The organism is Hydrogenophaga sp., from assembly GCF_019635465.1.
In the GTDB taxonomy this organism is placed as follows: domain Bacteria; phylum Pseudomonadota; class Gammaproteobacteria; order Burkholderiales; family Burkholderiaceae_C; genus Hydrogenophaga.
The window spans coordinates 55,947-111,564 of record NZ_JAHBZK010000014.1 but is presented as its reverse complement, the minus strand read 5'-3'; the positions used below and the strand labels follow the sequence as shown (position 1 = coordinate 111,564).

Below are 55,618 nucleotides of genomic sequence, written 5' to 3'. Positions count from 1 at the left end.
GGGCACGAGCGAATCAAGCGCATGCTGCTGCTGGCCGAGATGGTGGGCGCCGACGAGGCTATGGCCTGCGGCTATCTGCATGGCATTGCGCCCGACGCCGAGGCGCTCGGTGAGCAAGGCCTGGCCCTCGCCCACAAGCTGGCCGCGCTGGCGCCGGTGACCCAGCGCGTGAGCAAGACCGCGCTGCAACGGCTGACCGTGCACGAGCTGCCACCGGGCGACGACCTGATTCTTACCGTGTATGGCAGCGACGACTTCCACGAGGGCGTGAGTGCCTTCGTGGCCAAACGCCCACCGGTGTGGAAAGGACAGTGAGCATGCCCAGCCCCGTTGCCGCCGGCCCACTTGCGGGCCTGCGCGTGCTCGAACTCAGCCAGATCATGTCGGGCCCCACCTGCGGCCTGCTGCTGGCCGACCTCGGCGCCGAGGTGATCAAGATCGAGAAGCTGCCCGGCGGCGACGACTCGCGCGGCTACCGCGACCCGCAGGTCAATGGCGTGTCGGCGCCGTTCATGATGCTCAACCGCCACAAGCGCGGCATGGCGCTCAACCTCAAGCTCGACCAGGGGCGCGAGGTGCTCAAGCAGCTGGTGAAGAACGCCGACGTGCTGATCGAAAACTTCCGCCTCGGCACCATGGACAAGCTCGGCCTGGGCTACGACACCTTGTCGGCCATCAACCCTGGCCTGATCTACTGCGCCATCACCGGCTACGGCCGCACCGGCCCTTATGCCGACAAGGGCGGCTTCGACCTCATCGCGCAGGGCTTTGCTGGCCTGATGTCGGTCACCGGCGAGCCCGGTCGGCCACCGGTCAAGAGCGGCAGCGCGGTGTCGGACATGAACGCCGGCATCCTGGCCACGGTGGGCGTGCTGGCCGCCTACATCCACCGCCTCAAGACCGGGCAAGGCCAGATCGTCGACACCTCGCTGGCCGACGCGGCCCTGCAGCAAACCTACTGGCACGCGGCCGTGTGGTTCGCCACCCAGCGTTCACCGCAGCCCACCGGCTCGGCGCACCTGCTGACCGCGCCCTACCAGGCCTTCGAGGCCAGCGACGGCTGGATCAACATCGGCGGCGCCAACCAGGCCAACTGGGAACGAATCTGCGAGGTGCTCGGCCACCCCGAATGGCGCGCCGATCCGCGCTTTGCCGCCAACAGCGACCGCATGGCGCACCTGGAAGAACTGGTCGCGCTGATGAACACCGTGGTGCGCACCCGAACCCGCGCCGACTGGCAAGCGGCCTTCGACGTAGCTGGCGTGCCCGCCGGCCCCGTACACACCATCGGCGAGGCCCTGAGCCACCCGCAAACCCTGGCGCGAGGCATGGTGGTCGAGACCGTGCACCCGCAAGCCGGGCCCACGCGCGGCGTGGGCTGCCCCATCCACTTCAGCGCGACCCCGACACCCACCAGCACCCCCGCGCCCTTGCTGGGCCAGCACACGCGCGAGCTGCTGCGCGAGGCAGGCTATGCGGACGATCAGATCGATATGCTGGTCGCTGAGGGCGTTGTGGCCGAGGCGGCGTAGTCCACCGTCAAGGCTCGACGCGGTAGCTCACCGCAACGCCGTTGACCGAGGGCATGGCCTTGAACACCCGCGCTGCGGGGTGATGGCGCACCACCAGTTGCCGGGCCGAGCGCCATTGCACGGTGACGGCCGGGCCGCCACCCCGCCCCGAGGGCGCGGCGCCGTGATCGGTGTCGGCGATGAAGAGGTTGCCGGCCCGGTTGCGCAACTCGGCCCGCACGGCGAGCACGGAGACCTGCGTCGAGAAGCCGGTGCTGGCACCGCAGTTGCGCTCGAACACCACAGCGCGCCAATGCCCGTCGGGCGAAGGCTGGTTATCGAGCACGCGGTTGGTGCAGCCGGCGTCCATCAAACGGCCCAGGGCCAGCCACAGCCCCCAGGCCAGCACCAGCGCACCCACCGCCACCCAGGCGCCCCAACGCGCAACCCGAGACCACCTGATCCGCACCGCCTTGCTCCCGACATCGTCCATCGAAGGGCGGCAGCATAGGCCAACAAAGCCCGCCGGTGCGGCGAGCCCGGTGGCGTCATGCGATCGTCAGATGCGCTCGGCCACCCAGCCCTGCACCGACGACAAGGCCTTGGCCAGGCCGCTGGCGTCGGTGCCGCCGGCCATGGCCATGTCGGGCTTGCCGCCACCCTTGCCGCCCACTTGCTGGGCGACGAAGTTCACCAGCTCGCCGGCCTTGACCTTGCCCACGCTGTCGGCGGTCACGCCCGCGGCCAATTGCACCTTGCCGCCATCGACAGCGGCCAGCACGATGGCGGCGGTCTTGAGCTTGTCCTTGAGCTTGTCCATGGTCTCGCGCAGGGTCTTGGCGTCGGCGCCCGCCAGCGTAGCGGCCAGCACCTTGAGACCCTTCACATCCACGGCCTGGTTGACCAGCTCGTCGCCCTGGGCAGAGGCCAGGCGGCTCTTGAGCGTGTTCATTTCCTTCTCGAGCTCGCGCATCTGCTCGAGCAGCGCGCCCACGCGGGCCGGCACTTCGCCCGGCGCCACCTTGAGCGTGCCGGCCACGCCGCCCAGTGTCTCTTCCATGCCCTGCACATAGCGCAGCGCACTCAGGCCGGTGGTGGCTTCGACGCGGCGCACACCGGCGGCCACGCCGCCTTCGGCGGTGATGGTGAAGAAGCCGATGTCGCCGGTGGCTTTCACGTGGGTGCCGCCGCAGAGCTCGCGGCTGCTGCCGATGTCGAGCACGCGCACGGTCTCGCCGTACTTCTCGCCGAACAGCATCATGGCGCCAGTGGCCTTGGCCGATTCGATGTCCATGACCCGCGCCTGGGTCGGCGCATTGGCCACGATCTCGGCGTTCACACGGCGCTCGATCTCGCGGATCTGCTCGTCGGTGACCGGCGCGTTGTGCGTGAAGTCGAAACGCGTCTTGTCGGCGTCGACCAGCGAGCCCTTTTGCTGCACGTGTGCACCCAGCACCTCGCGCAAGGCCTTGTGCATCAGGTGCGTGACCGAGTGGTTGCGCATGGTCGCGGCGCGCTGATCCAGATTGACGGCCGCGCTCACGCTGTCGCCCACGGCCAGCGTGCCCTGTTCCAGCACACCGTGGTGGCCGAACACGTCGGCCTTGATCTTCTGGGTGTCACCCACAGCGAACCGGGCCGAGCCGCTGGTGATGGTCCCTTCGTCGCCGACCTGACCACCGCTTTCGGCATAGAACGGGGTGGTGTCGAGCACCACCACGCCCTGCTGGCCGGCCTTGATTTCGGCCACGGCCGTGCCGTCGAGGTACAGCGCCACCACCTTGCCGGGCGCCTCCAGTTGCTCGTAGCCCACGAAGGTGTTGCCCGCGCCGCTGTAGTCCAGCGCCTTGTCCATCTTGAACTTGCCTGCCGCGCGGCCTTTGGCCTTCTGCGCCTCCATGGCGGCATCGAAGCCGGCCGCATCCACCGTGACGCCGCGCTCGCGGCAGACGTCGTTGGTCAGGTCGAGCGGGAAGCCGTAGGTATCGTGCAGCTTGAAGGCCACCTCACCCGGCAATACCTTCTGGCCGTCGCCCAGCGCGGCGTCGAGGATTTCCATGCCATTGGCCAGCGTCTCGTAGAAGCGCTCTTCCTCGGCCTTGAGCACCTCGGTGATGCGCTGCGCCTGCGAGGCCATGTTGGGGTAGGTCGCGCCCATCACCTTCACCAGATCGGGCACGAGCTTGTGGAAGAACGGCGTCTTCTGACCCAGCTTGTAGCCGTGGCGGATGGCGCGGCGGATGATGCGGCGCTGCACGTAGCCGCGGCCTTCGTTGGACGGGATCACGCCGTCGCTGACCAGAAACGCCGTGGCGCGGATGTGGTCGGCAATCACCTTGAGCGAGGGGTTGGTCAGGTCGCTGATGTGGGTCTCGCGCGCGGCGGCCTGGATGAGCGCCTCGAACAGGTCGATCTGGTAGTTGCTGTGCACGTGCTGCAGGATGGCCGCCAGGCGCTCCAGGCCCATGCCGGTGTCCACGCAGGGCGCGGGCAGCGGCGTGACCGAGCCGTCCTCGGCCATGTCGAACTGCATGAACACGTTGTTCCAGATCTCGATGAAGCGGTCGCCGTCTTCGTCGGGGCTGCCCGGGGGGCCGCCGGGGATGTCGGGGCCGTGGTCGTAGAAGATTTCGGAGCACGGGCCGCAGGGGCCGGTGTCGGCCATCATCCAGAAGTTGTCGCTCTTGTAGCGCCCGCCCTTGTTGTCGCCAATGCGGATCACGCGCTCGGGCGGCAGGCCGATCTCCTTGGTCCAGATGTCGTAGGCCTCGTCGTCCTCGGCGTACACGGTGGCCAGCAGGCGCTCCTTGGGCAGCTTGTAGACCTCGGTCAGCAGCTCCCAGGCCCACTTCAGGCTCTCGCGCTTGAAGTAGTCGCCAAAGCTCCAGTTGCCCAGCATCTCGAAGAAGGTGTGGTGGCGCGCGGTGTAGCCCACGTTCTCCAGATCGTTGTGCTTGCCGCCGGCACGCAGACAGGCCTGCACCGAGGCCGCGCGCACATAGGGGCGCTTGTCGGTGCCCAGGAACACGTCCTTGAACTGCACCATGCCCGAGTTGGTGAACATGAGCGTGGGGTCGTTGCCCGGCACCAGCGGGCTGGACGCGACCACGGTGTGGCCCTTGGCGGCGAAGAAGTCCAGGAAGGTCTTGCGGATGTCGGCGACGGAAGCGGGGCGGGTCATGGGGGCCTTGTGGTGTCGGTCGGGGTGCGCGGGCGAACCCACGCGAACCCGGTATTTTCCAACAAGCCGGCACCCACCGGCCATGCGGGGAAAACCGCGGCCCCAACCGGGTGGTCGCCTGTGGCACCCCACGCTGGCGCGCTCACCGCTATGCTCGATGCCGTTTCGGGCGCACAATCCGGGCCAAATATTTAACAAGTTAAATATTTGGCCGCTTCGCCGGCCGCCCGCCCCACCGATGGAGACGCAAGATGGACATGAAAACCTCGCCCCTGGCCCTGCTCAACGACCCCAGCCTGCTCAAGATCGACGGCCTGATCAATGGCCAGTGGATCAAGGGCGCCGCCCGCTTTGATGTGCACGATCCGGCCACCGGCCAGAAGCTGGCCGACGTGGCCAACCTGGGTCCGGCCGACGCCGAAGCCGCCATCGCGGCCGCCAACGCCGCCTGGCCGGCCTGGCGCAACAAGACCGCCAAGGAGCGCAGCAACATCCTTCGCAAGTGGTACGACCTGCTGATGGCCAACCAGGAGGACCTGGGCCGCATCCTGACCGCCGAGCAAGGCAAGCCCTTTGCCGAAGCCAAGGGCGAGATCGCCTACGGTGCGAGCTTCGTGGAGTGGTTTGCCGAGGAAGCCAAGCGCGTCAACGGCGAGACCCTGCCCCACTTCGACAACAACCGCCGCCTGCTGGTGCTCAAGCAGCCCATCGGCGTGTGCGCAGCCATCACGCCCTGGAACTTCCCGCTGGCCATGATCACGCGCAAGGTGGCGCCAGCACTGGCCGCCGGTTGCCCGGTGGTCATCAAGCCCGCCGAGCTCACGCCGCTGACCGCGCTGGCCGCGGCCGAGCTGGCGCTGCGCGCCGGCATCCCGGCTGGCGTGCTCAACGTGCTGTCGGCCGATTCGCAGCAAAGCATTGCCGTGGGCAAGGTGCTGTGCGCCAGCGACGTGGTGCGCCACCTGAGCTTCACCGGCTCCACCGAGGTCGGCCGCATCCTCATGGCGCAGTGCGCCCCCACCGTCAAGAAACTCAGCCTGGAGCTGGGCGGCAACGCGCCTTTCATCGTGTTCGACGACGCCGACATCGACTCCGCCGTCGAGGGCGCGTTTGCCAGCAAATACCGCAACGCCGGCCAGACCTGCGTGTGCTCCAACCGACTCTACGTGCAGGAAGGCGTGTACGACGAGTTCGTCAGCAAGTTCGCCGCCAAGGTCAAGACAGCCAAGGTCGGCAACGGCTTCGAGGACGGCGTCAACCAGGGTCCGCTGATCGAAGAAGCGGCGCTGGAGAAGGTGCAACGTCACGTCGACGACGCGGTGGCCAAGGGCGCACGCGTGGTGGCCGGCGGCAAGCGCCTGAGCGGCCAGTTCTTCGAGCCCACCGTGGTGGCCGACGCCACCGCCGACATGGTGTGCGCGCGCGAAGAAACCTTCGGCCCGTTCGCGCCGGTCTTCAAGTTCAAGACCGAGCAAGAGGCCGTGGACGCCGCCAACAACACCGAGTTCGGCCTGGCGAGCTATTTCTACAGCCGCGACATGGGCCGCGTCTTCCGCGTGAGCGAGGCGCTGGAGTACGGCATGGTCGGCATCAACGTGGGCATCCTGGCCACCGAGCACGTGCCCTTCGGCGGCGTCAAGCAGTCGGGCCTGGGCCGCGAGGGCTCACACCACGGCATGGACGACTACGTCGAGATCAAGTACCTGTGCATGGGTGACATCCTCAAGTGATGTCATCGATGTTCACGAACTGGCACAACCCCTACCCTGTCTCGCGCGCGCCGGTGATGGCGCGCAACGTGGTCGCCACCACGCAGCCGCTGGCCGCCCAGGCCGGGCTGCGCATGCTGCTCAAGGGTGGCAACGCGATCGACGCCGCCATTGCGACGGCCGCCGCACTCACCGTGGTCGAGCCCTGCTCCAACGGCCTGGGCAGCGACAACTTCGCCATCGTGTGGGATGGCAAACGCCTGCAGGGCATGAACTCGTCGGGCGCGGCGCCTGCGGGCTGGAACCCGGCGTACTTTCGCGACAAGCACGGCCAGATTCCGCTGCGCGGTTTTGACGCGGTGACGGTGCCAGGCGCCGTGGCCGGCTGGGTGGCGTTGTCCGAGCGCTTCGGTTCGTTGCCGTTTGCCGATCTGCTTGAGCCCGCCATCGAGCTGGCCGAACGCGGCCACGCGGTGGCGCCCGTGATCGCGAAGAAGTGGTCGCAGGCCATGCCGCTGCTGCACGACCAACCCGGCTTTGCCGAGGCTTTTCTGCCCAGGGGTCGCACACCGGTCGCAGGCGAACGCTTCGTCTTCGGCGCCGCCGGCCGCGCCCTGCGCGCCATTGCCGAAACCCGTGGCGAAGCCTTCTACCGCGGCGACATCGCTGCCGCCATCGAGGCCTATGCGCGCGAACACGGTGCCCAGCTGCGCGCCAGCGACCTGGCGGCCCATGCCGTCGAGTGGGTCGACACCATCAGCGTGCCGTTTGCCGGTCACGCGGTGCACGAGCTGCCACCCAATGGCCAGGGTATCGCGGCCCTGATGGCCCTGGGCATGCTGCAGGCCCTGGACATCGGCCAATACGACGTCGACAGTGTTGAAGGCCAGCACCTGCAGATCGAGGCGATCAAGCTGGCGTTTGCCGACACCTACCGCTGGGTGGCGGACCCACGCTTCATGACCGAGGTGCGCGCGGCCGACCTGCTCAACCCCGACTACCTGCGTGAGCGCGCGCGATTGATCGACCCGGTACGCGCCATCGACCCAGGCCCGGGCAAGCCCCCCATGGGTGGCACGGTCTACCTCACCACCGCCGACGCGCAAGGCCGCATGGTGAGCTTCATCCAGAGCAACTACCTGGGCTTTGGCAGCGGCGTGGTGGTGCCCGGCTGGGGCATCAGCCTGCACAACCGCGGCCACGGCTTCACGCTGCAGGACGGCCACCCCAACCAGGTGGCGCCGGGCAAGCGGCCGTTCCACACCATCATCCCGGGCTTCCTCACCCGCGAAGGGCAGCCCGTGATGGGCTTCGGCGTCATGGGCGCCAACATGCAGCCGCAAGGCCATGTACAGACCCTCGTGCGCATGCTGGTGCATGGCCAGCAACCGCAGGCCGCCAGCGACGCGCCGCGCTGGAAATGGGGCAAGGGCCTGGACGTGGACTTCGAGGCCACCATGGACCCGGCGCTGCTGGCCGGCCTCAAGGCCAAAGGCCACCGCTTCGAGCCCACTGCCGACACCTACCTCGACTTCGGCAGTGGCCAGTTCATCGCGCGCTTGAGCGACGACATCGAAGACGGCTACGTGGCCGCCAGCGATTCGCGACGCGACGGGCAGGCGGTCGGCTTCTAGGCGGTGCGGGGGCGGCTAGAATGCCGCCCTGCGCGGGTGTAGTTCAATGGCAGAACGGCAGCTTCCCAAGCTTCATACGAGGGTTCGATTCCCTTCACCCGCTCCACGCACCTTCACCGGCCACGGCCATTCGGCCCGTCGGCAGCGTGGCTCTCCACCGCTTCGTTCAGCACCTTGAGCAGGTCCTCGCTCTCGACCGGCTTCTGAACCACCGCGGCAAACCCCACCGCGTCGAGCTTGAGCGCATCCGTGTCCGACACGTGGGCACTGATCAGCACCATGGGCGGTGGCGCACTCGTGCTGCGGATGCGCTGGGCCAGTTGAAGACCGTTGAGCCGCGGCATCGAAAAATCCGTCAGCACCAGATCCCACAGGTCCGGGTTGACCTGGAAGCGGTCCCAGGCTTCTTCACCGTCGCACACCGGCGTGACCACCCAGCCCTGCCGCTGCAGCAAGATGCTCCAGGCGTCGCGCACGCGTTCGTCGTCCTCGGCGTACAGCAGGTGACGAGCGCCCTTGCGGGCCGGCGTGGGCGTCGGCGCCAGCAATGCCCCCACCGTGCCCGACGACGGCAGCAACACCTCGAAACAGGCACCGGCGCCGGGTTGATTGCGTACCGTGATCGCGCCATGGTGGCGCGAAACGATGCCCTGCACGACGGACAGACCCAGCCCCGTGCCTTTCTCCTGCGGCTTGGTGGTGAAGAAGGGCTCGAACACGCGAGGCAGGTCGTCCTCGGGAATGCCCGGGCCATCGTCCAGAACACTCAGGGACAGGTAGTGCCCGGGCGGCAGGTTCACCGGCGACGGCTCTCCATTGGCCGCAGGCACCTGCCGCAGCCCCACGGTGAGCGTGATCGCGCCCTTGCCGTCCATGGCATCACACGCGTTGATGAGCAGATTGATGACCACCTGCTTGAGTTGCGTCGGGTCCGCCTGCACCCAGTCGTCGGTGGTCTGCAGGTTCATCTGAACGCGGCAACTCCTCAGCAGGCCCAGGGACACCAGCTCGCAGGTCTCGGTCACCAGGGCACCCAGGCGCAAGCGCTCGGTGCGCGGCGCCGCCTGCCGGCCAAACTACAGCAGCTGCCGCATCAGTCCCTTGCCGTAGCGCAACGATTCCAGCGCCTTGTCGAGCGAAGACTTGCTCGGGTGCTCAGGCGACAAATCTTCCTTGGCCAGCAGCACCCACCCTGTCACCGCCGCCAGCGAGTTGTTGAAGTCGTGGGCGATGCCTCCCGCGAAACGGCCGAGCGCTTCGGTCTTCTGGCTGTGCAGCAGTTGCAACTGCAGCGCCTCCTGACGGGCATGCGATTCGACCTGCCGGGCGGAATCCGCGCGCACGCGATCGAGCAAGCCATTGACCCCTTCGCCCAGACCGGACAGTTCGTCGTTGTCGTCTGAGACGTTCAGGCGGGCACTGCCTTCCAGCCCTTGATCGGAAATGGCGGCGAGCTCGCGGTGCATGCGCGCCAGACGGCGCAGAAAGAGGTAATTCAGAAGGAACAGAAACAGCGCGCCAACGATCAGGCCAGCCGTGGCCACTTGCACGGCTGCGGCGATGGCCAGCGCCCGCCCCTGTTCCTTGAGGTCACGCGGCAGGCTCAGCGTGAGTTGCGCGATGACCCGCCCACTCTGGTCGGCGATGGGCGCGCGCGCCAGCAGATGCTGAGCGTCGGCGTCTTCAGAGATTTCTGGCGGCAGGGACGCACCAGCGGCCGGCAGCGTCAGGTTCACCGGGTGCATCACGATCTCGCTGAAGCGGGCCAGTTCGGTGGTGTCGAAGTTGCGCACCATGACCATGGCGCCCTTTGGCGGTGTCCCGGCCGAGAACTGACTGCGAATGGCGGATATGGCCACCAGGTAGAGCGTGTCGCCCGCGCGGTGATAGGTGCGGACCACGGTTTCGCTGGTGGCGTCGGCCAGCACGGAAGACGCCAGACGCTGTACGGTGCGCACCATCGCTGGATCGACCGCCTCCAGCGTTTCGTCCGGCGTGATTTGCGCCCCCTTCAGTGGCTGCCCTTTGCCATCGAGCACCAGCACCTTGGAGATGCGCAGGTACTTCATGTTGTCGGCAGCGAAGTTGTCCGCCATGTACTCGGGCATGTCCCCGCTTACGAAGCTGACGGTGTCGTCCCAGTAGGCGTAGTCCATCAGCGTGGCCGCCAGATCGACCAGTTGCTGATTCAGGATGCGCCCGGCACGGGCGGCCTCCACCGTCGCCTGCTTGCGTTCGAGATCCAAAAAGGATGCCGAAATCGATAGCCTGGAGACGAACGCGGAGGACAGCGTCAGCACGCCAATGGTGATGGCCACCAGGAGGAGCGCTTTGCGTTGCAATTTCATGATCGGCGCGATGGTAGGGGCGTGCGCAAGGCACAGCTATGCAGTTTTCCCTGCTCGCGACAAGTGGAACGTCTCTGGGACGGTCGCCTGTGACATTCGGCACTGAGCGGCAGCAGGTCGCCGCGCCAGCCCAACTCAAGCCACCAGGGCCACCACACCTAACACCGCAAAGATCAGCGCCGCCACCAGGTGCACCACCCGGATCGGCACGCGCCGCGTGAGCGCATCGCCGAAGAACACCACCGGCGCGTTGGCCAGCATCATGCCCAGCGTGGTGCCGATCACGACTGCATACAAAGGTTCGTATTGCGCGCCCAGCGCGATGGTGGCGATCTGCGTCTTGTCGCCCATCTCGGCCAGAAAGAAGGCCCAGGTGGTCGCAGCGAACACACCCAACTGGCGACCGGGTTTGACGTCGTCGTCGTCGAGCTTGTCGGGGATGAGCATCCACACGGCCATGGCGATGAACGACACACCCAACACCCAGCGCATCACCGTTGGCCCCACAGCGGCCATGATCCAGGCACCCGCAGCGCCAGCCAGCGCGTGGTTGAGCAAGGTGGCAACGAGGATGCCAGCCACGATGGGCCAGGGGCGCTTGAAGCGTGCGGCCAGCACCAGAGACAGCAACTGTGTCTTGTCGCCCATTTCGGCGAGGGCGACGATGCCGGTGGACAGGAGAAAGGCTTCCAAGGAAAACTCCAACGGCCGGCAGAAAAACCAAAGACCGCAACGCCTCCCCGGCGCGTGCGGAGGCGGTACGGTCAAAGGTCTTGCCAGGCTGGAAGCTGCGCGCGCCATGGCCTGCGGGCCAAGTCTGTTGACGCGAGCCCCGATGCGCTGGGCACCGGGCGGCTACTCCCCAATGACGGGATGAGGCGGGAGTATACCCACCCCACCTTCGACAGGGTCAGAGCAGGGTAACGCCAGTCTTCGACTGGATGAACTCGCGCGTGACCTCGGGCGCCAGCTCAACGAGCTTGAGGCCCTGCGGCGTCACGTCCATCACGCCCAGGTCGGTGATGACGCGGTCCACCACGCCCACGCCGGTGAGCGGCAGCGTGCACTTGGACAGGATCTTCAGGTCTTCGGTGCCGTCCTTCTTCTTGGCCACGTGCTCCATCAGCACGATGACGCGTGGCACGCCGGCCACCAGGTCCATGGCACCACCCATGCCCTTGACCATCTTGCCGGGGATCATCCAGTTGGCCAGGTCGCCGTGTTCGCTGACCTGCATGGCGCCCAGGATGGACAGGTTGATCTTGCCGCCGCGGATCATGGCGAAGCTGTCGTGGCTGCCGAAGATCGACGAGCCCTTGATGGTGGTCACCGTCTGCTTGCCGGCGTTGATGAGGTCGGCGTCGACCTCGTCTTCGTAGGGGAACGGGCCAATGCCGAGCATGCCGTTCTCGCTCTGCAGCCACACCTCCTTGGTGCCGGTGTGGTTGGCCACCAGCGTGGGAATGCCGATGCCGAGGTTGACGTAGAAGCCGTCCTCGAGTTCCTGCGCCGCACGCGCGGCCATCTGGTCTTGGGTCCAGGGCATGGTGCTCTCCTCAAACTTTCTTGTCGCGGGTGGTGCGCTTTTCGATGCGCTTCTCGGGCGTCGGGTTGTGCACGATGCGGTGCACGTAGATGCCGGGCAGGTGGATGTCGTCGGGGGCCAGTTCACCCGTGGCCACGATGCGCTCGACCTCGACGATGCAGACCTTGCCGGCCATGGCAGCGGCCGGGTTGAAGTTGCGCGCGGTCAGGTTGAAACGCAGGTTGCCGCTGCGGTCGGCCACGTCGGCTTTGACCAACGCCACCTCGGGCACCAGCGAACGCTCCATCACGTAGGTCTCGCCATCGAAATCGCGCAGCTCCTTGCCCTCGGCCACCAGGGTGCCGACGCCGGTCTTGGTGAAGAAGGCCGGGATGCCCGCGCCACCGGCGCGCAGCTTCTCCGCCAGCGTGCCCTGCGGTGTGAATTCGAGCTCGAGTTCGCCGGCCAGGTACTGGCGTTCGAACTCCTTGTTCTCGCCCACGTAGCTGCTGATCATCTTCTTGATCTGGCGCGTGTCGAGCAGCTTGCCCAGCCCGAACCCATCAACGCCCGCGTTGTTGGAGATGACCGTCAGATTCTTGACGCCGCTGTCGCGCAGCGCGTCGATCAGGGCCTCGGGAATGCCGCACAGGCCAAAGCCACCAACAGCCATGAGCTGGCCATCAGCGACCACGCCTTGCAGCGCGGCGGCCGCGCTGGGGTAGATCTTGTTCACGGGGTTTGCCTCCGGTGGAACACGTTGTGAGGAATCGGGGAAGTCGCAACGATACTACGTAGCGGACTACGTAGTATTTCGTAAAGAGCAACCATGATGGACATCGACTACCGACTGGCTTTCGATCTGGCGCCCGTGGGGCTGGCCTTGTCGCGCGAGCGCACCATGGTGGACTGCAACCAGGCCTTGTGCGACATGTTCGGTTTCACGCGCGAACAGATGGTGGGGCAAAGCTTCCAGATCCTCTACCCCAGCGCCGACGAGTACGAGCGCCTGGGCGCCCGCATGACGCCACTGCTAGGGCGAAGCGGCACCTACGCCGACAACCGCATCATGAAGCGCGTCGGTGGCCGCCAGGCGGGAGAGATCTTCTGGTGCCACGTGACCGGTCGTGCCGTCGATCGCAGCCAGCCGCATGCGGCCGGTATCTGGAGCTTCGAGGACCTGAGCTCGACGCGCCCGGTGCGCGCCGAGCTGACCGCCCGCGAGCGCGAGGTGGCGGCGCTCATCATGGACGGCCTGACCAGCAAGCAGATCGGTAAGCTGCTGGCCATCAGCCACCGCACGGTGGAGGTGCACCGCGCCCGCCTGATGCGCAAGTACGGCGCGCACAGCACGCCGGATCTGGTGCACCGCCTGATGAGCGGCTGATGAGCAGGCGCGGGTGCCTTCAACGGCCCGGCGGCACCCGGCCCAGCAGCTGCTCGATGGCCATGCCAATGGCGATCAGGCGCCGATCGCTGCCCGCCGGGCCGTCCAGCTCCAGGCCCACCGGCAGGCCCGACGCAGCACCCAGACCGATCGGCACCTGCAGGCCCGGCAGGCCGGCGTTGCTGCCAGGGTCGGTGTTCTGGATGAACAGCCCGAAGGTCTCCACGCTGCTGGTCTGCGGGCCGGCGTCGGGCGCCACGCGGGGTACGGTCGGAAACACCAGCGCATCCAGCTTGTGCTGGGCGAAGGTATCGGCGTACAGCTTGATCAATGCCGGGCGGTGCGTGTCCATGGCGGCGCGGTACAGCGGCGCCGCGTCCACCAGGCCGCCGGGCGCCGGCAGTTTGCGCGGCACCACCAAGGCGTCGTAGGTGCCCTTCACATCGGGGCTGGCGATGCCCGCCACCAGCTGCGACAGCGTGATGCCGGTGCCGCGCTCGCGCAGGTAGCGCACCATGTCGTCGTGCGCCTCGTACAGCGCCACGGGAAAGCCCACCATGCCATTGAGTTGCATGAGGGTGGGCATCTCCACCGGCACCACGGTCACGCCGGCACCGCGCAGCCGCTGCAAGGCTTGGTCAAACGCGGTGCGCGTGTCGGCATCCAGGTTGGCCATGAAGGCCGATGCCAGGCCCACCCGAACGCCCTGCAAGGACGCGGGAGCTGTAGGCGCGCCACCAGCGATGACGCTGTCGAGCAAGGCCAGATCGCGGGCGGACACGGCCATGGGGCCAGCCGTGTCGCGGGTGTGCGAGATCGGCACGATGCCGGTCTGGGGATAGCGGCCCACCGTGGGGCGCAGCGACGCGCAGCCGTTGAGCGCGCAGGGCAGGCGCACCGAGCCGCCGGTGTCGGTGCCCAGACCGGCCGGCGCCATGCGCGCACCGATCGCCACCGCAGTGCCGGATGACGACCCACCGGACATCTTCGTCGGGTCGTAGGCATTGCGCACGCCGACCTGCGGGCCGGTGTTGTAGGCCGGGTTGTAGCCAGAGATGCCGAAGGCCAGCTCGTGCATGTTGGTCTTGCCAAGCAGCACTGCGCCGGCTGAGCGCAACTTCGCCAGCACCGGGGCATCGCCCTTGGGCACAAAGCCCTTGAGTGCCGGGGTGCCGCCCGTGGTGGGCAGGCCGCCCGCCTCGATGTTGTCCTTCACCACGATGGGCACGCCCTGCAACGGCAGGCAGGCGGCACCGCTGGCGCGGCGGGCATCGGCCGCTCGGGCGGCGGCCAGCGCACCGGCCTCGTCAAGCGTGACGAAGGCGTTCAGCCCGGTGCGCGCCTTGGCCCGCTCAAGGTAGGCACGGGTCAGGGCCTCGCTGCTGATGCGGCCACTGCAGATGGCGGCGGCCGCGTCGCTGGCACTCAGCGCCGTGATGTCGGGCGCAGGGCCCATGGTGTTGGCGCAACCGGCCAGCGCTGTGACCAGCGCCAGCGTCGATACGGTGAAAACAAGGCGAAGCATGGCGATCCCTCCAGGGTGTTGGTGGCAGCGCCCACTGTGCGCCGCAGGTCGCCCGCCGTCTGTCCTGAGGATTGATGACATGCGCCACCACGGCATGGCCCTTGCACACCGGTCGCTGCGCCCCCTCACATGCCCGGATTGACCCGCCCCGCCCTCGCCGCTAGCCTGCCGCCATGCACCTCTCGCCCACCGAACAAACGCAGCTCTCCGCGTGCTTTGCCCTGCTGGCGCAAGACCTCAACGCGCACGACATCCGGGCGCGGTTGGGCGAGCAGCTGTTGCGGCTGTTCCGTGCCGAACACTTTGCGTCCTACGTCTGGGACGATGCGGCGGGCCGGTTCGACCATGGGGTGGCGATCAACATGGACCCGGGCAATCTGCAGCGCTACGACGCCTGGTACCAGTTCCGCGACCCGATCACCTTTCGCCTGCAGCAACACCGCCGCGCCACGTTGGTCAGCGAGGTGTTGCCGCGCAACGAGCTGCTGCGCTGCGAGTTCTTCAACGACTTTCTGGCGCGCGACGGCCTGCATTGGGGCATCAACCTGCACGCCTTCGACGGCCCTCAGGCGCTGGGCGACCTGCGCATCTGGCGTGGACGCAAGGGCCGCGAGTTTGCCGACCACGAGCGCGAGCTGCTGCAGTTCATCGAACCGGCCTTCGTGTCGGCCCTGCGGCGGGCCCGCGACGCGCGCAGACCCGAGACGGCACTGCTGCCCGATGGGTCGACCGCATTGAGTCCACGCGAGTCGGCGGTGGCACGCTGTGTTGCACGCGGCCTCACCGACAAGGAAATCGCGCGCGAGCTGGGCATCGGCCTGCCCAGCGTTCGCACCTACCTGCAGCGCGTGTTCGACAAGCTGGGCGTGCACCGGCGCGCCGCCCTGGCGCGCCTGGTCGACCGGCTCTGAGCCGGTCGCGCCTCACTGCGGCTGGTAGCCGCTGTCCTTGATGATCTTCGCCCAAACCTCACGGTAGGCGGCTTCGCGCTTGCCGAGTTCGGCACCGCTCATGAAGCCGACCGTCAGGCCCATGCCCACCAGCTTGCCGTTGACGTCGGGCATGGCGATCACCTTCTGCACCGCCGCGGCCAGGCGCTCCAGGGTGGCTGGCGGCGTGCCGGCCGGCGCGAAGATGCCGTAGTAAGGCACCTCCTCAAAGCCCTTGATGCCCAGCTCGGCGAAGGTGGGCACATCGGGCATGGCCGCCTGGCGCTGCGTGCCCATGACGGCCACCACCCGCAACTTGCCGGCCTTGTGGTTTTCGATGAAGTCAGGCACCGAGCCCACACCGGCGGGAATCTGGTTGCCCAGCATGTCGCCCATCATCGGCGCGCTGCCCCGGTACGGTGCGGCCACGAGGTCGAGCCCATAGTGGCGCGCGATCATCTGCACCGCGAACTGCGGCGTGGACGCCGGCGCCGGGATGCCCACCGCGCTCTTGCCGCCAGCCGCCTTGACGCTGTCCACCCAGCCCTTGAAGTCTTTGGCCGGGGTGCCACCCGACAGCGCAATCGCGTTCACGAAAGTGGCGAAGCCAGCCACCGGCACGAAGTCCTTCGCGGGCTCGAAGCCCGGCGCCTTCATGGTCATCGGCAGGATGGTGACGCTGTGGTCGTGGCTCAGAAACACCGTGCTGCCGTCAGGCGTGGCGGCCTTCAGGGCCTGCGCGGCCAGCTGGCCACCTGCGCCGGGCTTGTTCTCGACCACCACCGCATGGCCGAGTTCGGCCGGCAGTTTCTCGGCCAGGATGCGGGCGATGGCGTCGCTGCCGCCACCGGGCGGAAAGCCCACCAGGATGCGGGTGGTGGTCTGGGCCTGAGCCAGGCCGGCGGCCAGCGCCAGGGACGCCGCGATGACCACGCGACGGGACACAAACAGGGACATCAACAATCTCCAGAGAGGAAAGGGAAATTCAGTTGCCTTCGCCGTCGACCACGCTGGCCGCGGTGCGAAAGGCCTCGACGGCGGCGGGAATGCCGCAGTACGCCGCCAGGTGCAGCAACACCTCTTGCAATTCCTGGGCCGAGGCGCCGTTGTTGAGCGCACCGCGCACGTGCCCCTTGAGCTCGTGCTGTTTGCCCATGGCGGCCAGCATGGCCACGGTGATGAGGCTGCGCGTCTTGAGGTCGAGCACCCCGCGCTGCCACACATCGCCCCAGGCACGGCGCGTGATGTGGTGTTGCATGGGTTCGGTGAACGGCGTCATGGTGCCGAAGGCACGGGCCACGAAGTCCTCACCCATGACCTGGGTGCGGGTGGCCAGGCCACGCTGGAAGTCGGGATCGTCGGGGAGGGACATGGTGGTTGGGCGTTGGGCGTTGGGCGTTGGGCGTTGGCTTGGGGGATGTGCGCTCAACGCAGAACGCTCAACCCCCAACGAACACCGGAAGGGGGCACAACGATAGCGCAGTCGTGGTCGATACTCGGGGCCGACATTCCCACACCGCACACGGAGACAACCCGATGACCCAGACGGCCCGCTACCCCCTGCCCGACCTCAACACCCTGCCCGAGGACATCCGGGCCCGCATCGTGGAGGTGCAGGAAAAGTCCGGCTTCATCCCCAATGTTTTTCTGGCACTCGCCCGTCGCCCGGCCGAATGGCGTGCCTTCTTCGCCTACCACGACGCTCTGATGCTCAAGGAGGGCGGCAGCCTGAGCAAGGGCGACCGCGAGATGATCGTCACCGCCACCAGCGCCGCCAACCACTGCCTGTACTGCGTGGTGGCGCACGGCGCCATCCTGCGCATCTACGAGAAGAAGCCGCTGGTGGCCGACCAGGTGGCCATCAACCACCGCAAGGCCGACATCTCACCGCGCCAGCGCGCCATGCTCGACTTTGCGATGAAGGTCTGCCTGCACTCCAACGAGGTTGGCGACGACGACTTCGCCGCCCTGCACGCGCACGGCTTCGACGACGAGGACATCTGGGACATCACCGCCATCACGGCCTTCTTCGGCCTGTCCAACCGCATGGCCAACGTCACCGGCATGGCACCCAACCCGGAGTTCTATTTGCTGGGCCGCGTGCCCAAGGCCAAGCCGGCAGCCGCCTGAGGCACCTGGCGCCGGCTCAGGCGTTCACGCGCAGCAACCGCCCGCTGTCGGTGAGCAGGCGCAGGCGGCCGTCCGGCCCCTGCACCACATGCCGCAGACGTTCGCCCAGCGACGTCAGCAAGCGCTCGCGCCCCACCACGGTGGCACCGTCGAGCTGCAGTCGCCACAAGGCCTGGCCCGCCAACGCGCCGACAAACAGGCTGCGTAGCCAGTGCGCCGGCCCAATCCCGGTGAAGAAACACATGCCGCAAGGCGCCGTCGAACTCTTGGCGCCACCCGTCCACGCCGAGCCGTCGATGGTTTCCCACACCGACGCCGGCTGCTCCATGCCGAAGTTGGACGTGCCGATGCCGACCTGGGTCGTGGTGCCGTACTCCTGCCCATAGCTGATGACCGGCCAGCCGTAGTTGAGTCCGGCCAGGGTGCGGTTGACCTCGTCGCCGCCTTGCGGACCGTGCTCGCTGGTCCACAGCTCGCCGGTGTCCGGGTGCAGTGCGGCGCCCTGCGGGTTGCGGTGCCCGTAGCTCCAGAGTTCGGCCTGCGCACCCGCGGTGCCCAGGAAGGGGTTGCCGGGCGCGGCCACGCCGTCGGTGGTGATGCGCGCGACCTTGCCGTTGCCGCGCGACAAGTCCTGTGCGTACACGCGCTGGTCGTTGCTCTGCCGGTCACCCAGCGTCACGAACAACCGCCCCTGCGTGTCGAACACCAGTCGCGAGCCGAAATGCGCGGTGCCCGCCACCTTGGGCAACTGGCGGTAGATGATGGTCAGACCTACGAGGTTGCTGGAACCCAGGTCGAGCTCGGCGCGCGCCACGGCGGTGCCGTTTAACGACGGGTTGCCCGTGTCGGCCTCCGAGAAACTCAGGTAGATGCGCCGGTTGGTGGCATAGGCGGGGTCGAGTGCGATGTCGAGCAGACCGCCCTGTCCACTGGTGGCGGTCACCGCGGGCAAGCCGCTGATCGATTGCCGGCTGGAGGCATCGGCCGACAGCAACCACAACTGCCCCAACCGCCCGGTGACCAGCATGCGCCCATCGGGCAGGAAGGCCATGCCCCAGGGGCTGGTGAGCCCGTTGGCCAGTTCGGTGGCCGTCACCACGGTGGTGGTGGGGATGAAGGCCGCCGTGTTGGTGCTGCCCGGTGGCGTGGACGACGCGGCACTGTCGCCGCCACCGCCACACGAGACCAGGGGCGCGGCAAGCGCCACGACCGCGGTTCGGCGCGAAATCCTGTTGGGGGTCAAACCAGCCATCGGGGCATGCTAGGCACCACGCCCCCCGATGGCTGCAAGCATTTGTGACCGGACGCGGGTGCTTCAGTCTTCGAGATGACGGCGCAGCAGATCAGGGATCGGCGCCGACTTCTGCGCCGGAAAGTTCACCCACACCGTGGTGGCCCCGCCCGAGGCATACACCGTGTCCGGGTCATCGCTGCGCGTGAGCGTGCACCAGCTCTCGAAGCTGGTGCGACCGGTGTCGCTCACGTACATGGTGGCGATCACCTCGCCGGGGAATTCGAGCTGTTTGTGAAAGGTGCAGAACGCGTTGATGATCACCGGCCCTTCACCCAGCGGGTCGGGCTGACAGCCGATGGAGCGCATCCATTCGATGCGGATCGTCTCCAGGTAGCGGAAGTACACCGTGTTGTTCACGTGGCCCATCGCATCCATGTCGCCCCAGCGAATGGGAATGGTCATGCGATGGACTTGCTTCTTCTTTTCAGGCAGTTCGAATTTCATGGGTGCGGACGCCTCAGCGGTGGGCGCGGATGGAAAACAGGATGCCCAGCACGAACAGCAGGCAGGCCAGCCACTGCAGGGCGGCCGGCCATTGCGCGGTCCAGACAAAGGTGAAGAGCAGGCCGAACACGGTCTCGCTCACGATGAGCTGACCGGCGAGGCTGGCACTCAGGCGGCGGCTGGCCATGTTCCACAGGACCGACGCGATCCACGCGGCCCCCACGCCAGTGACCACGCACACCACCACGAACAAGCCGAAGCGCGGCTGCTCGACCAGCTGCGCGGGCGCGCTGCCCGCCACGACCCAGATGGCCAATGCGCCCAGGCCCGCAGCCACGCCCAGCCAGTTGGCCCACAGCGTGGAGTTGACCTCCGGATGGCGCGCCAGCCAGCGCGCATTGAGCAAACCGAACGCCGTCCACGATGCCGCCGCCAGCGCGGCGAGGCAAACGCCCAGCCACAGGTTGGTGCCGGTGCCGGCGTCGCCGTGCGCAGTGGATCGCATCATGAGCGCGATACCGGCGGCCGTGAGCAGCAAACCGGGCAGCAGGCTGCCCCAACGCAGGCCGGCGGGTTTGCCCAGCAGCATGAGCCACAGCGGAATGGTGCCGATGATCAGCACCGGCAGGCCCGCGCCCGCGGCCTGGATGGCCAGCACCAGCAGCAGGTAGTACCCGGTGTAGCCGAGCACGCTCAGGCCCAGCGCGGCGCAGACCTGGGGCAAGGTCGGTCGACGCCATTCGCCGCGCAGCGCAGCCCAGGCCAGCAACAGCACCGACAGCAACGCACTGGCCAGGTAGCGCCCCACGGTGAGATCGACCGTGCTGAACTCGGGAACGATCAGTGGCGCCACAAAGGTGGTGCCCCAGAAGGCCCCCGCGCCCAGGCCGGCGAGGATGCCCAGACCGGGAACACCGCGGAACCGGCTTTGCCGGGCCGCCGGTGTTGCCCCCCTCAGGGGGGTGAGGCCGAAGGCGGCGCGGGGGGTGTCCAAGGCCTTACACCCCGAAGCCGTCGTCGGCCGCGATCACCGCGCCGTTGATGAAGTGGCTCTCGTTGGCGCACAGCATCACGAGCAGCGCGTCCAAATCGGCCGGCTGGCCCACGCGCTTTCGCGGCAGCATCTGGACCAGCTTCTGCCCTTGCTCGGTCTGCCAGTGTTCGTGGTTGATTTCGGTGTCGATGTAGCCCGGGCAGATGGCATTGACGTTGATGCCGAATCGGCCCCACTCCACCGCCATGGCCTTGGTCATCTGCACCACGGCCGCCTTGCTCATGCAGTACACGCCGATCTGCGGCAACACCTTCAGGCCCGCCATGGACGCGATGTTGACGATGCGCCCGCCCACCCAGGTGCCGGGGGCCGCGCCCTTGGCGCGCGCGATCATGCGCTTGCCCACCTCTTGCGCCACGAAGAAGGCGCCCTTGGTGTTGGTGTCAAGCACGAAGTCGTAGTCGGCCTCGGTCACGTCCTGCAGGCGCTGCGTGGTGCTCACACCGGAGTTGTTGATCAGGATGTCGATCGGGCCGACCTCGGTCTCGGCGTGGGCGATCGCGGCCTTGATCGAAGCCAGGTCGGTCACGTCCAGCGCCACCACATAGGCCTCGCCGCCTTCAGCCTCGATGTGCGCGCGAAGGTTCATGAGCCGGTCGGTACGTCGGCTGGCCAGCACCACCGCAGCGCCGGCCTTGGCCAGCGTTTTGGCAAACTGCGCACCCAGGCCGCTGGAGGCGCCGGTCACAAGGGCCACGCGGCCCGACAGATCGAGGGTGTAGGCCATGGCCATGTCTCCTGAGTTCCAGATTTACGAACGATCGTTCGATTTTGTGCATGCGCCGCATAAAATGCGGTCCGCTCCGGGACACAGGCCCACCGCAAGGGTGGCCCCCCGGAGATCGACAACCATTATCAGTGAGACCCCCCATGACGCATGACGAGATCCTGGCCCAGTTCGGTCCCCGCGAAGCCATGGAGTACGACGTGGTCGTGGTCGGTGCCGGCCCGGCCGGCCTGTCCACCGCCATCCGCCTCAAGCAGATCGCCGCCGACAAAGGCACCGAGATCAACGTCTGCGTGCTGGAGAAAGGGTCCGAGCCGGGCGCCCACATCCTGTCGGGTGCGGTGATGGACCCGCGCGCCATCACCGAGCTCTTCCCCGACTGGAAAGAACGCGGTGCCCCGCTGAACCAGCCCGTCACCGGCGATGACCTGCTGGTGCTCAGCGAAAGCAGCGCCAGCCGAACGCCCGACTTCCTGGTGCCACGCAACTTCCACAACCACGGCTGCTATGTGATCAGCCTGGGCAACGTGACCAAATGGCTGGCCGAGCAGGCCGAGGCGCTGGGCGTGGAAATCTTCCCCGGCTTCACCGCCGCCGAAGTGCTCTACAACGACGACGGCTCGGTCAAGGGTGTGGCCACCGGCAACCAGGGCGTGGGCAAGGACGGCGAGCCCACCGACGCCTTCCAGCTCGGCATGGAGCTGCACGCCAAGTACACGGTGTTCGCCGAGGGTGCGCGCGGCCACCTGGGCAAGCAGCTCATCGCAAAGTTCAAGCTTGACGAAGGCAAGGACACCCAGACTTTCGCGATCGGCATCAAGGAGCTGTGGGAGATCCCCGCCGACAAGGCCAAACCCGGCCTGGTGGTGCACACCGCCGGCTGGCCCATGGCCGACGACACCTTTGGCGGCGGCTTCCTCTACCACCTCGAAGGCAACAAGGTCACGCTGGGCTTCGTCATCGGGCTGGACTACCAGAACCCCTGGATGTCGCCCTTCGAGGAAATGCAGCGCTGGAAAACGCATCCGGCCATCAAGGCCCACATCGAAGGCGGCAAGCGCCTGGGCTACGGCGCGCGCGCCATCAACAACGGCACGCCGCAGGCCCTGCCCAAGACGGTGTTCCCGGGTGGTGCCCTGGTGGGCTGCGACGCTGGCTACCTCAACGCCGCGCGCATCAAGGGCAGCCATGCGGCCATCAAGAGCGGCATGCTGTGCGCCGAGGCCGCCTACGACGCCGTCACGGCCGGGCGCAGCAGCGACGAACTGGACGCCTACCCAGCCGCCTTCGAAAAGAGCTGGCTGCACGAAGAACTCTGGCAGACCCGCAACTTCAAGGCCTGGTTCAAGAAGGGCCCGCTCATGGGCAAGCTCATGACCGGTATCGAGCAATGGTTCCTGCCCAAGGTGGGCGTGAGCGCGCCGCCCTGGACGCTGCACAACACCACACCCGATCACACCAAGCTCAAGCCGGCCGACCAGATGCCGAAGATCGCCTACCCCAAGCCGGACGGCGTCATCAGCTTCGACCGCCTCTCCAGCGTCTTCGTCTCCAACACCAACCACGAAGAGAACCAGCCAGCGCACCTCACGCTCAAGAACAGCACGGTGCCGGTGCAGATCAACCTGGCCCAATACGCCGGCCCCGAGAGCCGCTACTGCCCCGCTGGCGTGTACGAGTTCGTCAAGAGCGACGACGGCAGCGACCGCCTGCAGATCAACGCCCAGAACTGCGTGCACTGCAAGACCTGCGACATCAAGGACCCCACCCAGAACATCGTCTGGGTCACGCCCGAGGGGGGCGGCGGGCCGAACTACGCCGGGATGTGACGCGCGGCGCTGCGAATGTCCGCGGGGATGTGACGCGCACCGTGTGATCCCTCACGCCGCCCGCCAAAAGCCGCCTCCGGGCGGCTTTTTCATGTGCCGATGACACGCAAGCGTCACCCGGCCTGCGCAGAGTGCTTCCACCAATGAAGCACCCACCGCACCCATGCTGAACAAGACCGACAAGGGCCGACAGGAGCTGCTGCCCGGCCAGCGCACCCTCGGCCAGCGCGAGCGCGCCATCCTGCTGGTTGCCGACGGGCGCAAGGCCACCGCCTCCTTGCATGCACTGTTTCACGGCGACGGCCGGGCCATCGTCGAGGCGCTGGTGGCGGGCGGCTACCTGGCAGAGGAATCGACAGCGACAGTCGCCACGCCAGCCGCCGCTGCACCCACCCTTCGCGGCTCTGTGGACACCTTCAGCGGCCCGCGCTCCCTGGCCAGTGCGCGCATGTTCCTGTTCGACCTGTCGGACCGCATGTTCGCGCCGCGCGACCGGGCGCTGGCCGATCGCTACCGCAACGCACTGCGCGAGGCGCGCGACGCCGACGCCATGCTGGCGGTCGCGCGCGAGATGCTCTCGGACATCGAACAACACGCCGGCGCCGATCGTGCGCAATCAGTGGCCGAGCGATTGTTCAAGGTGCTGCCCAGCGCGACCGCCGAGGCCGCTTAGGCCGCTTGGGCCGCCTGAGGACCGCGCGCGTCCGACTCACCCCCACTGCAGGCAGCGCATCGACAGCGTGCCGGCGTGAAAGCCCTCGTAGGTAGTGGTCAGCTTCTCGCGCGGATCGCTGGCGCCCAGCGCATACAGGAACGGCCAGTAGTGATCGGGCGTGGGCACGGCCATGGCCGCGCCCGCACCCAGGCGTTCGTACTGCATGAGGCGCTGTTCGTTCTGAAAGCTTCGGTCTGCCAAGGCATCGCGCACGGCGGCATCGAAGTCTCGCGCCCAGGGCGTCGCCCCCGCAGCCGAAGGCGGCGCATTGCGCACCGTGGCACGGAGGTTGTGCACGATGTTGCCGCTGCCCACGATCAGCACACCCCGATCGCGCAGGGCGGCCAGCTCGCGCCCCAGCGCGTGGTGCACCGCCCCGGGGGCCGAGTAGTCGATCGACAACTGGAAGGTCGGCACCTCCGCCTTCGGAATCAGGTGATGGAGCACCGTCCAGGTGCCATGGTCCAGCCCCCAGTCGTCGCTCTCGGCCACCTTGCGCGACTTGACCAGCGCGCGCACGATCTGCGCGGTTTCGGGCGCGCCCGGCGCGGGGTACTGCATGTCGTGCAGCGCCTGCGGAAAGCCACCGAAGTCGTGAATGGTGCGCGGGCGGGCCTGCACGTCCACCAGGGTGGCGCCAGGCGTCAGCCAGTGCGCCGACACCGACAGGATGGCCGCCGGGCGTGGCAGGCGCTGACCCCAGGCCGCCAGTGTCTGGGTGAAGGCGTTGTCCGAGATGGCGTTCATCGGGCTGCCGTGGCCGATGAAGATCACCGGCATGCGCTGTCGCGGGGCAGCTCCACCGGTGGCTGCTTCCACCAGCGGTGTGACGGCCGCAAGCGCGGACAAGGAACTGAGCAAACGACGGCGGTTCATGTGAAGGATCAAGGTGACGACCGGCTTGCGATCGAAGGAGTGCACGGAGGTTCCCGGCTAGAATCCGCCGCATTGTTCAGGAGAGTGTTCCCTAGGGATGCTCTGCAAAACCCCCGCCATGCGCGTTCGGGTCCACAACGGGATGGATGGCGTGCCTGCTTGGCGCCGTGTGTGCCGGTGGCACACACAAGCCAACAGGTGCGCCAGACGCCCGTTGTGGGCCGAACCCGAAGGGCCGCGATCTGGCGGGCGATCCGCTGCGTTGCGAATGCGGGCAAGCCGTCCGGGCTTGCCCTGGCATTCGCGCCTTGCGGCTCATCCCGCCAGATCGCGGCGCGCACGGCGCGGGTTTTGCAGAGCACCCCTTGTGGAACCGCCGAAGGCGCAGGGGCTGATGCCAGCCCCGAACGCTCAGGCAAAAGGACTGGCAAACGCGCGCCGCGAGGCGGGCGATCCCCCCTGGAGAGAGGCCCGGCAACGGGTCCACCGAAGGAGCAAACGCGGCATCGCCCGCGCGAATCTCTCAGGTAAAGCGGACAGTGGGGCAGCACACGGCACGCGCCGTGCTTCGCCCCATCGGGGGCCTGCCCCAGCCAGAGAGTCCGCCTTGACCGATCCCTTGCTTCAAACCCCGCTGCACGCCCTGCACCTCGAACTGGGTGCGCGCATGGTGCCTTTTGCCGGCTACAGCATGCCGGTGCAGTACCCGGCGGGCCTGATGGCCGAGCACCTGCACACCCGCAGTGCGGCCGGCCTGTTCGACGTCTCCCACATGGGGCAGCTGCGCTTGATCGGTCCGGACGCGGCGACCGCCTTCGAGCGCCTGATGCCGGTGGACGTGATCGGCTTGGCGCCGGGCAAGCAGCGCTACGGCCTGCTGCTCACCGACGAGGGCACGATCATCGACGACCTGATGTTCGTCAACCGCGACGACCACCTCTTCGTGATCGTCAATGGCGCCTGCAAACACGGGGACCTGAAGCACATCGTCGATCGCATTGGCTCACGCTGCGCGGTCGAGCCCCAATTCGACCGTGGCCTGCTGGCCTTGCAGGGCCCGCAGGCCGTCACTGCGCTGCAGCGCCTGCTGCCCGGCGTCGAGAAACTGGTCTTCATGACCGGCGGCGCCTTCGAGTGGAAAGGCAAGCCGGTGTTCGCCACCCGCAGCGGCTACACCGGCGAAGACGGCTTCGAGCTTTCGCTGGCCGCGGCCGACACCGAGGCCTTTGCGCGTGCGCTGCTGGCGCAACCCGAGGTCAAGCCCGTGGGCCTGGGCGCGCGCAACTCGCTGCGGCTGGAAGCCGGTCTGTGCCTGTACGGCAACGACATCGACACCACCACCACGCCGGTAGAGGCCGCGCTCAACTGGGCCATGCAGAAGGTGCGCCGCACCGGCGGTGCGCGCGCCGGCGGCTTCCCCGGCGCCGATCGCGTGCTGGCGCAGCTGGATGGCACCCGGCCGGCGCAACGCGTGCGCGTGGGCCTGATCGCGCAGGAGCGCGTGCCGGTGCGCGACCACACCGAGTTGCACAGCGAAGCCGGTGAACGCATGGGCGAAGTCACCAGCGGCCTGCTCGGCCCCAGCATCAACCAGCCCATTGCCATGGGCTACCTGCCCCCTGCGCTGGCCGCGGCGGGCACCCGCGTGAACGCCCTGGTGCGCGGCAAGCCCGTGCCCATGGTGGTGGCCCCCATGCCGTTCGTGCCCAACCGGTATTACCGCGGCTGAGCACAGCCTTCCCGATCAACCCCTTCCATCCCACAGGAGCTTCCCGAATGACCACCAAGTACACCGAAGACCACGAATGGATCACCGTCGACGGCGGCGTTGCCACCGTCGGCATCACGCATCACGCGCAGGACGCGCTGGGCGACGTGGTCTTCGTCGAATTGCCCGAGGTGGGTAAGACTTTCGCGCAGAAGGACGTGGCCGGTGTGGTCGAGTCCGTCAAGGCCGCGGCCGATGTGTACATGCCGGTGAGCGGCACCGTGACCGAAGTCAACGAGGACTTGCGCAACGACCCCTCGCTGGCCAACAGCGATCCGCTGGGCGCGGGCTGGTTCTTCAAGGTCAAGCTGTCCGAACCCGCGCAGATCGATGCCCTGCTCGACCAGACCGCCTACGACGCCTTCGCGGCGAATTCATGAACACCCCCGCCGCGCTGCGCGCGACCCCCTCAAGGGGGCGGCACCGACGGCCCGGCGAAGCCGGTTCCGTGGTGCCACTTGGCCACGTTGCGTCGAACGTGGCGAATCGCATTCAAGCAGCAGGTCCAAATCTTTAGAAGCAAGCCATGCTCATGCCCTCCGTCAAGCCCCTGGGCGAACTCGAGAACGCCAGCGAATTCGTCGCCCGCCACATCGGCATCAACGACGCCGACGAGGCGCACATGCTGTCGGTGATCGGCGAGGCCTCGCGCCGCGCCCTGATCGACAGCATCGTGCCGCGCAGCATCGCGCGTGCGCAGGGCATGCAGTTGCCGGCACCGGTCACCGAAGCCGCAGCGCTGACCGAACTCAAGGCCATCGCGCAGCAGAACAAGGTGCTCAAGAGCTTCATCGGCCAGGGCTACCACGGCACCCACACGCCGGGCGTCATCCTGCGCAACATCCTGGAGAACCCGGCCTGGTACACCGCCTACACGCCCTACCAGGCCGAGATCTCGCAAGGCCGCATGGAGGCGCTGGTCAACTTCCAGACCATGGTGACCGACCTCACCGGCATGGCGATCGCCAACGCCTCCATGCTCGACGAAGCCACCGCTGCGGCCGAGGCCATGACCCTGGCCAAACGCTCGGTGAAGGCCAGGGGCAACACCATCGTGGTGGCCGGTGACTGCCACCCGCAAACCATCGAGGTCATCCAGACCCGTGCAGCGCCGCTGGGCATCGCTGTACAACTGGCCAACTCGGCCGCCGAATGGGACGCCGCGCTGGCGCAGGACGACTACTTCGCCGTGGTGGCCCCCTACCCGAGCACCAGCGGCCGCATCGACGACCAGCGTGCCGACGTGGAGAAGGTCCAAGGCAAGCAGGCAGGCTACATCGTCTGCGCCGATCTGCTCGCCCTCACACTGCTCACGCCGCCCGGCGAATGGGGTGCCGACATCGTGGTCGGCAACACGCAGCGCCTTGGCATGCCCATGGGCAACGGCGGCCCGCACGCGGGCTTCATGGCCTGCCGCGACGAGTTCAAGCGCAGCCTGCCCGGCCGCCTGGTGGGCGTGAGTGTGGACACGCACGGCAACCCGGCCTACCGCCTGGCGCTGCAGACGCGCGAGCAGCACATCCGCCGCGAGAAGGCCACCAGCAACATCTGCACCGCCCAGGTACTGCCCGCGGTCATCGCCAGCATGTACGCCGTGTACCACGGGCCGCAGGGCCTCAAGCGCATTGCACAGCGCGTGGCCGCCTACGGCGCGGTGCTGGCCAAGGGCCTCGAACAACTGGGCTGCACGCTCACCAGCGACACCGGCTTCGACACGGTGACGGTGAAAGCGGGCGCAGATGCCAAGGCCATCGTGCAGCGCGCGCTGAACGCTGGAATGAACCTGCGCCTGTCCTGGGGCGAGTACGTGGGCATTGCAGTCGACGAGACCACCACACGCGAAGACATTGTGGCGCTGTGGCAGGTGTTCGCAGCGCCGGGCCAGGCCCTGCCTTCGTTCGACGCGTACGAAAAAGGCATCGAGCCGCGCATCCCCACCGAACTGCGCCGCACCAGCGCTTTCCTCACGCACCCGGTGTTCAACAGCCACCACAGCGAGACCGGCATGCTGCGCTACATCCGCGCGCTGTCCGACAAGGACCTCGCGCTGGACCGCAGCATGATTCCGCTGGGCTCGTGCACCATGAAGCTCAACGCGACCAGCGAGATGATCCCCATCACCTGGCCCGAGTTCGCGCACATCCACCCCTTCGCGCCGGCCGACCAGCGCAAGGGCTACGAACTGCTCGACGCACAACTGCGCCAATGGCTGTGCGAGGCCACCGGTTACGCCGGCATCAGCCTGCAGCCCAACGCCGGCTCGCAGGGCGAATATGCCGGCCTGCTGGTGATTCAGGCCTATCACCGCTCGCGCGGTGAGGGCCACCGCAACGTCTGCCTCATCCCCAGCAGCGCGCACGGCACCAACCCGGCCAGCGCGCAGATGGTGGGCATGCAGGTGGTGGTCACCAAGTGCGACGAGAACGGCAACGTGGATATGGCCGACCTCCAGGCCAAGTGCGAACAGCACAGCGCGAACCTGGCCGCGGTGATGATCACCTACCCCAGCACGCACGGCGTGTTCGAAACGCAGGTGAAGGCGCTGTGCGCGCTGGTGCACCAGCACGGCGGCCGTGTGTACGTGGACGGCGCCAACATGAACGCGCTGGTTGGCGTGGCCGCGCCGGGCGAGTTCGGCGGCGATGTGAGCCACCTCAACCTGCACAAGACCTTCTGCATTCCGCACGGCGGTGGCGGCCCGGGCGTGGGCCCGGTCTGCGTGGTGCAAGACCTGGTGCCCTTCCTGCCCGGGCATGCGACGGGCGGGCTGCCGGTCAACGGCGTGGGCGCCATCTCGGCAGCGCCGCTGGGCAACGCGGCCGTGCTGCCCATCAGCTGGATGTACATCCGCATGATGGGCGCCGACGGCCTGCAACGCGCCACCGAGGCCGCCATCCTGTCGGCCAACTACATCAGCGCCCGCCTGAAGGACCACTTCCCCACGCTGTACGCGAGCGAGAACGGGCATGTGGCGCACGAGTGCATCCTCGATCTGCGCGACCTCAAGGACAGCAGCGGCGTGATGGCCGAGGACGTGGCCAAGCGCCTCATCGACTACGGCTTTCACGCGCCGACGCTGTCGTTCCCGGTGGCCAACACGCTGATGGTCGAACCCACCGAGAGCGAAACACTGGAAGAGATCGACCGCTTCATCGACGCCATGATCGCCATCCGTGGCGAGATCACGCGCATCGAACAAGGCGAGTGGCCCAGGGACGACAACCCGCTCAAAAACGCGCCACACACCGCGGCCAGCCTCATCAAGGGCGATTGGCCGCACGCCTACGGCCGCGACGTGGGCGCCGCCGCGCTCGACTCGCGCCTGCACACCAAGTACTGGCCGCCGGTGGGCCGGGTCGACAACGTCTACGGCGACCGCAACCTGTTCTGCAGTTGCGTGCCGGTGGACGAACTGACGGATTGACCACGCCGGCGCGGGACACAAGGGGGCGGCCGTACACTGCCGCCCTTGCCCCGCCTGCCATGACCGCCGCGCCTTCATTTCGCGTGCTCAGCGTCATCCCACCGATGACGCAGCTCAACACGCCCTACCCCTCCACCGCCTACCTCACCGGCTTTCTGCGCTCGCGCGGCATCGACGCGGTGCAGACCGATCTGGCGCTGGCGCTGGTGCTCGAATTGTTCACCCCAGGCGGCCTGGACGCCGTGCGCGAACGCGCCCTGGCCCTGCCCGAGGCGCAACGCAGCGCCAGCGTGCACGCCTTCCTCGACGAATTTGCGCGGTATCGCCGCAGCATCGCGCCTACCATCGCCTTCCTGCAGGGACGCGACAGCACGCTGGCGCACCGCATCGCTGCGCGCGAGCTGCTGCCGGAGGGCCCCCGCTTCGCCGCCCTTGACCAGTACGGCCATATCACCGAAGAGGACGGCGACGACCCGCTGGGCTGGGCGTTTGGTGCACTGGGCACGCACGACCGCGCGCGCCACATCGCCACCCTCTACCTGGACGACCTCGCCGACGTGATCCGCGACGCGGTGGATCAGCGCTTCGCCTTCGTGCGCTACGCCGAATCGCTGGCCAGCAGCCAGCCCACCTTCGAGCCCCTGGCGCAAGCGCTGGTCGCCGCACCCACGCTGGTGGACGAGGTGTTGCAGCGGCTGGCGATCGAGGCGCTCGAGCGCGCGTCGCCGCAACTGCTGTTGCTTTCGGTGCCCTTCCCCGGCGCGGTGTACGGCGCGCTGCGCATCGCACAGGCGGTGAAGGCGCGCTGGCCGCAACTGCCCATTGCGCTGGGCGGCGGCTACGTCAACACCGAGTTGCGCGAGCTGAAGGAAGCGCGGCTGTTCGACCTGGTCGACTACGTGACGCTGGATGCCGGCGAGCGACCGCTGCTGGCGCTGATCGAGCACCTGCAGGGTCAGCGTGGACCGCAGCGCCTGGTGCGCACCTTTGTGCGCGAACCGTCGGGCACAGTGAAGTACGTGAACCTGGCTGAGCCCGACGTGCCCTTCGCAGACGTGGGTACCCCCACCTGGGACGGCCTGCCGCTGCACCAGTACCTGAGCCTGCTCGACATGCTCAACCCCATGCACCGGCTCTGGAGCGACGGCCGCTGGAACAAGCTCACCGTGGCGCACGGCTGCTACTGGAAGAAGTGCAGCTTTTGCGACGTGGGGCTGGACTACATCGGCCGCTACGAGACCGCCACCGCGAGCACGCTGGTGGACCGCATCGAACGCATCGTCGATGAGACCGGCCAGACCGGCTTTCACTTCGTCGACGAAGCCGCACCCCCCAAGGCACTCAAGGCCCTGGCCGAAGAGCTGCTGCGGCGCGACCTGGCGATCAGCTGGTGGGGCAACATCCGCTTCGAGAAGACCTTCACGCCCGAGCTGGCGCAGCTGCTGGCCGACAGCGGCTGCATCGCCATGAGCGGCGGCCTGGAGGTGGCGAGCGACCGCCTGCTCGCGCTCATGAAAAAGGGCGTGACGGTGGAACAGGTGGCGCGCGTCACCAAGGGCTTCAGCGACGCCGGCATCCTGGTACACGCCTACCTGATGTATGGCTTCCCCACCCAGACCGTGCAGGACACGGTGGACGCGCTGGAGTACGTGCGCCAGCTGTTCCAGCACGGCTGCATCCAGAGCGGCTTCTTCCACCGCTTTTCGTGCACCGTGCACTCGCCCGTGGGGCTGGACCCCGCGGCCTACGGCATCGACCTCATTCCCCTGCCACCGGTCACATTCGCCAAGAACGACATCGGCTTCACCGACCCCACGGGCGTCGACCACGACGCGCTCGGCATCGGCTTGCGCAAAGCGCTCTACAACTTCATGCACGGCATCGGGCTCGACGAAGACGTGCGCGCCTGGTTCGAGCACCTGCCCCACCCGGTGCCCAGGCCGACCGTGAAACGACGCTTCATCGAGCGGGCGCTGAGCACACTGGCCTGAGTGCCGGTGGACAATGCCCCTTGCCGACGAACCGAACAGGACACCCCATGGACCGTGCCTCCCCCCGCATGAGCAACCTCTTTCTGCAGCTCGGCCTCGACGCCAGCGATGCCGCCATCGCCGGCTTCATCCGGGCCCACCAGTTGCCTGCGGGTGTGGACCTGGCCGACGCGCCGTTCTGGAACGACGCGCAGCGCCAGTTCCTGTGCGAGCAGATCAAGGCCGACGCCGTGTGGACCACAGTCGTCGATCAGCTCAACGAATCCCTGCACGAAGACGCCGTGAAGGCGCGCTCCGGGCTGTAACCTTCAACCTCCTCACCTCACCATGACCCTCAAGATCACCGTCTATTCCAAGTCCGCCTGCCCGCAGTGCGACTCCGCCAAGCAGTTGCTCAAGGCCCGCTCGCTGGACTTCGAGGAGGTGAAGATCGACGACGAGGCCGAGCGGCTGGCCTTCTACGCCAAGTGCGGCCCCTCGGTGCGGCAGATGCCGCAGATCTTCATCAACGACCAGCGCGTGGGTGGCCTGAGCGGCCTGCAGGCGGCACTGACGCAGCTTGGTCGCTGACGCCAGGGGCCGCGATCAGTCGCGGCGCGGCGGGCGCCGGACGCCGTCGGCCGTCCAGAAGCGCTCCATCGAGATGTAGGTGAACGAGGCCGTCCAGCCGATCAGCAGCAGGCCGTTGAGCGCCTCGACGCCTGCCAGCAGGCGCACCGGCCCCAGCGGCGTGACGTCGCCAAAGCCCAGCGAGGTGTAGGTCTCGGCCGAGAAGTACAGGCTGGCCGTCACCAGCGAGCCCGTCGCCCCGGCCAGCTGCCCCGCGCCGGCCCAGGTCACCAGGCCATACAAGGCACCGCCGTACAGCAGGATCTCCACCGCGTGGGCAACGAACGCGGTCGCAATCACCACCAGCAGCTTGGCGCGATCGGGCATGTGCAGGCGCGGCAGGCCGCTGTAGAGCCCGCGCAGCACCTCGTAGTGCAGAAAGCCGGTGAGCGCCACGAGGCAGGCGCAGGTGATGAGCACGGTGGTCATGGGGGTTCTGAGTGGTGGCGCCGGACGCGGTTCCGCAGCCGGGATTGTGTGGCCGCCGGCCCTAACCCGACGTGCTGCCGAATTCGTAGCTGCGGGGGCTTGCCCGCCAAGGCCATGCGTGGTTAACCTGCCGCATGGACACGCCCACCTGGATTCCCGCCGCCCTGGTCGCCTGGCTCCCCACCCTGGGCAGCATGCTGCTCGCCGTGGCGGTGGCCATGGCGATTTTCTTCGTCGGCCAGCGCCTGGTGCGCCGGGCCACCCGCGATTCACCCATCGGCGCCAGCGTGGCGGCGGCCATCCGGGCGCCGGCCGAATGGGGTCTGCCGCTACTGGCCATCAACCTGACCTTGCAAGGCGCCCCCGACGACGCGCTCTGGCACGCCGGCTTGCTGCGCCTGAGCACGCTGCTGGTGATCGGCTGCCTCACCTGGCTGGCCTCCAACGCGGTGTGCGGCGTGGCCAGCGGCGTGATCGACGCCAACCCGACCTCGGTGGCCGACAACCTGCAGGCGCGCCGCATCCAGACCCAGACCCGCGTGCTGGCGCGCACGCTGCAAGGCCTGGTGGTGCTGATCGGCGTGTCGCTGATGCTGATGACCTTTCCGCACGTGCGCCAGCTGGGCACCAGCCTGCTCGCCTCGGCCGGCCTGGTGGGTCTGGTGGCGGGTTTTGCCGCGCGTCCGGTGCTGGGCAATCTGATCGCCGGCCTGCAGATCGGCCTGAGCCAGCCGATCCGCCTCGACGACGTGGTGATCGTCGAGAACGAATGGGGCGTGATCGAAGAGATCACCGGCACCTACGTGGTGGTGCGCATCTGGGACCAGCGCCGCCTGATCGTGCCGCTGCAGTACTGGGTCGAAAAGCCGTTCCAGAACTGGACGCGCAGCACCGCCGAGCTCATCGGCACCGTGTTTCTGTGGGTGGACTACCGCATGCCGCTGGCGCCGCTGCGCGAAGAGCTGCAGCGCATCTGCGCGGCCTCCGAGCACTGGGACAAACGCTTCAGCCTGCTGCAGGTGACCGAGGCCGGCCCGAGCGCCATGCAGCTGCGCTGCCTGGTCACCTCGGCGTCGGCGCCCGCGGGCTGGGACCTGCGCTGCGAGGTGCGTGAGCAGCTGCTGGCCTTCATGCAGCGCGAATACCCGCAGTACCTGCCGCGCCAGCGCGCCGAACTGCTGCCCGGCGCGCAGTCGCCGATCGATCAGGCCTGACCGGCAGCAATCTGGCGCAGCGCCTGCTCGAACACGGCCGCGGGCTGACCGCCCGAGATCAGGTGGCGGTCGTTGACGATCACCGCAGGCACCGAGTGGATGCCGTGCGACAGGTAGAACTGCTCGCGCTCGCGCACGGCCTGCGCGAATTCATCGCTGGTCAGGATGGCTTGGGCGCGGGTTTCATCAAGGCCCACCTCGCGCACGCAGGCCAGCAACACATCGTGGTGGCCCATGGCCTCACTGCGCGTGTGGCAGGCGGCCAGCAACGCCTTCTTGAGCGCCACCTGCTGACCCGGCGCGCCTTCTTCGGCCGCCCAGTGCAACAGCCGGTGCGCATCGAAGGTGTTCCACACGCGGCCGCGCCCGGCGGGGTTGAAGTCGAAACCGACCTCGGCACCCCGCGCGCGGATGGTGTCGCGAATCTGCGCCTGCTGCTCGGGCGTGCTGCCGTACTTCTCGGTCAGGTGCTCGGTCACGTCCTGACCTTCAACGGCCATGCGCGGGTTCAGCTCGAAGGGCTGGAAGGTGATGTCGACGGCTACCTGGCCGTCGAGCCGCTGCAGAGCCTGCTCCAGTCCGCCCAGGCCAATGGCGCACCAGGGGCAGGACACATCCGAGACGAAATCGATCTTGAGGCGTGGGGTATTCATGGGCGCGATTGTCCGACCGCGCCGTGCGAGACAATCCACGCCCCAGCCCAAGACCCTGCTCCGTGCACGCCTTCATGACCGACCGCTACGCCGTCATCGGCCACCCCATCGCCCACAGCCAGTCGCCGCGCATCCACGCCGCCTTTGCCCAGGCCACGGCTCAAGACCTCAGCTACGTCGCCATCGAAGCGCCGCTGGACGGCTTCGCGGCCACGGTGCAGGCCTTTCGGGCCGGGGGCGGGCGGGGTGTCAACGTCACCCTGCCTTTCAAGCTGCAGGCCTGCCAGCTCGCCAACGACCCGAGCGAGGCCGCGCGACTGGCCGGCGCGGCCAACGCGCTGAAGTTCGAGGGCGAACGCATCGTCGCCGACAACTTCGACGGCATCGGCCTGGTCAACGACATCCAGCGCAACCTCGGCCACGCACTGCGTGGGCGTCGCGTGCTGTTGCTCGGCGCGGGCGGCGCCACGCGCGGTGCGCTGCTGCCGATCGCCCAGCAAGGCCCGGCGACGCTGGCCGTGGCCAATCGCACGGCCGACAAGGCGCACGGCCTGCGCACCGACTTTGCGGCCCATGTGACGCTGAACAGTGGCGGGTACGCCGACCTCGCCGGCGAGGCCTTTGACGTCGTGATCAACGCCACCTCGGCCGGCCTCAGCGGCGAGGCCTTGCCACTGCCCGACGGGCTGTTTGCCCCCGGCGCGCTGGCCTACGACATGGTTTATGGCAAGGGCCTGACGCCCTTTCTGCGCCAGGCGCGCGCGGCCGGCGTGAGCGCCCTGGCCGACGGCGTGGGCATGCTGGTGGAGCAAGCCGCCGAGGCCTTTGCGTGGTGGCGCGGCGTGCGACCCGATACCCGCGACGTGATCGCCCGCTTGAGCGTGCCCCTGGTTTAAAGTCGCCGCAGCCCGAGGACCCACCATGCCCGCCATCCTGTTGCTCAACGGCCCCAACCTGAACCTGCTCGGCACGCGCGAGCCGGGCACCTATGGCGCCACCACCCTGGCCGACGTCGAGGCCGCCTGCCGTGCCCAGGCCGAGCGCGCCGGCCACACGCTGGAGGCCCTGCAGAGCAACCACGAAGGCGTGCTGATCGACGCCATCCAGGGCGCCGCACTGCGGCACAAGGCGGGCGAGCTGATCGGCGTGGTCTTCAACCCCGGCGCCTACACGCACACCTCGATCGGCCTGCGCGACGCCATCGCCGGCACCGCGCCGCTGCCCGTGATCGAGGTGCACATCTCCAACGTGCACGCGCGCGAGGCCTTTCGCCACCAGTCGCACATCTCGCCGGTGGCGGCGGGCATCGTGGTGGGCTTCGGCGTGGACGGTTACGCCCTGGCCATCGACGGCCTGCTGCGCAAAGCGTCGCGCTGAGCGCACGCCCAGTCCTGCGCGCGACAGGGCGTTCACACGGCCGTTACTGGCCACCCCACACAATCCGCCGGTGAGAACCCGTCATTTCGCCCAGCTGGTTGCCTTGTCGGCGCTCTGGGGTTCGTCCTTCCTCTTTCTGCGCATCGCCAGCCCGGCGCTCACGCCTTTGCCGCTGGCCGGCATCCGCGTGGCACTGGCCATGGTCACGCTGGTGATCATCATGCGGGCCATGCGCCAGGCCTGGCCGTGGCGCCACTGGCGCGAACTGCTGGTGCTGGGTGCGCTCACGGTCACCGTCCCCTTCTTGCTGTATGCTTGGGCGTCCATCTACCTGCCGGCCGGCTACAGCGCGCTGCTCAACACAACGGCGGTGCTGTTCGGCACCCTGGCGGCAGCCTGGCTCAAGGAAGACACGCTGACCCCCCACAAGCTGGTGGGCTGCGCGCTGGGCTTTGTCGGCGTGGGGCTGATCGTGCAGCTCGGGCCGGTGCAGCTTGACGGCCCCACCATCGTCGCGGTGCTGGCCTGCATCCTGGCCTCGGCGTGTTACGGCTGCTCGACGCCACTGATGAAGCGCGCCACCACCCGCATGGAGCCGCTGGCCATTGCCGCCGGCATCCACGCCGCGGCCATCCTGATCCTGGCGCCCGGTGCGGTCTGGGCCTGGCCCAAAGCCACCTTCACCGCGCCGGCGCTGCTGGCCGTGGGCGTGCTGGGACTGATCACCTCGGGCCTGGCCTACTGGGTGCACCTGCGCATCATTCGCCACGTGTCGCCCGTGGCGGCCATCAGCCCGGCCTTCATGATTCCGATCTTCGGTGTGACCTGGGGCCACCTCTTTCTGGGCGAAGAACTCTCAAGCGGGCTGTTCATCGGCGGCGCGCTGGTGCTGGTGGCCACCGGTCTGGTGACCGGCTTCAACCCATTCAAACGCTGGCTGGCCGCGTCGCCGGCGCCCTGAAGCTCAACGCTTCGAGAGGCTGCGCACCCGCAGCGCGCAACCCAGCGCCAGCAGCGCGCAGGCACTGGCCAGCCAGAACACGCTGGCCAAGCCGAAGCGGCTGGACAAGGCACCACCAACCAAACCACCCACCACGCCAGGCACGCCGTAGCCGAGCACGCTGTACAGCGCCTGGCCGCGCCCGCGCAGGCGCCCGGGGAAGTGCTCGGTGATCCAGGCAATGCACACCGTGTGGTGCGCCGCGAAGGTGATGGCGTGCAGCGCCTGCGCCAGGGCAAGCAATGGCCACACTTGCGCCACGCCAGCCGTCATGGCCATGCGAACGGCCATGAGCGCGGCGGCCAGCACCAGCCAGCCAGCTAGACTGAAGCGCGGCAACCAGCGTCCCTGGGTGACGAACCAGCCGATCTCGATCAGCACCGACACGGCCCACATCAGGCCGATGACCGTCTTGGGGTAACCCAGCGCATCCAGGTGCAGCGACAGGAAGATGTAGACGAACACATGGGCCAGCACATGCATGCCCGCTGCGGCAAAGAACCAGCGCATGCGAGCTTGGCGCAGCACCGGCCAGACGCGCTCGTGGGGTGCGGGCTGACCCGGCGCCTCGCGCCGGTCGGGCAGCCACCAGGTGCTCAGCGCCACGGCGCCCAGGGTGACAGCCGTCCACGCCGGAAAGCTCGCCATGCCGAAGCCGTCGAACCACGCCCCAGCCAGCAACACGGTCACCAGAAATCCCAGCGAGCCCCACACCCTCACACGGCCGTAGCGACGCGCGTCGAAAGCGCCTTCGCGGCTGACGTGCTGGGCCAGCACCGCCTCGCTCATCGGCATCATGCCGCTGGTGTGCGCAAACATCACCAGCAGCACCACAAACAGCGCCACCGCGCCCAGCTCGAGCCACAGCGCGGCCGAAATCGCCAGCGCGGCCGTGGCGCCGTAGCGCAGCAGGCGCACACGCTCGCCGGTGTGGTCGCTCAGCCAGCCCCAGCCGTAAGGCGCGAATACACGGGTGGCCGACTGCACGGACGTCAGGATGCTGATGGTCAGCAGGCCGAACCCCAGGTCCTTGAGCCACAGCGGCAGGTAGGGGTTGAAAAAGCCGATGTGCGCGAAGTAGCTCGCCGACAGGGCGGCAAAAGGCAACAGCTGGCGACGTGGGCTCAACCGGACCTCCGGTAGGGGCTGACCCGGTCAGACCCCTGCGGGCACAGGCGAAGGCCCGCGTCGGTCCGCCCTGTCATGTCGGGCGCGACTTCTCGGCGATGTCGGGCGTGGTGGTCTGCACATCACCACACTGGGCGCGGTGGCGCAAGGCGTGGTCCATCACCACCAGCGCCAGCAGGGCCTCGGCAATCGGCGTGGCACGAATGCCCACGCAGGGGTCGTGGCGCCCCTTGGTGATGACTTCGGTGGGCGCACCGGTGATGTCGATGCTCTCGCGCGGCACCAGGATGGAGCTGGTGGGCTTGATGGCGATCTGCACCTCCAGGTCCTGCCCGGTGCTGATGCCGCCGAGCACGCCGCCGGCCTTGTTGGCGGCAAAGCCCTCGGGCGTGAGGCTGTCGCCGTGCGTGCTGCCAAAGTCGGCCACGCTGGCAAAACCGGCGCCAATCTCCACGCCCTTGACCGCGTTGAGCCCCATCATGGCGTGCGCGATGTCGGCGTCGAGCCGGTCGTACAGCGGCTCGCCCAGGCCCACGGGCACACCGCTGGCCGTGACCCGCAAGCGCGCGCCACAGGAGTCACCGCGCTTGCGCAGCGCGTTCATGTAGTCCTCGAGCGCAGACACATCGGCCACCGGCGCAAAGAAGGGGTTGTGGGGCACGTGGCCCCAGCTTTCGAAGGGAATGGCGACCTCACCGATCTGCACCATGCAGCCACGAAAGGTGGTGCCAAAGCGCTCACGCAACCATTTGCGCGCCACCGCACCGGCGGCCACCGTGGGTGCCGTCAGGCGCGCCGACGAGCGCCCGCCACCGCGCGGGTCGCGTACGCCGTACTTTTGCCAATAGGTGTAGTCCGCGTGCCCTGGGCGAAACGTGCGCGCGATGTCGCCGTAGTCCTTGCTGCGCTGGTCGGTGTTTCGGATCAGCAGCGCGATGGGTGTGCCGGTGGTCTTGCCTTCGTAGACGCCGCTCAGGATCTCGACCGCGTCGGGCTCGTTGCGCTGGGTCACGAACTTGCTGGTGCCCGGGCGGCGCCGGTCGAGCTCGCCCTGGATGTCGGCCTCGCTCAGCGCCATGCCGGGCGGGCAGCCGTCGATGACGCAGCCGATGGCCGGACCGTGGGATTCGCCGAAGTTGGTCACCCGGAACAGGGTGCCGATGGTGTTGCCGCTCATGGGGCGAATTATTCCAGAGGGCCCGTCTGGAACTCCAACCCGCCCACGGGAGACACAAAGCGGCCCATCCATTCCCCGTGCGAGTCCCCATGATCCGATCGACCCACCAAGCCCCCCCTGCCAACAACATCTCTGGCGAAGCGCAAAGTCCGCAGCCGCAATCACCTCGTGGCGCCAATGGCAAGCCGGCTGACCCGACCGTTGGGCTGCCGGCGTACTCGGCGCAGGCGGTGCGCAACACCACGCTGGCCTTCGTGCTGCCGACGCTGGCTTCCGGTGTGCTGCCGCCGCACTTGCGCTCAATGGTGTACGTGCCGGCGGGGGTGACCTATGCCCACTTGCGCACCAGCCCTCAGGCCATCGGATTTCAGCCCAGGCCGTCGCGACCGAACGCACTGGCCGCCACGGCGCTGGGCCTGTCCCCGTTTCTGCCGCTGCTCAGCCTGCAAACGCATTTCGCCCAGAGCGACTTGAAGGTGGGCCGGCTCATTCAACAAGTCTGGGCGGGCCTCGCCGATCGTTTGCCCGCAAGCGTGGCCAGCGCGCTGCGCAACTACCCGATCAACCAGTTGTTGGCACGAGCGTCCGCACAGATGGGCGCTGCGGCCCTGGGCAGCGTCCTTTCACACGCCTATCTGACGCAGGCACAACAGGCCACGCCCGTGCGCAACGCGGCGCCCACCCACAGTGCCCTGCCCAACCCCGATATCAAAGCACTCGCCTGCCTGTCCGGGGCCGCGCTGTTTTCCATCCCGGCATTGGTGGCCAGCCCCCACATGGCAACGCTGGTGCCTGGATGGTCTGGCTTGCCTCCTGTGGCCAGAACAGCCGTTGTCACCACGCTGCTGATTGGCGCTGCAGTTGCCACCAGCGCAGTGGCCATGAGCCAGCCTGCAGATTCAACAACTGACAACCGGGCGCAATGGCCCGACGTTGAGCAACTGCCGACGTCGCCCGATTTGATCGACGCGGCGGTAGCGTCGATTGCCGCTGCGGCAAAGGAAACACCAAATGGCGAATGAACAGACCGTGCCAATGGACGCCCACGCCACCGGAGATGAAGACGCGCTGCGAGCCCGCTATGTCGACGCGCTGCGAAGCGTGGCCCGCCTCAGCGGTGCCGACGCAAGCGACCAGCTCTTCATCGTCGACAACGAGCTGCTGATCATTGATGGTGTGGTAGTGCAGTTGCAACTGGAAACCTGGTCCGCCTTCGTCAAGGTCTGGATCGAAGTGGGTCGTCCGGCACCACACACAGAAGGCGATCTGTACCGCTACCTGCTGATGCAAATCCCGACCATGCCGGCGCCTCACAGCGTCGTACCGGGCGTTCACCCCGACACCCAATGCCTGCTGATCTGCGGTCACACGCCGCTGCCTCGCGACGAAGACGACGACCCGAGCTTTCTGGCATTCCTGCAGGGGTGCGTACTGACCTGCAAGGCCTTGCGCGAAGACGCCCCGGCATTGATGCCGATCGCTTGATCCGCCGGAACGGTTCCTGCTTCTTGCTGCACAGCAGCAATTTCGCCGCTGTGATGCCCCAGAAAGGAGCACGCCATGCTGGACAAGACCGGAACCCTGTTCTCGCACGTCAAACCCGCAGACACGGCCTATGTGGGCGGTGGTCTGCGCGATTTCTTCCTCTACCGCGACCTCGGCATCGCCAAGGCCACCCACGGCAAGGTGATCGCCCACCTGGTCAAAGCCAATCTGCCGCCCGAGGGAGGCACGGGGTGGCACCGCCATGAGGCGGACTTCCAGATCGTGATCATGCTCAAGGGCTGGGCGAAGTTCATGTACGAGGACCAGGTGACCCTGGTGGAAGCCGGCGACTGCGTGCACCAGCGCCCCGGCATTCGGCACTACCTGTTCGACTACTCGCCGGACATGGAGTACCTGGAGATCGTCTCCCCCGCCGACTTCAAGTCGATCGACGTCGACCCGGTGTGCGACATCCCCCCATCGACGCCCTGGAAGTGATCGCCGCCCGGCGCGTTGGGTACGCGGCTCAGAACTCCGCGTCCAGCTCGTCGATCTCGACCGGCTCCTCTTCGGCGGCGGCCACCCACTCCTTCATGGCCGGCATGTCCATGATGGTGTCGCAATACGCCACGCACGCCGGATCGAGCGCGACTTCGTAGGTGATGAAGCGCGTGACCACCGGCGCAAACATGGCGTCGGCCATGCAGGGCTTGCTGCCGAACAGGTAGGGGCCACCATAGGTGGCCAGGCATTCGCTCCAGATCGCCTCGATGCGGTCGATGTCGAGCTGCGCCCGGCTCCAGATCTTGAAGCCCGGGAAATGTGCCTTGATGTTCATCGGCAGCGAGGAACGCAGGGCCGAAAACCCCGAGTGCATCTCGCCACAGATGGCCCGGCAGTGCGCACGCGCGGCGCGGTTGGCGGGCAGCAAACCCGCCCCGGGTTTGATCTCGTTGAGGTACTCGGCAATGGCCAGCACGTCCCAGACGTGCACACCATCGTGCGCCAGCGAGGGCACCCGCATGGACGCCGACAGCAGCAGGATCTCGGCGCGCATGGACGGGTCGTCGGGCGGAATCACCTTTTCGGTGAACTTCAGCCCAGCCAATTTGCACATGAGCCAGCCGCGCAGCGCCCAGGCACCGTAGTTCTTGCTGCTGATGGTGAGTTCGGCGGTGGCCATGGGCGTCTCCGGAAGAGGCTGGCAGGGAATTGCTGGCCCAAAGCGCACAGCAAAGCCTGTGCCACCGGTCGGGGCGCGCCGGGCACCTGTCTGGTGCAAACCCAGTTGGCGCGCTAATTGCCTGCACCGGGATCATTCCTCCACAAGAGGCACACCCATGCTTTATCAGGCCTATCAGACCCAGTCCGACCTGCTCTCACCCTGGCGGCTGGCCGCTCAGACCCTGGCCTCCGTGCTCTGGGTGCCCCGCACCGACCGCACCTGGCTGCGCCAGATTGCCGCCGCCTGCGATGTGTTCGCCCGCCTGCGACTGACCCACAGCCGCCCGCCCTACGGCATTGGCGACGTGCAGATCAACGGTGAGTCCGTGCCCGTCGACGAGGTGGTCAAGCTCAAGCTGCCCTTTGGCAGCCTGTTGCACTTTCGCAAGCAGATGAAGGACCCCGGCCCGCCGGTGCTGTTGGTGGCACCGCTGTCGGGCCACTTCGCCACCTTGCTGCGCGAGACGGCACGCACGCTGCTGCAGGACCACGACGTCTACATCACCGACTGGCACAACGCGCGCGACGTGCACCTGCGCCACGGCGGCTTCGGGCTGGACGACTATGTCGACTACATGGTCCGCTTCACCGCCGCGGTGGGGCCCGGCAGCCACATGGTGGGCGTCTGCCAACCCTGCGTGGCGGCCCTGGCGGCCACTGCCCTCATGGCCGAGGACGACCACCCGGCCACCCCCTTGAGCCTGACACTCATGGCCGGCCCGGTGGATTGCCGCGTCAACCCCACCGAGGTGAACCGCCTGGCGACCAGCCGCCCGATCGACTGGTTCGAGAAGAACCTGATCAGCCATGTGCCGCTGCCGCACGCCGGCCACATGCGCCGCGTCTACCCCGGCTTTGTTCAGCTCACCGCCTTCATGAGCATGAACCCCGAGCGGCACCAGCAGTCATTTCGCAGCATGGCCGAGCACCTGGTTGAAGGGCGGGTCGAGGAGGCGCGCACCATCCAGGACTTCTACGAGGAGTACCTCGCGGTCAACGACCTGCCGGCCGAGTTCTATCTGGAGACCGTGGAAAAGGTGTTCCAGACCTTCGACCTCGCACGTGGCGAGCTCATGGTGCGCGGGCGCAAGGTCGACACCAAGGCGATCCGCCGCACGGCGCTCATGACCGTCGAAGGCGAGCGCGACGACATCTGCGCCGTCGGCCAGACGGTGGCGGCGCAGGACCTGTGCGCCAACGTGCGCCCCTACCGCAAGACCCACCACATCCAGACCGGGGTGGGCCACTACGGTGTTTTCAGCGGCCGCCGCTGGAACCAGCAGATCTACCCGCGGGTGCGGGAACACATCCACGCCTCGGTGGGCTGAAAGCCGAACGCCCCTGGACAGGGGCGTTCGCGTGGGCAATCAGGCGCTCAGCGCGCGGCTTTGAGCTGCGGCGGCGGGTCGGCCGGCGTGTCTTCCTCGGGCCAGTCGCGAATGTAGGCCTTGAGCATCTTGTTTTCGAAGTTCTGGCTGTCGACCACCGCCTTGGCCACGTCGTAGAAGCTGATCACGCCCATGAGCATGCGGTTGTCCATGACCGGCATGTAGCGCGTGTGCTTCTCCAGCATCATGGGCCGCACTTGCTCGAGTTCGGTCTCGGGCGTGCAGGTCATGGGGTGGTCGTCCATCACGGTGCGCACCACCTTGCCCTGCAGCTTGCCGCCGTTTCGGGCCAGGGTGTCGATCAGCTCGCGAAAGGTCAGCATGCCCACCAGTTCGCCATGCTCCATGACGGCGAGCGAGCCGATGTCGTACTGGGCCATGGTCTCGACCGCGCGATCGAGCGATTCGTCGGGTGAAACGGTGTAGAGCGTGCCGCCCTTGACGCGCAGGATGTCGCTGACCTTCATGGTTGTGCTCCTCGGGTTCGTGCTGTCGCCCGCGCTCCCGGCGGGTGAGCCAATATAGCCCACAATTCCCGTTCCCCCACGCTCCGCCGCTGCGCGGGTCGCTGCCCCCAGAGGGGGCTGATCCGCCTTGGGGCGGCCCGGCGGCGCAAGCACAATAGCCCCCACGCTCCGCCGCTGCGCGGGTCGCTGCCCCCAGAGGGGGCTGATCCGCCTTGGGGCGGCCCGGCGGCGGATCGGTTCACGTACAACTTCATTTGGAGACTGGTCCCTATGGCAGGCCACGCCGACCCCGGCTTTGACACGCTCGCGCTGCACGCGGGCGCATCGCCCGACCCCACCACCGGCGCACGCGCCGTGCCCATCCATCTCACCACCTCGTTCGTCTTCGAGTCGAGCGATCACGCCGCGGCGCTGTTCAACCTCGAGCGCGCCGGTCACGTCTACAGCCGCATCAGCAACCCGACCAACGCGGTGTTCGAGCAGCGCATGGCTGCGCTGGAAGGCGGCATCGGCGCCATCGCCACTGCGAGCGGCCAGGCGGCACTGCACCTGGCGGTGGCCACCCTGATGGGGGCGGGCTCGCACATCGTGGCCAGCACGGCGCTGTACGGCGGCAGCCAGAACCTGCTGCACTACACGATGCGCCGCTTCGGCATCGAAACCACCTTTGTGCGCCCCGGCGACATCGACGGCTGGCGCGCCGCGGTGCGGCCCAACACGAAACTGTTCTTCGGCGAGACCGTGGGCAACCCGGGGCTGGACGTGCTGGACATGCCCACCGTGGCGCAGATCGCGCACGAGGCCAAGGTGCCGCTGCTGGTGGACTCGACCCTGACCACGCCCTACCTGGTCAAGCCGCTGGAGCTGGGTGCGGACATCGTCTACCACTCGGCGACCAAATTCCTCAGTGGCCACGGCACGGTCATCGGTGGCGTACTGATCGACGGGGGCAGCTTCGACTGGGATGCGGCGGGCCACTACCCCGAGTTCAGCGAGCCCTACGAAGGCTTTCACAACATGGTGTTCACCGAGGAGTCGACGGTGGGCGCCTTCTTGCTGCGGGCGCGGCGCGAAGGGCTGCGCGACTTCGGCGCCTGCATGAGCCCGCACACCGCGTGGCTCATCCTGCAAGGCATCGAGACGCTCTCGCTGCGCATGGAACGTCACATGAGCAACACCGAAAAGGTGGTGCAGTTCCTGGCCAGCCACCCGCTGGTGGGCCGCGTCGGCCACCCGCTGATCGAATCGCACCCCAGCCACGCGCTGGCCAACAAGCTGCTGCGCTTTGGCGCGCGCGGCGCGGGCTCGGTGTTCAGCTTCGACATCAATGGCAGCCGCGCGCAGGGGCGGGCCTTCATCGAGGCGCTCAAGATCTTCAGCCACCTGGCCAACGTGGGCGACTGCCGCTCACTGGTGATTCACCCGGCCAGCACCACCCACTTCCGCATGAGCGACGAGGCACTGGCCGGCGCCGGCATTGGCCCGGGCACCATCCGCCTGTCCATTGGTCTGGAAGACGCGGACGACCTGATCGACGACTTGAAGCGCGCGCTCAAAGCCGCAGAAAAGGCGGGTGCGTGATGGAACTGCTCGTCAACGGTGCCCGCACCTACTGCTACACCGGCGGCAAGGCTTTTGACGCCGCCAAGCCCACCGTGGTGTTCATCCACGGCGTGCTCAACGACCACAGCGTGTGGATCCTGCAAAGCCGCTACCTCGCGAACCACGGCTTCAACGTGCTGGCGGTTGATCTGCCCGGCCACGCACGCAGCCAGGGCGAGGCGCCGGCCACCGTCGAAGCCGCGGCCGACTTCATCGCCGCGCTGCTCGATGCCGCAGGCGTGCAACGCGCCGCCCTGGTGGGGCACAGCTGGGGATCGTTGATTGCACTGGAAGCCGCGGCGCGACTCAAGGACCGCATCACGCACGCGGTGCTGGTGGGCACGGCCTACCCGATGAAAGTTTCGCCCGCACTGATCGAGGCCTCGCTCAACGAGCCCGAGAAGGCCCTGAAGATGATCAACGTCTTCAGCCGCAGCACGCTGGCCGCCCCGCCCTCGGCCTTCGGCCCCGGGACCTGGATTTACGGCGGCAGCATGGCGCTCGGGCGCCGCGTGCTGCGCAGCAACCCCAAGGTCAATGTGTTCCACCGGGGCTTCGTGGCCTGCGACAGCTACGCGGGGGGCGAAGCCGCCATGAAGTCCTTGACCTGCCCCGTGCTCTTCGTGCTGGGTGCGCTCGATCAGATGACGCAAGCCAAGTCGGCCAGGCCACTCATCGACACCGCGAAGGCCGCCGGCAAGGCCGTGCGCGTGGTCACCCTGCCGGTGGGCCACCACCAGATGACCGAGACCCCGGACGACACGCTGTTCGCCATCCGCGACTTCCTGCAAGCATGAGCATCACCGCCGACCAGATCACGCCCGCCATGAGCGCCGAGCGTGCCCAGGCCATCGCCGCCGCCTTCGACCTGCGCGCCCTCCCGCCGGATTTCTTCAGCAACCCTTACCCGGTGTACCGCGCCCTTCGCGAGCAGGACCCGGTGCGGCGCATGCCCGACGGCTCGGTCTTCCTCACGCGCTGGGCCGACCTGGTGGCGGTGTACCGCGATGCGCAGGCCTTCAGCTCCGACAAGCACGTGGAGTTCGCGCCCAAATACGGTGAGGGAACGCCGCTGTTCGAGCACCACACCACCAGCCTGGTGTTCAACGACCCGCCGCTGCACACCCGCGTGCGCCGATTGATCATGGGCGCGTTGACGCGCCGCGCCATCGCCGACATGGAAGCCGGCCTGATCGAGCTGGTCGACGGCCTGCTCGACGACATCGCCGCGCGCGAAGGCGGTGACCTGATCGAGGACTTCGCCGCCGCCATTCCGGTGGAAATCATCGGCAACCTGTTGGGCGTGCCGCACGCCGAACGGGGCCCGCTGCGCGAATGGTCGCTGGCCATTCTGGGCGCACTGGAGCCCGTGGTCGCACCGGCGCAAGCCACGCGTGGCCACCAGGCCGTGACCGAGATGTGCGACTACCTGCGCACCCTGGTGGCCGCACGGCGCCTTGCGCCCGGCGACCCGGAGCGCGACGTGCTCACCCGACTGATTCAGGGCGAGGCCGACGGCGAACAGCTCAGCGAGGTGGAGCTGCTGCAGAACTGCATCTTCCTGCTCAACGCGGGGCACGAGACCACCACCAACCTCATCGGCAACGCGCTGGTGGCCTTGTGCGAGTTTCCCGACGTTCGCCGGTCCTTGCTGCAGCGCATGGACAACGGTGACGAAGTGGCAGTGCTCGACCGCGCGGTCGACGAGTTCTTGCGCTTCGAATCATCCAATCAGCTGGGCAACCGGCGCGCGGTCAAGGACGTGGTGATTGCCGGCGAGACGCTGCCAGCGGGCACGCTGGTCACCCTGTGCATCGGTGCCGCCAACCGCGACGCCGCTCAGTTTGCCGACGCCGAAACCTTGGACATTGCCCGCGAACCCAACAAGCACCTGGCCTTTGGTTTCGGCATCCACCAGTGCGCCGGCCTCAGCCTGGCGCGGCTCGAAGGCCGCATCGCGATCGGCCGCTTTCTGCGGCGCTTCCCGGCGTTCCGGCTGACCGAAGCGCCCACGCGTGGGGGGCGAGCGCGCTTTCGCGGCTTTCTGGCGGCGCCGTTCGCCGCCCGGTGAGCGGCGCCAAGGCCCCCGAGAGCCCGCGCGGGGGCGGGCCTTTGCGGATGACATCGTCACACGATTGACGGACGCGGCCCGCAATGCTGCAATGCGAGCACCGTCGCAGGCGATTGCCCTCAAGAGCATCCCGCCCGATCAGGCGGCCACACCCAGCACTTGACGACCATTGATCCTCCGGGGAGGAGATCGATCGTGACGCACGCGACCAACAACGTCGACGACGAGGACGGCGATGGTGAGGACGATGCCCACAGCCATGGGTTCTCGTGGTGGCACCTGTTGGTGGCCGCGATCTTCATGGCAAGCCTGCTGCACCTCTCCACGGTGAAGTGGCTGTTGACACCGCTTGAGGTCCCGACGCTTGCGACCTTCAATCTGGCGAGCCACCTTGCGCGCCCGAGCGCCTCTTTGCAAGACCCGGTGTCGGTCGTAGCGGTCCTCATCGATCGGTCCAGGTACGAAACGAAATACGCCGGCACGAGTCCGCTGCCCAGACAGGCGCTGAGCGAAGACTTGGGCTACCTGCTCTCCAGGCCGGGCGTGAAACACATCGTGCTTGACCTGGACGTTTCGCCTTCGGCACGCGCGCACGTTGACAAGGCTTTCGACACGGAGGAGAAGGCGTTGCACGCGCTGCTGAAACGCAACGCCACTTCGTTGACGCTCATCGCCCCGCGGACGGTGACCAACCCCGAGCTGCAATCCAGGCGCGCGGCGTGGTTGATCGAGATGTGTCGGGCCGGTGTTGCCATCGCTGACCCGAGGCTGCACCCCACCTTGGGCATGGTCACCCGGTCGATGGCCTACGACGCATTGACCGTTGGCGTCGGCCTGCGCGCCGGTGCGGGTGCGAGGGGAGATCTGGGCAATCTTTGCCCGTCGATCGGCGGCAGCGAAGAGCTTGCTCGGGCCCTGGTGAACCCCGATAGCGGGTCGACCACACTCGATCAGCTTGGAGAGCAGGTCACGAAACGGTACCGGCCCAACGGCAAATGCGTGTCCTCGCCTTGCCCAGACACGCAAGCGCGCATCCTGCCGTTCCACAAGTCGCTGCACCTGACGCGCGTCGCGCACTGGTGCCCCGACACCTTGCCCACGCAAGTCCCGGCGCCCAGGATTCGCCTCGACTGCGCCAGCCAGGAGGATGTCGGTCAGGAGATCGATTGGCGCAATACATCCGTAGTGTTCGGCAGCGGCTCCGACCCAGCCGATCAGTTCATCACCCCATTGGGGGTGCGCAGCGGTGCCGAAGTGCATGCCATGGCCGCGTCCGCAGCGCCCGTCAACGAGAACTCTTTGGTCAGCTTCCTGATGGATGTGCTGTTTGGCGTGCTCTTCGGTGCGCTGGCACATCACTGCTGGCACGTCTGGTTCGACGCGCGTCGTGACCAGGGCAACCTGATCGGGCTCATTCCTCTGAAGTCACACAACGCCTGGCTGGCACTGGTTGCTCTCACGCTGGGGCTCGCGATGGCCGCCATCGGCGGCGTGGCGATTGCCGCATACGCGCTGCACCAAAGCGACTTGTGGGTTTCGCCAGTGCCCGTACTGGTCGGCATGACGATCGATGGCTTCGTCACGGCGGGCGTGCAGTCGGCGCCGCTGACCCCTGCATCGGCGAAGGAATCCCTGATTCTGAGCCTGCGCCGCCTCGGACAAGGATTGGGGGGCGACCTCTGGAGCTTGCTGCATGTGTTTCTGTATGCCGTTCCCAAGGTGATTTACCTCACCGTGGTCATTGCGGCCGCCCTGCACCTGGCGCACTGACTCGAAAAGAAAGGAGCCGCCGTGCGACACACCCTCGCCCTTTGTGTTCTCGCCATGTCGTCGACGCTGCACGCAGCATCCGATGCAACAGCGCCCTGCGACCCGGCCAGGCAAATCTCGGTCACCCACGAAGGACAGCCGCTGTGGAAGGCCTTGCTTGAGAGCGTTGGCATCAAGGCCCTGCAGCCCGACAAATGTCGATCCATGATCGCTGTGCTCAAGATGGCCACCAGCGCCCGCGTGCATGGTGGCTCCCAGCTCAAGACATCCACCGGCGTTGATGCGGCACAGGCCGCACAGGAAGAATCCCAGCTGCGGGCCGATGCAGCCGTCGCTGCGGAACTGGCATCGATCTCGGCGCTGCCCGACCCGCTGGAACGCACGATGCGGGAGGCGGCACTCTTCCACGGCAAGGGCGCCTACAGTGCGCGCGACCTGCGCCTGGTCAAGGCACGAGAACTGGCAGGGACCCCATGATGAACACAGGGATGCCTTGGGCGCGTGGCGCCGCAGTTGCGCTGCTCGCGTGTGCGGCGCTGGTCGCCGCGGCGCAAACCAAGCCTGGCGAGCGCATTCAAGTCGGTCGAAAGGCGGTGTCGCTGGCCTCCATCGATGGCGACGGCAAATGCACCAAAATGGTGGCGCCATTCGACCTGAGCAGCAACTTCGTGGAGCTCACCCGCGTTGGGTTCACCGAAGGCTTTCGATCCATTTTCAATCTTGGGCAAACCGCAGCCGCGCCTGGCGGGTACAAGGTCTCGGCGGCCGTGCGCACCGCCGCCGCCCGCATGAACTGGCTTCCGATGCCTCTCGAAGTGGCCTACGGCGAGCACTACCTCGGCGTCATTCGGGACAGCGGCAAGCTGATCGAACGCGAGGACGACCCCAAGCTCTACGCAGCGGCGGACACCTTGATGCAGCGTGCAACCGAAGGCATCGGCGAATCGCATCCGTACCAGTTCCAAGTGTTCGTCCGTGCCTCGAACGAAGGCAACGCCATGGCTCTGCCGGGTGGCTTCATCTTTCTGGACAGCAATCTTCTCAAGGATTCGCGCAAGTACAACATGGCGCATCTGGCCTTCGCCCATGAGATCGCCCACGTCTTGCAGCGACACGAAACGCGCGCCCTTCAGGCGCGCATCATCGACACCCTGGCCTTGTCCATGAGCCTGACCGAGTTGATGGAACAACTCACCAACATCAGCCAGGGCCAGACAGAAGTGCTCAAGACGGTCGTTTCGGGCAAGCTGCAATTCGAGCGCCACAAGGTCCACCAGGAACTGCAATCGGATGCCTGCGCCGTGCGAATCACACAGCGCATGTTTGACGACGACGCCCGCTTGTACAGCGCGGTTCGCGACTTTCTGGCCTCGCTACCCCCTGCCATCGGCAAGGATCACGCTGATCTTGCAGTGGTCACCAGTACCAATCTCGCGGATGTGGCGGCCATCGTCGAACGACCCGTGGACCGCCACCCATCGACCGGAGAGCGTGAGGCCTTGTTCAAAGACGTCTTGAGCGAGCTGAAGGCCGGTGGGGTCAAGGCGGCGACCAAGCTGCCTCCGTCCACCCGATGAGCCCGCTCAGCGCAACCGCAACGGCTCGGGCAACGCTTCGGCCACGGTCATGGCGGCCCAGCGGCTTTGGTCCCACAGCCTCGACGTCGCGCTCTGGCGCGACAGCAGCAGCCGCTCCATCAACGGGCCAAGCGCGGTTTGCGTGGGATCGATGAGCAGCACATAGCGCTCGGCGTCTTCGTCAAGACGACCGAGCCAGTCCAACGCCACGAGCGCGGCCACCGGTTCCTCGAGTTGCAGGGCTTCCACGCGCAGCGAGGCCGCCAATGACTCGAGGCTTTGCCCTCTGGGTGATTCGGTTCGTGCGGCATCCAGTTGCGCCATCACCTCCAAGGCCAGCTGAAAGTTCCAGCCCGGCGCGTCGGCACGCCGTGCCACGCCAGTGAGCAGGCTGGGCAGGTAGGCGGTGATGACCGCGCCCAGCAACACGATGACCCAGGCCAGGTAAATCCACACCAGCAGGATCGGCGCGGTCGCGAAGGTGCCGTACAGCACCGAGAACGTGGGAACCTGCTTGAGGTACCAGGCCAATCCTTCCTTGGCCACCTCCAGCGCCACGGCGGCAAACAACCCACCCAGCACCGCATGGCTCCAGCGCACGCGGGTGTTGGGCACATAGCGATAGAGCGCGGCCATGGCGCCGGTCGACAGGGCCAGTTGCAGCGAGTCGATCAGGAAACGCACCGGCGCCGGCAAGGCCGCCATGGCGCGGGCGCCGCCCACGGCATAGGTGGTGGCTGCGACGCTGCCGGCCAGCAACAGGGGCCCCAGCGTCAGCACGGCCCAGTACACCAGCACGCGCTGCGCGATCGGCCGCGGCTGGCGCACCCGCCAGATGTCGTTGAGCTTGCGATCGATGGTCAGGATGAGCGCCAGCGCCGTGACCAGCAGCACCAAAGCGCCCGCACCGCCCATCTGCGTGGCCTTGGCCGCGAACTGGTTGAGGTAGCCCAGCACCGGTCGCGCAATGCTCTCGGGCACCAGGCTTTCAACCAGGCTGCGCTGCAGCAGCCGCTGCAGTCGATCGAAGGTGGGAAAGGCACTGAAGATGGCCAACGCCACGGTGAACAAGGGCACCAGCGAAATGGTGGTGGTGAAGGTCAGGCTGCTGGCAGTAATGCCCAGCCGGTCTTCGCGAAAGCGCTCCCGCAGGGTGATTGCCGTGGTGCGCCAGGGGAAATTGAGCGCGGCTTCCCACACGTCGTGGGCCAGCGCACGCAGCGCGTCAAGGCGGTCGGCAAGGGTCATCCCGGTATCATGCCAGCCTCGTTTTCTGCAGGGTCCGCATGTCGTCCGTTTCCGCCGCCACCGCCTCTCGCGTGGCCTTCACTCGTGCCCTGGCAGTGGCCAGCCTGGTGGGCCTGATCGCCGTCGGTCTGGCCTGGGAACTGTGGCTGGCGCCGCTGCGCGAAGGGGGCTCCTGGTGGGCCATCAAGGTGCTGCCGCTGGCCCTGCCGCTGGCCGGTCTGCTCAAGAACCGCATGTACACCTACCGCTGGGTCAGCCTGCTGGTGTGGCTGTACTTCACCGAGGGCGTGGTGCGTGCCACCAGTGGCGAAAGCGCCATGTCCACGCTGATGGCTGTGCTGCAGACTGTGTTGTGCATCAGCCTGTTTGTGGCCTGCGCCCTGCACGTGCGCATTCGCCTGCGCGCCGCCGGCCCCGACGCGGTTGCCGCCGACGTGGCCGCTGCCAACGAAGCCGCCGAACGCGCCGCGGCGCCCCGTCCATGAAGTCCGATCTGCTGGATGCCCTGCGCACCGCCGTGGGCGCCGCCAACGTGCTCACCCGCGACACCCACGATCTGGCCGCTTATGAACGCGACTGGCGCCAGCGCGCCCATGGCCGGGCGCTGGCGGTGGTGCGCCCAGGCAACACCGCCGAGGCGGCCGCTGTCGTGCGCGCCTGTGCGGCGCACGGCGCCACGCTGGTGCCGCAGGGGGGCAATACCGGGCTGGTGGTCGGATCGGTACCCGATGACAGCGGCACCCAGGTGGTGCTGAGCCTGCAACGCATGAACCAGGTGCGCGCCATCGACCACGCCAACCTGACCATGACGGTGGACGCCGGCTGCGTGCTGCAGGCGGTGCAGCAAGCGGCCGAGGCCGAGGGCCTGCTGTTTCCCCTGAGCCTGGCGGCCGAAGGCAGCTGCACCATCGGCGGCAACCTGGCCACCAACGCGGGCGGCACCCAGGTGCTGCGCTACGGCAACGCGCGCGAGCTGTGCCTGGGCCTGGAGGTGGTGACGCCCGATGGCGACGTCTGGAACGGCCTGAGCGGCCTGCGCAAGGACAACACCGGTTACGACCTGCGAGACCTGTTTGTGGGCAGTGAAGGCACGCTGGGCATCATCACCGCGGCCACGCTCAAGCTCTACCCGCAACCGGCCGCCACCCTCACGGCCTGGGCGTCGGTGCCCTCACTGCAGGCGGCGGTGGCGCTGCTCGGACTGGCGCAGCAGCGCCTGGCCTCCGGGCTCACCGGCTTCGAGGTCATGGGGCAGTTCGCGCTGTCGCTGGTCGATCGCCACATGCCGCAGTTGCGCGTGCCGCTGTGGCAGACGGCGCCGTATTGCGTGCTGCTCGAGAACAGCGACAGCGAAAGCGAAGACCACGCGCGCACACAGTTCGAAGGGCTGCTGGAGGCCGCCATCGAGCAAGGCCTGGTGAGCGACGCCGTGGTCGCCGAATCGATCGCGCAGGCGCATGGCCTGTGGCACATCCGCGAGAACATTCCGCTGGCGCAGGCCCAGGAAGGGCTGAACATCAAGCACGACATCAGCATTCCGGTCTCGCGCATTCCGGCCTTCTGCGATGACACCGACGCCTTGTTGCAGCGCGAGATTCCTGGCGTGCGGCTGGTCAACTTCGGGCACCTGGGCGATGGCAACCTGCACTACAACGTGCAGGCGCCGGCCGGCGCAGATGCCAAAAACTTCCTGATCGAGCAGGAAATGTGGGTCAACCAACTGGTGTTCGACCAGGTCGCCCGCTACGATGGCTCGATCAGCGCCGAGCACGGTGTGGGCAGCCTCAAGGCCGAGCACCTGACCCACTTCAAGGACCCGGTGGCGCTGACGATGATGCGCCGCATCAAACAGGCGCTGGACCCCCACAACCGCTGCAATCCCGGTCGCGTCCTGTTGCCATGAAGCCCACCTCGTTCGCCGTCGTTGCCTGCCTGGCGCTGCCCCTGCTGGGCGCGCCGGTGCGCGCGGCGACACCGGTCGACCCGGCCTTGCGCACCCACTGGCGCGAGCAGGCGATCGCGCTCGAACACGGTGAGGGTGTGCCGCGCGACGTGAGCGCCGCCGTGCAGCTCTATTGCCAGGCCGCCCTTGCGGGCGATGCGGTGTCCGCCTACAACCTCGGCTGGCTCTATGCCAACGGCCGCGGCGTGCCGCGCAACGACGGTTTTGCCGCCCACTGGTTTGCCCGTGCTGCCCTGCAAGGGGACACGCAGGCCCAGGCCATGTTCCAGCGCATGAACACCCCGGCCGACAAACCCGACTGCGTGCGCGAGGCCGACGCCCACGAGGCGCGCACCGCCGCCGAGCAGGCCGAACGACAACGCCTGGCCGATGAATTGCTGGCCCGGCGCACCGCCTACCGCGCACACATCGACACCCCCGAGCAACAGCGCGTGATGAAGATCGTCGACCGCCTGGCACCACGCTTCGGCCTGGAGCCGGGCTTGGTCTACGCCATCATCCGCGCCGAGTCCAATTTCAATGCCCAGGCCGTGTCCGACAAGAACGCGCAGGGCCTGATGCAGCTGATTCCCGAAACGGCGGCGCGGTTCGCGGTGCGCAAGCCCTTCGACCCCGAGCAGAACATCCGCGGCGGCATGGCCTACCTGCGCTGGCTGCTGTCGTACTTCCGTGGGCAGGTGCCTCTGGCGGTGGCCGCCTACAACGCCGGCGAAGGCGCGGTGGACAAATACGGCGGCGTGCCGCCGTTTGCCGAGACGCGCGACTACGTGCAGCGCATCCAGCGCTACTTCGCGCTGCTCGAACACCCGTTCGATCCGACGCTGACCTCGCCATCGCCCCTGCTGCAGCAGACGGTATCGGCCCGGCCCTGACGGCCGGCAGCGGCGCCGAGGCACAATGCCGGCTTGCCTCGACGAGCCGCCATGACGCCCTCCCGCCCCATCCGTTCCCAGTACGAAGACTTCATGCGCCACGTGTTCACCACGGGCGTGCCCAAGACCGACCGCACCGGGACCGGCACCGTGAGCGTGTTCGGCCACCAGATGCGCTTCGATCTGAACGAAGGCTTCCCGCTGGTGACCACCAAGAAGGTGTTCACCAAGGCCATCATCGTGGAGCTGCTGTGGTTCCTGCGCGGCGACAGCAACGTCAAGTGGTTGCAGGAGCGCGGTTGCACCATCTGGGACGAATGGGCCCGCGAAGACGGCGACCTGGGCCCGGTCTACGGCGTGCAA

At 67.6% G+C, this 55,618-nt stretch carries 55 protein-coding genes, 1 tRNA gene and 2 riboswitches (2 of these 58 only partly in view); of the genes, 34 read left to right on the top strand and 22 right to left on the bottom strand.

Translation table 11 applies throughout. The features are described 5' to 3' along the window. Both KF871_RS13855 and KF871_RS13850 read left to right on the top strand, forming a co-directional pair. Positions 1-315: the end of an enoyl-CoA hydratase/isomerase family protein gene (locus KF871_RS13855; RefSeq protein WP_291143504.1), read on the top strand. Its footprint begins 471 nt before the window's first position; the window shows 315 of its 786 coding nt (coding positions 472-786); its start codon lies beyond the left edge, outside the window; the stop codon is at positions 313-315. A gap of 2 nt (positions 316-317) precedes the next feature. Next, complete coding sequence (locus tag KF871_RS13850; protein WP_291143501.1) at positions 318-1,532, top strand: CoA transferase; 1,215 nt, start codon at positions 318-320, stop codon at positions 1,530-1,532. Positions 1,533-1,539: 7 nt separating this feature from the next. Here KF871_RS13850 and KF871_RS13845 read toward each other — a convergent pair whose 3' ends face one another. Next, positions 1,540-1,980 carry a hypothetical protein gene (locus tag KF871_RS13845; RefSeq protein WP_291143499.1) on the bottom strand — a complete coding sequence of 147 codons (441 nt, stop codon included), beginning with the start codon at positions 1,978-1,980 and terminating at the stop codon, positions 1,540-1,542. A 90-nt stretch (positions 1,981-2,070) separates the two neighbouring features. Beyond that, positions 2,071-4,692, bottom strand: a complete 2,622-nt coding sequence (gene alaS, locus KF871_RS13840; RefSeq protein WP_291143496.1) for an alanine--tRNA ligase — start codon at positions 4,690-4,692, stop codon at positions 2,071-2,073. Between the two features lie 251 nt (positions 4,693-4,943). Here alaS and KF871_RS13835 point away from each other — a divergent pair, with 251 nt between their 5' ends. The 3 genes from KF871_RS13835 to KF871_RS13825 all read left to right on the top strand — a co-directional run bounded on the left by KF871_RS13835 (position 4,944) and on the right by KF871_RS13825 (position 8,141). After that, complete coding sequence (locus tag KF871_RS13835) at positions 4,944-6,422, top strand: NAD-dependent succinate-semialdehyde dehydrogenase (RefSeq protein ID WP_291143494.1); 1,479 nt, start codon at positions 4,944-4,946, stop codon at positions 6,420-6,422. Between the two features lie 8 nt (positions 6,423-6,430). Further along, on the top strand, positions 6,431-8,035 hold the full coding sequence (locus tag KF871_RS13830; RefSeq protein WP_291143595.1) for a gamma-glutamyltransferase family protein: 1,605 nt from the start codon (positions 6,431-6,433) through the stop codon (positions 8,033-8,035). A gap of 32 nt (positions 8,036-8,067) precedes the next feature. Then, a tRNA-Gly gene (locus KF871_RS13825) sits at positions 8,068-8,141 on the top strand. A gap of 7 nt (positions 8,142-8,148) precedes the next feature. Here the strand turns inward: KF871_RS13825 and KF871_RS13820 are convergent. From KF871_RS13820 to KF871_RS13800, 5 genes are all read right to left on the bottom strand, one after another. Beyond that, positions 8,149-9,060, bottom strand: coding sequence for an ATP-binding protein (locus tag KF871_RS13820; protein WP_291143491.1), 912 nt, complete (start codon positions 9,058-9,060; stop codon positions 8,149-8,151). A gap of 51 nt (positions 9,061-9,111) precedes the next feature. Further along, entirely contained in the window at positions 9,112-10,383 is a 1,272-nt protein-coding gene (locus tag KF871_RS13815) for a CHASE4 domain-containing protein (RefSeq protein ID WP_291143489.1), read from the bottom strand. A gap of 135 nt (positions 10,384-10,518) precedes the next feature. Then, on the bottom strand, positions 10,519-11,076 hold the full coding sequence (locus KF871_RS13810; RefSeq protein ID WP_291143486.1) for a TMEM165/GDT1 family protein: 558 nt from the start codon (positions 11,074-11,076) through the stop codon (positions 10,519-10,521). A gap of 4 nt (positions 11,077-11,080) precedes the next feature. Then, positions 11,081-11,259, bottom strand: a riboswitch (yybP-ykoY riboswitch). A 34-nt stretch (positions 11,260-11,293) separates the two neighbouring features. Beyond that, the gene (locus KF871_RS13805; protein ID WP_291143482.1) at positions 11,294-11,929 is read right to left on the bottom strand and encodes a 3-oxoacid CoA-transferase subunit B; all 636 of its coding nucleotides are present in this window, start codon (positions 11,927-11,929) and stop codon (positions 11,294-11,296) included. A 10-nt stretch (positions 11,930-11,939) separates the two neighbouring features. Further along, positions 11,940-12,644, bottom strand: coding sequence for a CoA transferase subunit A (locus KF871_RS13800; protein ID WP_291143479.1), 705 nt, complete (start codon positions 12,642-12,644; stop codon positions 11,940-11,942). Between the two features lie 96 nt (positions 12,645-12,740). Between KF871_RS13800 and KF871_RS13795 the strand changes: the two genes are divergently transcribed. Beyond that, positions 12,741-13,295, top strand: coding sequence for a PAS and helix-turn-helix domain-containing protein (locus tag KF871_RS13795; RefSeq protein WP_291143592.1), 555 nt, complete (start codon positions 12,741-12,743; stop codon positions 13,293-13,295). Between the two features lie 19 nt (positions 13,296-13,314). Here the strand turns inward: KF871_RS13795 and iaaH are convergent, their stop codons facing one another. Continuing rightward, a complete protein-coding gene (iaaH, locus tag KF871_RS13790) occupies positions 13,315-14,751 on the bottom strand; it encodes an indoleacetamide hydrolase (protein WP_291143590.1) in 1,437 nt (478 codons plus the stop codon). Between the two features lie 242 nt (positions 14,752-14,993). Here iaaH and KF871_RS13785 point away from each other — a divergent pair, with 242 nt between their 5' ends. Beyond that, positions 14,994-15,731 (top strand): helix-turn-helix transcriptional regulator, encoded by a 738-nt coding sequence (locus tag KF871_RS13785; protein ID WP_291143476.1) that lies wholly within the window; start codon positions 14,994-14,996, stop codon positions 15,729-15,731. A gap of 12 nt (positions 15,732-15,743) precedes the next feature. On the opposite strand, the gene KF871_RS13780 is transcribed toward KF871_RS13785, so the two are convergent. Together KF871_RS13780 and KF871_RS13775 are read right to left on the bottom strand one after the other, a co-directional pair. Further along, entirely contained in the window at positions 15,744-16,706 is a 963-nt protein-coding gene (locus KF871_RS13780; protein ID WP_291143473.1) for a Bug family tripartite tricarboxylate transporter substrate binding protein, read from the bottom strand. 28 nt (positions 16,707-16,734) lie between these two features. Further along, on the bottom strand, positions 16,735-17,121 hold the full coding sequence (locus KF871_RS13775; RefSeq protein ID WP_291143470.1) for a carboxymuconolactone decarboxylase family protein: 387 nt from the start codon (positions 17,119-17,121) through the stop codon (positions 16,735-16,737). A gap of 164 nt (positions 17,122-17,285) precedes the next feature. On the opposite strand from KF871_RS13775, the gene KF871_RS13770 reads away from it, so the two are divergent. After that, the gene (locus tag KF871_RS13770; protein ID WP_291143467.1) at positions 17,286-17,879 is read left to right on the top strand and encodes a peroxidase-related enzyme; all 594 of its coding nucleotides are present in this window, start codon (positions 17,286-17,288) and stop codon (positions 17,877-17,879) included. A gap of 16 nt (positions 17,880-17,895) precedes the next feature. On the opposite strand, the gene KF871_RS13765 is transcribed toward KF871_RS13770, so the two are convergent. The 4 genes from KF871_RS13765 to KF871_RS13750 form a co-directional block, all read right to left on the bottom strand. Further along, a complete protein-coding gene (locus KF871_RS13765) occupies positions 17,896-19,086 on the bottom strand; it encodes a PQQ-dependent sugar dehydrogenase (protein WP_291143465.1) in 1,191 nt (396 codons plus the stop codon). Between the two features lie 108 nt (positions 19,087-19,194). Continuing rightward, positions 19,195-19,617: a thioesterase family protein gene (locus KF871_RS13760; RefSeq protein ID WP_291143462.1), complete on the bottom strand. Its 423-nt coding sequence runs from the start codon at positions 19,615-19,617 to the stop codon at positions 19,195-19,197. A 13-nt stretch (positions 19,618-19,630) separates the two neighbouring features. Further along, positions 19,631-20,611 carry a DMT family transporter gene (locus KF871_RS13755; protein WP_291143458.1) on the bottom strand — a complete coding sequence of 327 codons (981 nt, stop codon included), beginning with the start codon at positions 20,609-20,611 and terminating at the stop codon, positions 19,631-19,633. Between the two features lie 4 nt (positions 20,612-20,615). Next, positions 20,616-21,398 (bottom strand): SDR family oxidoreductase, encoded by a 783-nt coding sequence (locus tag KF871_RS13750; protein ID WP_291143457.1) that lies wholly within the window; start codon positions 21,396-21,398, stop codon positions 20,616-20,618. Positions 21,399-21,541: 143 nt separating this feature from the next. On the opposite strand from KF871_RS13750, the gene KF871_RS13745 reads away from it, so the two are divergent. Beyond that, entirely contained in the window at positions 21,542-23,227 is a 1,686-nt protein-coding gene (locus tag KF871_RS13745; protein WP_291143454.1) for an electron transfer flavoprotein-ubiquinone oxidoreductase, read from the top strand. Positions 23,228-23,390: 163 nt separating this feature from the next. Further along, the gene (locus tag KF871_RS13740; RefSeq protein ID WP_291143451.1) at positions 23,391-23,900 is read left to right on the top strand and encodes a hypothetical protein; all 510 of its coding nucleotides are present in this window, start codon (positions 23,391-23,393) and stop codon (positions 23,898-23,900) included. Positions 23,901-23,936: 36 nt separating this feature from the next. Here KF871_RS13740 and ygiD read toward each other — a convergent pair whose 3' ends face one another. Beyond that, the gene (ygiD, locus tag KF871_RS13735) at positions 23,937-24,818 is read right to left on the bottom strand and encodes a 4,5-DOPA dioxygenase extradiol (RefSeq protein ID WP_291143448.1); all 882 of its coding nucleotides are present in this window, start codon (positions 24,816-24,818) and stop codon (positions 23,937-23,939) included. A gap of 449 nt (positions 24,819-25,267) precedes the next feature. Then, a riboswitch (glycine riboswitch) is annotated at positions 25,268-25,368 on the top strand. 57 nt (positions 25,369-25,425) lie between these two features. Here ygiD and gcvT point away from each other — a divergent pair. The 6 genes from gcvT (at position 25,426) to KF871_RS13705 (ending at position 32,571) form a co-directional block, all read left to right on the top strand. Further along, complete coding sequence (gene gcvT / locus KF871_RS13730; RefSeq protein WP_291143445.1) at positions 25,426-26,547, top strand: glycine cleavage system aminomethyltransferase GcvT; 1,122 nt, start codon at positions 25,426-25,428, stop codon at positions 26,545-26,547. 47 nt (positions 26,548-26,594) lie between these two features. Beyond that, the gene (gene gcvH / locus KF871_RS13725; RefSeq protein ID WP_291143443.1) at positions 26,595-26,966 is read left to right on the top strand and encodes a glycine cleavage system protein GcvH; all 372 of its coding nucleotides are present in this window, start codon (positions 26,595-26,597) and stop codon (positions 26,964-26,966) included. A gap of 146 nt (positions 26,967-27,112) precedes the next feature. Continuing rightward, entirely contained in the window at positions 27,113-30,010 is a 2,898-nt protein-coding gene (gene gcvP / locus KF871_RS13720; protein ID WP_291143439.1) for an aminomethyl-transferring glycine dehydrogenase, read from the top strand. A gap of 59 nt (positions 30,011-30,069) precedes the next feature. After that, positions 30,070-32,001 (top strand): radical SAM protein, encoded by a 1,932-nt coding sequence (locus KF871_RS13715; protein WP_291143436.1) that lies wholly within the window; start codon positions 30,070-30,072, stop codon positions 31,999-32,001. A 47-nt stretch (positions 32,002-32,048) separates the two neighbouring features. Then, complete coding sequence (locus KF871_RS13710) at positions 32,049-32,306, top strand: DUF2789 domain-containing protein (protein WP_291143433.1); 258 nt, start codon at positions 32,049-32,051, stop codon at positions 32,304-32,306. Between the two features lie 22 nt (positions 32,307-32,328). Continuing rightward, on the top strand, positions 32,329-32,571 hold the full coding sequence (locus KF871_RS13705) for a glutaredoxin (RefSeq protein ID WP_291143430.1): 243 nt from the start codon (positions 32,329-32,331) through the stop codon (positions 32,569-32,571). 15 nt (positions 32,572-32,586) lie between these two features. Here the strand turns inward: KF871_RS13705 and KF871_RS13700 are convergent, their stop codons facing one another. Continuing rightward, positions 32,587-33,039 carry a potassium channel family protein gene (locus KF871_RS13700; protein ID WP_291143426.1) on the bottom strand — a complete coding sequence of 151 codons (453 nt, stop codon included), beginning with the start codon at positions 33,037-33,039 and terminating at the stop codon, positions 32,587-32,589. Between the two features lie 134 nt (positions 33,040-33,173). Here KF871_RS13700 and KF871_RS13695 point away from each other — a divergent pair, with 134 nt between their 5' ends. Beyond that, a complete protein-coding gene (locus KF871_RS13695; RefSeq protein WP_291143423.1) occupies positions 33,174-34,253 on the top strand; it encodes a mechanosensitive ion channel domain-containing protein in 1,080 nt (359 codons plus the stop codon). Here the strand turns inward: KF871_RS13695 and KF871_RS13690 are convergent. After that, entirely contained in the window at positions 34,244-34,906 is a 663-nt protein-coding gene (locus KF871_RS13690; RefSeq protein WP_291143421.1) for a DsbA family oxidoreductase, read from the bottom strand. The two genes, KF871_RS13695 and KF871_RS13690, sit on opposite strands and share 10 nt — an antisense overlap. A gap of 74 nt (positions 34,907-34,980) precedes the next feature. On the opposite strand from KF871_RS13690, the gene aroE reads away from it, so the two are divergent. The 3 genes from aroE (at position 34,981) to KF871_RS13675 (ending at position 37,244) form a co-directional block, all read left to right on the top strand. Further along, the gene (gene aroE / locus KF871_RS13685) at positions 34,981-35,802 is read left to right on the top strand and encodes a shikimate dehydrogenase (protein ID WP_291143418.1); all 822 of its coding nucleotides are present in this window, start codon (positions 34,981-34,983) and stop codon (positions 35,800-35,802) included. Positions 35,803-35,827: 25 nt separating this feature from the next. Continuing rightward, positions 35,828-36,283, top strand: coding sequence for a type II 3-dehydroquinate dehydratase (gene aroQ / locus KF871_RS13680; protein ID WP_291143415.1), 456 nt, complete (start codon positions 35,828-35,830; stop codon positions 36,281-36,283). Between the two features lie 70 nt (positions 36,284-36,353). Next, complete coding sequence (locus KF871_RS13675; RefSeq protein ID WP_291143413.1) at positions 36,354-37,244, top strand: DMT family transporter; 891 nt, start codon at positions 36,354-36,356, stop codon at positions 37,242-37,244. A gap of 3 nt (positions 37,245-37,247) precedes the next feature. Here the strand turns inward: KF871_RS13675 and KF871_RS13670 are convergent, their stop codons facing one another. After that, positions 37,248-38,411 carry an MFS transporter gene (locus tag KF871_RS13670; RefSeq protein ID WP_291143410.1) on the bottom strand — a complete coding sequence of 388 codons (1,164 nt, stop codon included), beginning with the start codon at positions 38,409-38,411 and terminating at the stop codon, positions 37,248-37,250. Positions 38,412-38,484: 73 nt separating this feature from the next. Continuing rightward, a complete protein-coding gene (aroC, locus tag KF871_RS13665; protein WP_291143407.1) occupies positions 38,485-39,588 on the bottom strand; it encodes a chorismate synthase in 1,104 nt (367 codons plus the stop codon). An 89-nt stretch (positions 39,589-39,677) separates the two neighbouring features. Here aroC and KF871_RS13660 point away from each other — a divergent pair, with 89 nt between their 5' ends. The 3 genes from KF871_RS13660 (at position 39,678) to KF871_RS13650 (ending at position 41,571) form a co-directional block, all read left to right on the top strand. Beyond that, positions 39,678-40,610, top strand: a complete 933-nt coding sequence (locus KF871_RS13660) for a hypothetical protein (RefSeq protein WP_291143404.1) — start codon at positions 39,678-39,680, stop codon at positions 40,608-40,610. Next, positions 40,600-41,073: a hypothetical protein gene (locus KF871_RS13655; RefSeq protein WP_291143401.1), complete on the top strand. Its 474-nt coding sequence runs from the start codon at positions 40,600-40,602 to the stop codon at positions 41,071-41,073. Before KF871_RS13660 ends, KF871_RS13655 begins: the two co-directional genes overlap by 11 nt. A 75-nt stretch (positions 41,074-41,148) precedes the next feature. Further along, positions 41,149-41,571, top strand: coding sequence for a cupin domain-containing protein (locus KF871_RS13650; RefSeq protein ID WP_291143398.1), 423 nt, complete (start codon positions 41,149-41,151; stop codon positions 41,569-41,571). Between the two features lie 28 nt (positions 41,572-41,599). Here KF871_RS13650 and KF871_RS13645 read toward each other — a convergent pair whose 3' ends face one another. Further along, entirely contained in the window at positions 41,600-42,256 is a 657-nt protein-coding gene (locus KF871_RS13645; RefSeq protein WP_291143395.1) for a glutathione S-transferase family protein, read from the bottom strand. A 157-nt stretch (positions 42,257-42,413) separates the two neighbouring features. On the opposite strand from KF871_RS13645, the gene KF871_RS13640 reads away from it, so the two are divergent. Beyond that, a complete protein-coding gene (locus tag KF871_RS13640) occupies positions 42,414-43,625 on the top strand; it encodes a polyhydroxyalkanoate depolymerase (protein WP_291143392.1) in 1,212 nt (403 codons plus the stop codon). 47 nt (positions 43,626-43,672) lie between these two features. Here KF871_RS13640 and KF871_RS13635 read toward each other — a convergent pair whose 3' ends face one another. After that, positions 43,673-44,152 carry a CBS domain-containing protein gene (locus KF871_RS13635; RefSeq protein ID WP_291143389.1) on the bottom strand — a complete coding sequence of 160 codons (480 nt, stop codon included), beginning with the start codon at positions 44,150-44,152 and terminating at the stop codon, positions 43,673-43,675. A gap of 270 nt (positions 44,153-44,422) precedes the next feature. On the opposite strand from KF871_RS13635, the gene KF871_RS13630 reads away from it, so the two are divergent. The 6 genes from KF871_RS13630 to KF871_RS13605 all read left to right on the top strand — a co-directional run bounded on the left by KF871_RS13630 (position 44,423) and on the right by KF871_RS13605 (position 51,172). Beyond that, complete coding sequence (locus KF871_RS13630) at positions 44,423-45,733, top strand: O-acetylhomoserine aminocarboxypropyltransferase (protein ID WP_291143386.1); 1,311 nt, start codon at positions 44,423-44,425, stop codon at positions 45,731-45,733. Then, positions 45,733-46,551 (top strand): alpha/beta hydrolase, encoded by an 819-nt coding sequence (locus KF871_RS13625; protein ID WP_291143383.1) that lies wholly within the window; start codon positions 45,733-45,735, stop codon positions 46,549-46,551. The genes KF871_RS13630 and KF871_RS13625 overlap by 1 nt, the downstream gene beginning before the upstream one ends. Continuing rightward, the gene (locus KF871_RS13620) at positions 46,548-47,825 is read left to right on the top strand and encodes a cytochrome P450 (RefSeq protein ID WP_291143380.1); all 1,278 of its coding nucleotides are present in this window, start codon (positions 46,548-46,550) and stop codon (positions 47,823-47,825) included. Before KF871_RS13625 ends, KF871_RS13620 begins: the two co-directional genes overlap by 4 nt. 195 nt (positions 47,826-48,020) lie before the next feature. Further along, a complete protein-coding gene (locus tag KF871_RS13615) occupies positions 48,021-49,595 on the top strand; it encodes a CHASE2 domain-containing protein (protein WP_291143377.1) in 1,575 nt (524 codons plus the stop codon). A gap of 54 nt (positions 49,596-49,649) precedes the next feature. Further along, on the top strand, positions 49,650-50,072 hold the full coding sequence (locus KF871_RS13610) for a hypothetical protein (protein WP_291143374.1): 423 nt from the start codon (positions 49,650-49,652) through the stop codon (positions 50,070-50,072). Next, entirely contained in the window at positions 50,072-51,172 is a 1,101-nt protein-coding gene (locus KF871_RS13605; protein WP_291143371.1) for a M48 family metalloprotease, read from the top strand. Before KF871_RS13610 ends, KF871_RS13605 begins: the two co-directional genes overlap by 1 nt. 6 nt (positions 51,173-51,178) lie before the next feature. On the opposite strand, the gene KF871_RS13600 is transcribed toward KF871_RS13605, so the two are convergent. After that, positions 51,179-52,420 carry a YihY family inner membrane protein gene (locus KF871_RS13600; protein WP_291143368.1) on the bottom strand — a complete coding sequence of 414 codons (1,242 nt, stop codon included), beginning with the start codon at positions 52,418-52,420 and terminating at the stop codon, positions 51,179-51,181. A gap of 38 nt (positions 52,421-52,458) precedes the next feature. Between KF871_RS13600 and KF871_RS13595 the strand changes: the two genes are divergently transcribed. The 4 genes in view from KF871_RS13595 to KF871_RS13580 are tightly spaced (at most 51 nt apart) and all read left to right on the top strand, a layout consistent with a single transcriptional unit that may run on beyond the window. Further along, positions 52,459-52,905 (top strand): DUF2069 domain-containing protein, encoded by a 447-nt coding sequence (locus KF871_RS13595; protein WP_291143365.1) that lies wholly within the window; start codon positions 52,459-52,461, stop codon positions 52,903-52,905. Then, on the top strand, positions 52,902-54,323 hold the full coding sequence (locus KF871_RS13590) for an FAD-binding oxidoreductase (protein WP_291143362.1): 1,422 nt from the start codon (positions 52,902-52,904) through the stop codon (positions 54,321-54,323). Before KF871_RS13595 ends, KF871_RS13590 begins: the two co-directional genes overlap by 4 nt. After that, positions 54,320-55,255, top strand: a complete 936-nt coding sequence (locus tag KF871_RS13585; protein WP_291143359.1) for a lytic transglycosylase domain-containing protein — start codon at positions 54,320-54,322, stop codon at positions 55,253-55,255. Before KF871_RS13590 ends, KF871_RS13585 begins: the two co-directional genes overlap by 4 nt. A 51-nt stretch (positions 55,256-55,306) precedes the next feature. Further along, positions 55,307-55,618, top strand: the 5' portion of a protein-coding gene (locus KF871_RS13580; RefSeq protein WP_291143356.1) for a thymidylate synthase. It continues 525 nt past the right edge of the window; the window shows 312 of its 837 coding nt (coding positions 1-312); it begins with the start codon at positions 55,307-55,309; its stop codon lies off the right edge, out of view.

Bases quoted from the DNA above. Each gene is read 5' to 3' on its own strand.
- KF871_RS13850 (WP_291143501.1), top strand. From the start codon at position 318: ATGCCCAGCCCCGTTGCCGCCGGCCCACTTGCGGGCCTGCGCGTGCTC.
- alaS (WP_291143496.1), bottom strand. From the start codon at position 4,692: ATGACCCGCCCCGCTTCCGTCGCCGACATCCGCAAGACCTTCCTGGAC.
- KF871_RS13835 (WP_291143494.1), top strand. From the start codon at position 4,944: ATGGACATGAAAACCTCGCCCCTGGCCCTGCTCAACGACCCCAGCCTG.
- KF871_RS13830 (WP_291143595.1), top strand. From the start codon at position 6,431: ATGTTCACGAACTGGCACAACCCCTACCCTGTCTCGCGCGCGCCGGTG.
- KF871_RS13815 (WP_291143489.1), bottom strand. From the start codon at position 10,383: ATGAAATTGCAACGCAAAGCGCTCCTCCTGGTGGCCATCACCATTGGC.
- KF871_RS13805 (WP_291143482.1), bottom strand. From the start codon at position 11,929: ATGCCCTGGACCCAAGACCAGATGGCCGCGCGTGCGGCGCAGGAACTC.
- KF871_RS13795 (WP_291143592.1), top strand. From the start codon at position 12,741: ATGGACATCGACTACCGACTGGCTTTCGATCTGGCGCCCGTGGGGCTG.
- iaaH (WP_291143590.1), bottom strand. From the start codon at position 14,751: ATGGGCCCTGCGCCCGACATCACGGCGCTGAGTGCCAGCGACGCGGCC.
- KF871_RS13785 (WP_291143476.1), top strand. From the start codon at position 14,994: ATGCACCTCTCGCCCACCGAACAAACGCAGCTCTCCGCGTGCTTTGCC.
- KF871_RS13780 (WP_291143473.1), bottom strand. From the start codon at position 16,706: ATGTCCCTGTTTGTGTCCCGTCGCGTGGTCATCGCGGCGTCCCTGGCG.
- KF871_RS13775 (WP_291143470.1), bottom strand. From the start codon at position 17,121: ATGTCCCTCCCCGACGATCCCGACTTCCAGCGTGGCCTGGCCACCCGC.
- KF871_RS13770 (WP_291143467.1), top strand. From the start codon at position 17,286: ATGACCCAGACGGCCCGCTACCCCCTGCCCGACCTCAACACCCTGCCC.
- KF871_RS13760 (WP_291143462.1), bottom strand. From the start codon at position 19,617: ATGAAATTCGAACTGCCTGAAAAGAAGAAGCAAGTCCATCGCATGACC.
- KF871_RS13750 (WP_291143457.1), bottom strand. From the start codon at position 21,398: ATGGCCTACACCCTCGATCTGTCGGGCCGCGTGGCCCTTGTGACCGGC.
- KF871_RS13745 (WP_291143454.1), top strand. From the start codon at position 21,542: ATGACGCATGACGAGATCCTGGCCCAGTTCGGTCCCCGCGAAGCCATG.
- KF871_RS13740 (WP_291143451.1), top strand. From the start codon at position 23,391: ATGCTGAACAAGACCGACAAGGGCCGACAGGAGCTGCTGCCCGGCCAG.
- ygiD (WP_291143448.1), bottom strand. From the start codon at position 24,818: ATGAACCGCCGTCGTTTGCTCAGTTCCTTGTCCGCGCTTGCGGCCGTC.
- gcvH (WP_291143443.1), top strand. From the start codon at position 26,595: ATGACCACCAAGTACACCGAAGACCACGAATGGATCACCGTCGACGGC.
- gcvP (WP_291143439.1), top strand. From the start codon at position 27,113: ATGCTCATGCCCTCCGTCAAGCCCCTGGGCGAACTCGAGAACGCCAGC.
- KF871_RS13715 (WP_291143436.1), top strand. From the start codon at position 30,070: ATGACCGCCGCGCCTTCATTTCGCGTGCTCAGCGTCATCCCACCGATG.
- KF871_RS13710 (WP_291143433.1), top strand. From the start codon at position 32,049: ATGGACCGTGCCTCCCCCCGCATGAGCAACCTCTTTCTGCAGCTCGGC.
- KF871_RS13705 (WP_291143430.1), top strand. From the start codon at position 32,329: ATGACCCTCAAGATCACCGTCTATTCCAAGTCCGCCTGCCCGCAGTGC.
- KF871_RS13700 (WP_291143426.1), bottom strand. From the start codon at position 33,039: ATGACCACCGTGCTCATCACCTGCGCCTGCCTCGTGGCGCTCACCGGC.
- KF871_RS13695 (WP_291143423.1), top strand. From the start codon at position 33,174: ATGGACACGCCCACCTGGATTCCCGCCGCCCTGGTCGCCTGGCTCCCC.
- KF871_RS13690 (WP_291143421.1), bottom strand. From the start codon at position 34,906: ATGAATACCCCACGCCTCAAGATCGATTTCGTCTCGGATGTGTCCTGC.
- aroE (WP_291143418.1), top strand. From the start codon at position 34,981: ATGACCGACCGCTACGCCGTCATCGGCCACCCCATCGCCCACAGCCAG.
- aroQ (WP_291143415.1), top strand. From the start codon at position 35,828: ATGCCCGCCATCCTGTTGCTCAACGGCCCCAACCTGAACCTGCTCGGC.
- aroC (WP_291143407.1), bottom strand. From the start codon at position 39,588: ATGAGCGGCAACACCATCGGCACCCTGTTCCGGGTGACCAACTTCGGC.
- KF871_RS13660 (WP_291143404.1), top strand. From the start codon at position 39,678: ATGATCCGATCGACCCACCAAGCCCCCCCTGCCAACAACATCTCTGGC.
- KF871_RS13655 (WP_291143401.1), top strand. From the start codon at position 40,600: ATGGCGAATGAACAGACCGTGCCAATGGACGCCCACGCCACCGGAGAT.
- KF871_RS13650 (WP_291143398.1), top strand. From the start codon at position 41,149: ATGCTGGACAAGACCGGAACCCTGTTCTCGCACGTCAAACCCGCAGAC.
- KF871_RS13645 (WP_291143395.1), bottom strand. From the start codon at position 42,256: ATGGCCACCGCCGAACTCACCATCAGCAGCAAGAACTACGGTGCCTGG.
- KF871_RS13640 (WP_291143392.1), top strand. From the start codon at position 42,414: ATGCTTTATCAGGCCTATCAGACCCAGTCCGACCTGCTCTCACCCTGG.
- KF871_RS13635 (WP_291143389.1), bottom strand. From the start codon at position 44,152: ATGAAGGTCAGCGACATCCTGCGCGTCAAGGGCGGCACGCTCTACACC.
- KF871_RS13630 (WP_291143386.1), top strand. From the start codon at position 44,423: ATGGCAGGCCACGCCGACCCCGGCTTTGACACGCTCGCGCTGCACGCG.
- KF871_RS13625 (WP_291143383.1), top strand. From the start codon at position 45,733: ATGGAACTGCTCGTCAACGGTGCCCGCACCTACTGCTACACCGGCGGC.
- KF871_RS13620 (WP_291143380.1), top strand. From the start codon at position 46,548: ATGAGCATCACCGCCGACCAGATCACGCCCGCCATGAGCGCCGAGCGT.
- KF871_RS13610 (WP_291143374.1), top strand. From the start codon at position 49,650: ATGTCGTCGACGCTGCACGCAGCATCCGATGCAACAGCGCCCTGCGAC.
- KF871_RS13605 (WP_291143371.1), top strand. From the start codon at position 50,072: ATGAACACAGGGATGCCTTGGGCGCGTGGCGCCGCAGTTGCGCTGCTC.
- KF871_RS13600 (WP_291143368.1), bottom strand. From the start codon at position 52,420: ATGACCCTTGCCGACCGCCTTGACGCGCTGCGTGCGCTGGCCCACGAC.
- KF871_RS13595 (WP_291143365.1), top strand. From the start codon at position 52,459: ATGTCGTCCGTTTCCGCCGCCACCGCCTCTCGCGTGGCCTTCACTCGT.
- KF871_RS13590 (WP_291143362.1), top strand. From the start codon at position 52,902: ATGAAGTCCGATCTGCTGGATGCCCTGCGCACCGCCGTGGGCGCCGCC.
- KF871_RS13585 (WP_291143359.1), top strand. From the start codon at position 54,320: ATGAAGCCCACCTCGTTCGCCGTCGTTGCCTGCCTGGCGCTGCCCCTG.